The sequence below is a fragment of the Thermodesulfobacteriota bacterium genome (assembly GCA_034189135.1).
Taxonomy (GTDB): domain Bacteria; phylum Desulfobacterota; class Desulfobacteria; order Desulfobacterales; family JAUWMJ01; genus JAUWMJ01.
Genome location: JAXHVO010000128.1, coordinates 1 through 57,671, shown reverse-complemented (window position 1 = coordinate 57,671; position 57,671 = coordinate 1). Strand labels below are relative to the sequence as shown.

Below are 57,671 nucleotides of genomic sequence, written 5' to 3'. Positions count from 1 at the left end.
TTTCCAAGGGCCTGGTCAGCCGTATTATCCTCACCCGGCCCGCAGTTGAGGCCGGCGAAGCACTCGGTTTTCTGCCAGGAGATCTGGCAGAAAAGGTTGACCCTTATTTAAGGCCCCTTTATGATGCACTTCATGATATGATGCGATTCGAAAAGGTTTCCAATCTTATGCAAAAAGGGGTAATAGAAGTCGCACCGATTGCATTCATGCGCGGCAGGACATTAAACGATTCCTTCATCATATTGGACGAGGCGCAAAACACCACCACTGAGCAGATGAAGATGTTTTTAACCCGTATAGGTTTCAGTTCCAAGGCTGTCATTACCGGAGATATAACCCAGATCGACCTTCCCTCAGACCGGCCTTCAGGCCTGGTAGAAACCAAAAATATTTTACAAAACATCGAAGGAATAAAATTCGTTTTTTTTTCCAAAAAAGATGTGGTAAGGCACCGTCTGGTTCAGGAGATAATCAAAGCATACGAAGATCTTGAAGCGAGCCGGAAATGATGACGACGCAGAAAGCCGAAACAACGAAATTGGGACTTTTTACGAATTTAACCATAGACAATGACTGGTAAAATAAATACAGATTCCGTCAGTAAGTTTTTTGAAAATAGCTATCGTTTCCGTTGGGCTGTTATGCTTGGGGTTACCATAATATTCACCCTTATACTTTATCCGAACCTTATCCCCCTGAAACATTCCTATCAACTTGGAGACGTGGCCGGAAGAGATATTAAAGCGCCAAAAGATTTTTTAATAGAAGATATTGAAGCCACCAAGATAAATAGAAAAAACGCTGCCGAAAAGGTGTTGACGGTCTATGATTTCGATACCGCCTTGTCTTTTGCATTAACCCAGCGCATACACCAGGCCTTTGCCGATCTTCAGGCTGTTTTCAACGCTAAACAGGATTCAACCCAAAAAACAAAAACCGGCTCTTCCGCGGCCGTGGAAAAAAAGCCTTCCTTGCATGACCAAGTCTGGCAAATGAAGGAAGAATTTGAAAGAAAAATCGGCTTTAATGTCAGCAACGGTGCTTATAAAATCCTGGAAAAAGAAAAATTTTCACAGGACATCGCAGAATTAATCGCCAAAATACTGTCAAAAATTTTACAAAACGGCGTGGTGTCCAATAAAGCCCTCCTTCTTAAAGAAGTCGATAAAGGGATCGTTTTACGCAGTATCGAAACGTCAAACGAAACGGTGGTAAAAAAACTAAAGGTTTTTTACGGGCTGGATCAGGCCAATGCGATGGTCAGAATTGTCGGCAAACCACTTTTAAAAAATCGCCGCTATACGATTAAAAACCTGATCGTCGATTTTGTTCAAAACCTCATTGCACCAAACATCACCCTGAACAAAAGCGAAACAGAGGAGCGAAGAAAAAAAGCCGCATCGGAAATCAAGCCGATACTCCACCAGATTAAAACAGGGGAAATGCTCCTGCGCGAAGGTGAACTGGTAACCATGGTTCAACTTTTAAAACTTAAAACGCTTCAAGCCCAAACCAGACAAGAACATATCGTCTCCAAAAGCATCGGCGCGGCAATGATTATGCTTTGTCTCCTGGCTGCAACCTATATCCTGCATATACCCCGGCAAAAAAGTATGGCGAGCAAACACAATAAAAATCTTCTTTTTATTTCCAGCGTACTGATCACATTCTTTTTGCTAGCCGATATTTCGGCTTCTTTGTCTGAATCGCTGATTGCAAATGTATCATACTCCATACCTGCCTCTTCCATACCCTACGGTTTTCCTCTTGCTGCAAGCGCCATGATCATATGTCTGTTTCTGGGGCTTGAAATCGCCATACCCTTTGCCATGATAATCGCCATATGTGTTGCCGTCATATTTCAAAACAGTTTTGAATCTTTCCTGTTTTTCCTCATAAACGGCTCGATGGCTGCATACTGGATACGTGATTGCAGAGAACGCAAAGTATTTATAAAAGCCGGGGCAAAACTTGGATTGCTGAATGTGGTACTGGTGGTTGCCACTGACCTTTATATGGCGGACTTTTCAACGTCCAAACTTTTATGGGGTTCGGGCTTTGCTTTTCTGGGCGGAATCGGTGCCGGCATCATTACCTCCGGCTTAGCTCCTCTAATAGAAATCGCCTTTGATTACACCACAGACATAAAACTCCTCGAACTGGCAAACCTTGATCAACCGATTCTCCGCAGACTGATGATGGAAGCCCCCGGGACATATCACCATTCTGTTATTGTCGGTTCCATGGTTGAAGCGGCCGCGGCTGAAATCGGAGCCAACCCGCTTCTTGCGAAAGTCTGCGGATACTATCACGACATTGGGAAAATTAACAAGCCGCTGTATTTTATTGAAAATCAGGTAGCGGGTAAAAACAGGCATGATAAGCTGGCGCCTTCCATGTCGAGCCTTATTTTAATTGCACACATTAAAAATGGTGTTGAAATTGCAAAAAAGAATAAACTGGGTCAGGTGATCGTTGATGCAATCCAGCAGCACCACGGCACAAGCCTGATCAAGTACTTTTATGACAAAGCCATACAGCAAAAAAGAGAAAATGCTGTAAATATTGATGATTTCAGGTATCCGGGTCCGTTGCCACAGACCAAGGAAATCGGACTTGTGATGCTGGCAGATGTTGTTGAAGCCGCATCCAGAACCATGGCAAATCCAACCACATCCAGAATTCAGGGCCTGGTGCAAAACCTTATCAATAAAATATTTTCTGATGGTCAGCTGGACAACTGTGAACTCACCTTAAAAGATCTTCACAGTATTGCCAAAAGATTTAACAAAATATTGCATGGAATCCACCACCATAGAATAGAATACCCCGAAGATCGTGTTGCAAATAATGGAAAGAGGAAAAATGGGAATTCTAATAGACGACAGGCAAAAAAAACACAAAATATTGAAAGCAACATTGAAAAAGAAAGCTCAAGCCATCTTAAACGCCTTGGGCAGTCCTGAAGGAGAACTTTCCATACTTGTTGTCGATGATTCGGAAATTAAAACCCTTAATAAGAATTATCTAAATCGATCCGGGCCTACAAATGTGATTGCTTTTCCCATGCAAGAAGGAGATTTTTCAGATCTAAACCCTCAAATTCTTGGAGATGTGGTCATCTCCAGCGAAACTGCCATGCGGGAAGCATTACACGCGGGAATCACCACCGAAGAACGCTTGGTGCAACTTCTGATACACGGCATTCTCCATCTTTTTGGTTTTGATCATGTTAAAAATGATCAAGGGGCTCACCAAATGGAAAAAAAGAGTGATGAACTGTTAAGACTTGTTGCATCACTTTAGCGAAATAAATCGGAACGTTAAAAATCCGTCGGCACGTAGACGTCTGGGTGCCGGGTTCATCCGGGCATGTTTTTCGCTTGGCTAAACAAATATGTTTGGATTTAATTTATAGGAGGCTATCAATGGCTGGTTTAGCAGTAAACGTCGATCATATTGCAACTTTAAGACAGTCCCGTGGTGTTTCTTATCCCGATCCTGTGGCGGCAGCCGTATTGGCCGAACTTGCCGGCGCCGACGGCATCGTTGTCCACCTCCGCGGTGACAGACGACACATTCAGGATCGTGATGTCAGAATATTACGTAAAGTGGTTCAAACCAAACTTATTCTCGAAATGGCTTCAACCACCGAGATGCTCGGGATTGCACTGGATATCAAGCCTGATCTGGTGACTCTGGTCCCGGAAAGACGTGAAGAAATTACCACCGAGGGTGGCCTGGATCTTGTTGTTCACAAAACCGCGGTTACTGAAACCATTGGAATGCTTCAAAACAGCGGTATTCCGGTCAGCGTTTTCATAGATCCTAAACCGGAACAGTTAAAGCTGGCCCATCAGGCAAATGCCAATATGGTTGAAATCCATACCGGAACATTCTGCGATGCCACCACGTCTAAGAAAAAAAAGCAAGCTTTCAGCAAGATTGTAGACGCGGTAAAGCTTGCATACAAGTTGAGGCTTGGCGTTAATGTCGGTCATGGAATATGCTATAATACCATAAAGGCCTTTAAGGGCCTTAAAGAAATTGACGAATTCAGCATCGGCCACAGCATCGTCTCAAGAGCTGCGCTGGTTGGGATGGAAAGGGCGGTCAGGGAGATGCTGGCGCTGATAAAAGAGCTATAGACGCTTAACAAACCTACAACGCAACTTACCAGTTTTATTTGGCAACAGTTTCTTTTTCTGTCATGCGATATTGTTGCGGGTTGCGCGTTTCGGGTTAAGGGGTATAAAAAAGGATCGTTTCCGATTGACAACTCGCAACTCGTAACTCGTAACTCGAAACACTTACTTGATATGCAAACAAATTAACTTGAACCTTGAACCCGGCTTACCGAGGCCTAGCCGAAGGCGGAGTCTGGTGCGAAGCGCTCATCTTTAATATTGGAGAAAAGAATGTACCTAGTTACCGCCGGTGAAATCCAGCAAATGGACCGGCAAACCATTGAATCGTTCGGCATCCCCGGAAGGGTTCTGATGGAAAATGCCGGAAGGGGTGCAACGCGCGTCATTTTTGATCAATTTGATGATATTGTTCATAAAACGGTCGGCGTGCTTGCAGGACGTGGAAACAATGGCGGAGATGGCTTTGTCATTGCCCGTTATCTTGCTCAAAAAGGGTCGGATGTGACGGTATATCTTCTGGCGCAAAAAACCAGGGTTCAAGGCGATGCTGCCGCAAACCTTAAGCTGTTAGCCCCACTTAATGTTCCGGTCATCGAAATACCCGATGAACAGGCTTTTTTGGCACATAAAACAGGTATGCGCCATCAAAAAATCTGGGTGGATGCTTTACTCGGTACCGGTTTGAAATCAGATGTAACAGGATATTTTAAGCAGATCATCGAATTTATAAACACCCTTGGCAAACCTGTTTTTTCGGTAGATATTCCGTCCGGCTTAAATTCTGATACAGGCCAGGTTTGTGGGACGTGCATCCGTGCTCAAGCCACTGCAACTTTTGCATTTGCCAAACTAGGCCATATACTCTTACCGGGAGCAGAGTTCACCGGATACCTTGAGATCATTGATATCGGAATACCTGACCTTATTGCAAAAAATATCAGACCCAAACAACACCTCCTGACATTGGAAACAATTCGCAATGCTTTAAAACCCAGAGCCCCTGATTATCACAAGGGCACTGCGGGTCATGCTCTGGTTATTTCGGGTTCCGTTGGAAAAACCGGAGCCGCTGCCATGACAGCCATGTCTGCCATGCGTGCAGGTGCCGGTCTGGTCACCCTTGCCCTACCGCAAAGCTTAAATCCTGTTTTAGAAACACAGGTTGTTGAAGCAATGACCTGTCCCCTTCCGCATACTCAAAACGGAAGGATCGGTGAATCATCATTTAATACAATTATGGATCTGCTATCCGGAAAAAAATGCCTTGCCATAGGACCGGGTCTTGGAGATGCTGCTGAAACGAAAAAGTTGGTTCATCGAATCATACAGGAAAGCCCGGTAACGATGGTCATTGATGCGGACGGACTGAATCATATAGCCGGCAGCACTGAAATATTAAAAAAAACAACGGCCCCGGTAATTTTAACCCCTCATCCCGGAGAAATGGCCAGGCTGATAGATTCAACTGCCGATTTGGTCCAGAAAGACCGCATCACCTGTGCTCGAAGATTCGCCGAAAAATATAATGCCCATGTTGTACTAAAAGGCGCAAAAACCATCATTGCCCACCCTGAGGGCCATGTATTTATTAACCCCACCGGAAATCCCGGAATGGCATCCGGCGGAATGGGGGATGTTCTTACCGGAATTATTACTGGCCTGGTTGCCCAGGGATATTCAGCCGAATCTGCCACTCACACAGGGGTATACCTCCATGGTGCAGCCGCTGACACGCTTGCGGAAAAAGTCGGGCCTTTCGGTTATCTGGCAACTGAAGTCATGAACGCCATACCCGGTCAAATCAAATTGATTGTTTAATGGAACTAACCACACATTCCCTTGACGAAACACAGTCTTTAGGAAAAAATATGGGGAAAATGCTCAATTCAGGAGCTATTTTTGCTCTAACCGGCGATCTGGGCAGCGGGAAGACTTCTTTCGTCCAAGGGCTTGCAAAAGGCCTTGATGTTTCTGAAAAATATTATATAACCAGTCCAACATTTACCTTAATAAACGAATATCCGGGCCGATATCGATTGTTTCATGTCGATCTTTATCGTATAGAACATTTTTCTGATTTAGACGAGTTAGGTTTTTACGACATACTTGCCAGCGATAATGTAATCGCAATTGAATGGGCGGACAGGCTGTTGGATGATTTCACCTCCGATTATATAGATATGAGATTTGAAATTTTAGCTGACGAATCAAGGATGATCAATATAGCTGCATACGGCGGGAAACACAATTATCTGATAAAAAATTTGGAACACAGCAAAAGATATAACAAGAGGATTAAATGGGTTTAATTGTTCAAAAATTCGGTGGCACATCCGTGGCTGACATTAACCGCATTCACAGTGTTGCCAAACGGGTGGCAAAAACCTATGATCAGCAAAATGATGTGGTCGTCATTCTTTCAGCCATGGCAGGGGTTACCGACGATCTTATAGAAATGGCGAATAAAGTCACCCATTCACCCGATAAACGAGAGCTTGACGTGCTGATCGCTACGGGGGAACAAACCACTGCTGCACTTCTATCGATCACCCTGCAATCGATGAACTATCCTGCTCAATCTCTACTCGGATATCAGGCGGAAGTCGTAACCGACCATACCTTTGGTAATGCCCGTATTCTTGAAATTGGGGCAAACCGTATTAAAAAAATGCTAGCCAAAAGAAACATTGTGGTGGTCGCCGGTTTCCAGGGATGTGATACGCAAGGGAATATCACCACCCTCGGTCGGGGCGGTTCAGATACATCTGCCGTGGCCATTGCAGCAGCAATAAAGGCTGATATCTGCGAAATTTATACGGATGTGGATGGAATCTTTACCGCTGATCCCAATATCTGCAAAAAGGCAAGGAAAATAAAAGAAATTTCCTATGATGAAATGCTTAACATGGCAAGCCTTGGTGCCAAAGTCCTTCAAATCCGTTCAGTCGGTTTTGCAAAAAAATACAATATCCCCTTACATGTAAGATCATCATTTAACGAAGAGGAGGGAACCATGGTTGTTGATGAAGACTCCGGTATGGAACAACTTGTTGTATCGGGGGTAACACACAACAAAGATGAAGCCCGCATCACTTTAAAAAAAGTCCCGGATCAACCGGGAGTGGCGGCCAAAATTTTCACCCCGATTTCAGAATCCGGCATTCTTGTCGATATGATTATCCAAAACACTCGAGCCGGCGGGCAGACAGATTTGACATTTACCGTTCCCAAGGCAGATTTTACCAAAGCTCTGGAAATAGAAAAAAAAGTGGCTGAAAAAATTGGTGCTCAGGATGTTTTCGGGGATAAAAATATTGCAAAGGTTTCCGTAATCGGTGTGGGAATGAAAAACCATTCAGGTGTCGCATCCATTATGTTTCACACACTGGCCAAAGAAAATATCAATATCATCATGATCAGTACCTCTGAAATCAGAATTTCCTGCATTATTGAAGAAAAATACACCGAACTTGCCGTTCGAGTTCTCCATACCGCATTCGGACTGGATAAGGAGTAAACCGGCAATCCGCTTATCATTTCAAGGCTCCTGACCCGGGGGAAATCTGAATGCAACGTATAAAATTTAACCGAGTTTTTATCACATCCCAAGGTACATCCACCGCTGAGGAGTGCTGAATTTTGCCTAGGTTTAATACCGATCAGTTGATATTTTCCCTGTTGCTGGGAGTAATTATACTGGGAATTATCATTTACCGTTCTTTTTAGACCCAATGATTAAAATGCATATTAACGTCGCCAACTCAGGCAAAATTCAGCAGTAACAAAAGTCAACAAAGACGATAACGCACTTGACATATTCGAAAAACTTTCGTGTAATAAAGATACTATGGCTGGCAGGAGGAAAAAAATGAAAATGCATCAGATTGAAATAGATGATAAGATCTGGAATCATTTAAAAAACTTTGCCGAACCATTTACCGATACCCCAAACTCCGTTTTAAACCGGCTCCTTTTCGGTCAAAAAACCACGAAAAACCCGAAAGCCGGAAAGGATACCAGCATTGATATCAAGGGAATACCAGATGCATTGGCCCAAATTTTTGAAGTTATTTATGAAATAGAAATAAACGGGCTTTCAAGAGTACAGGCAACCAACAAGGTTGCCAAGGCAAAAGGAACCACACCCAAAACGGTTAGGGAAAAATACTGCGGTCAACTGAACAAAAAAGCATCTGAAATCGACCGACTTTTCAACCAACCGGGTTATGAGAAATTTATGCAATTACTAAAAGATAAATTTGTTCATCATAAAGATATAATAGAAATCTTTTTTGAATCGCTGATATCCGATGAAGGATTTGATAAAAAAGACCCGGATCTTAGCCTGGAAAGCCTGATTTAGCCTGTAAAAAAAATATGCACCCTTGAGCATTCAGGTGATCCGTGTTTAAAGCGTATCTCTGTCAAAAAGGTATGAAATCGTCTGTATTTGGGAGAATTTAAATGAAAAAGCCTTTGTTAATCCTTGTCATTACCGGCGCTTTGATTTTTACGGCTTTAAATTACCATTTTATATTAATGGATAAAAATGTTAAAATTTTAAAGAAGGCGGAATTCACTTTTAGCAATACCTTTGTTGATGCCAGAGGAGCGAAAAAATTCACGCTTTTATTAAACCCTTCTCTGGTAAAATCCGGAATAAAAAAAGTGTTTAGAGATAATAGGTAACCCAGGGCAGATAAGATAACTTGCCGCTAAAAACATAGACCCCATTGGATTGTTGAGAGAAAAAATAATTATTCCCGTATTTTATAAATTTTCCAGCATCAAACGCCCAATTTGCAGATATATAATCGATATGGCATATTATAACAATGGGTTAACAACATAACCCCTTAACCGTTTCATCAAGCCTTAAATATTGTTTATTGCCAATAATTTTAGAAAATTACTGTTTGAAACTTGACATATCCATTATTTTCGTATATTTATATACTTGATAGAAAAATTTATGAACTCATAAAAATTAACCGACCTTCGGTAAATCAAATTTCCCAACACCCAGGATAGTAAAAAACTTTTATGACTGACAGTGACCATGAAAAATTAAAGGCTGAAATTAACGGAATAATAAAAAATATAGATAACACAATGAAAAAAATAGAAAATATTATTCCTGTCAAACAGGATGTGCCGGATCAGGCCACAAGTCATACCGGTGAAAAACCACCTAATACACAACCAAAAAATAACCGTTGACGTTAATTGTCAAATTAATTAATTAACATCAACTCATTATGGATTAAAACTGAACACGTTCTTTTAGGAGGAAACATGGCATTAACCAAGAATGATATTGTTGTTAAAATACACGATCTCGGCTTTACCAAAAAACACTCGGTTGATATCGTCGAATCCCTGTTGGAAATTATTAAAGGTACTCTGGAAAAAGGGGAGGATGTGCTGATTTCCGGATTTGGAAAATTTTGCGTAAAGCACAAGAACCAGCGTCGAGGTCGAAACCCGGCTACAGGTTCAGACTTAATCCTTAGAGAAAGAAAAGTCGTCACATTTAAATGCTCCGGAAAACTCAGAGATAAAATTAACGGCAATTAAAAGACCAATTTTTGAGCCAATTTTCCGATAGATACCATTTAGTTGCAGTTACCTTAAACGGTAAGCCATATAAACTGATACGGATTTAGTCGTATTGAATTTATTGAGAACATCTCTCCTGTTAGAAGATCCTTCATCAAGGGAGGCACACCGCCTCTTTTCAATGTACAAGAAACCTGCAATGATGATATATTGGTCAGCGCATATATGGTTTGATCTTCGCCATACCTGGCAATGGTAAAGATTCTCGGATCAATATGCAGTATGTCAAACCCGGCATTTGGATGAAAGGCGGATTGCTTTTTTCTAACCTTTATCATATGGATATAAGCATAAAAAATGCTGAAACGAAAAGTGTCATAATTTTCCAGTTGTGATATCACATCATCCGATCGTAATTTTTTCCTGTTTATGGCTCTCGCCACCCCGGTTTCCCTGACTCCCTCTTCCCAATTTCTTGAGCCTATCAGGCTGTGAATATAGGTGGCAGGCACCCCGGGAAGAACATACTGGATCGCCTGAGATGCCAGAAACCTTTGGGCGTGATACCTGTCTGGATCAAACTTCCTATTTAAGAGTGCATCCACATAGGTGATATTCAACTCATAAGGGCTTTCGGAACCATCTGAATTCTTTTTACAGGAAACTCTCCCCCCGTTGTTCTTGATGGTTTCAACAAGAAAGTGAATCTCTTCCACCGGCAATATCCCTTCAAGGGGCCTGACCCCTATGCCGTCATGGGAAGCGGTAAAATTAAAAAAAGTATTGCTGTCGGATTTTAAATCCAACCCCTTGGCCCAGTTAGATAAAACGGATGTATCTTCTTTTAAAAATGAATACAATAAAAGTGGCGGAAGGGTAAAGTTATAGACCATTTGCGCCTCATTATCGCCGTCGCCAAAATAGCTTATATTTTCATGGTGCGGCACATTGGTCTCTGTAAGTATCATCACATGTGGGGCAACTTCATCCAGTATGAGGCGAAACAGTTTCACCACCTCATGGGTCTGCTTAAGATGAATACAGCTTGTTCCTGTTTCTTTCCACAAATATGCAATCGCATCCAGCCGTATAATGGCTGCTCCTTTATGCACGTAGAATAAAAGCACCTCAACCATTTTTTCAAGCACATCAATACTTTTAAAGTTCAGGTCGATCTGGTCCGCACTGAATGTGGTCCAGACGTGGACAATTTCGCCCGATTGTTTTTTGACTTCAGTTAAAAGGGGAAGAGAGCGGGGCCGGGTAACCGCCGAAAGGTCAATGGACGGATCGACTTCTATGGCAAAATCTTTAAATCCTTCTTTTTTTTCCAAATAATATTCAAACCATTTGCTTTTTGCCGAAATATGATTCAGCACCAGATCAAACATCAGCTTAAAATCGGTCCCGGCTGAGTCTATATCCTGCCAGGAACCCAGTGTAGGGTTTACCGAAAAAAAATCCATCACTGAAAAACCGTCATCCGATGAAAAAGGGTAAAAGGGTAAAACGTGTATATGTGAAAATGTGCCCGCTAAGAATCTACTGGTAAATTCATGAATCGTAAACAGAGGCTTTTCCCCGTTTTTATATAAAGTATCACCATAGGTAATCAGTATAACATCATCCTGGGAAAAATATCCGTTATTCCTTTTTGGGCTTATGGGATATTTTTTCATTAGTGAATAAATTTTAGTAAACGCCCGCCTACCCTTTTCTTCACCATATATTTTTTCCAATAACTGCTTTATATTTTGATATTTTCCCACCTTATCTCCCTTATACCAAATATTTTATAGTTATCTAAATATCCATCTAGGTGATTTAGCATAAAGGAATTTATGTATCAACTTATCTTAAAGTGAACCTTGAAGTGAATATATCTCTTTACAAATCGTTCTGCTAAAGATATTAAATCAGGCAATTTCATATGATACCATCCTGATTTAATACTATCTTAAATTTGAGTCCATTGAAGAATACAACTGAATGAGTCGGCACCCATACGTCCGGATGCCGGACCGCTTTTAATAACCCAGAATAAAATATCTTTTGGGAGGATATTTATGCGAGCTATCATTAGCGCAGTGGGGCATTTCGCTCCTGATAATAAACTTACCAATAAAGACCTTGAACAAATGGTAGATACCAATGATGAATGGATAACCACCCGTACCGGAATTAAAGAAAGAAGAATTCTGGGAAAAGGTAAAGGGACATCTTTCATGGCGGTTAAAGCAGCTGAAATGGCCCTTTCACAGAGAAATATTTCAGCGGACGAGCTGGATTTAATCATCGTGGCCACTGTATCACCTGATATGCCGGTTCCGGCAACCGCTGCCCTAGTCCAAAAAGAACTGAAAGCCTCAAATTGCTGGGGGTTCGATTTAAATGGGGGTTGCACCGGGTTCGTTTACGCTTTATCCGTCGCATCTCAATTTGTCGTAAACGGAAAGCATCAAAAAGTTATGGTGATTGGCGCCGATAAGATGAGTGCCATCATTGATTATGAGGACCGTAACACCTGTGTTTTATTTGGGGATGCCGCAGGTGCCGTCTTGATTGAGCCGTCAAATGACAATCTTGGCATAAAGGACTCTATTCTTCACATGGACGGAAGCGGTTTTAAATCTTTATATGTAAGTGCCGGGGGCAGCCTGGAACCGGCTTCACCGGAAACCGTCGGCAAGAGAAAACATTTTGTTTATCAGGATGGAAAAGCGGTCTTCAAACGTGCGGTAAAGGATATGGCTGACGTCTCAATACAGATTATGAAAAAAAATAACCTAACCGGAAAGGATATCCGGTTTCTGATTCCCCATCAGGCAAATTTTCGCATCATTGATGCAGTGGCAAAAAAAATGGAGCTGGATGAGGACCACGTGGTGGTTAATATAAATAAATACGGGAACACCACCGCCGCCACCATACCACTTGCCATGTCTGAAGCTTACCAGGAAAGGCTGATAACAAAAGGAGATTGGATTGTCGTTTCCGCATTTGGGGCAGGCTATACCTGGGGAAGTTGTCTGATTAGATGGGCCATGGAATGACGCCATCAATCTTCAATCGGCTCATTTTTTACTAATACTTCTATTATTTTCCCAACATAATCATCCGCCTTGCTGACATGAAAACGGCAGGCAGCAGCGCCTTGATGCCCGCCGCCTTCAAAACTGGAAAGTAAAAGACCGACATTTACATGGCAGTTTTTATTGAAAATGCTGTGTCCGACACTTATCGCAATCATCTGCCTCTCTTTATCATCATAGCGAATTTTAACATTTACCGATGATTGGGGAAATAGCGAATAAGCCAGGAAACGATTTCCCTCCGGTGTTTCGTCTAAGGAACGAAAATCAGTAATCGACACATGGTTCTTTATCTTGGTGTGTTTTTTCAACAGCGCTTTATATTTTTTGTTATTACTTTTAACTAAATTGAAACGCTCACTGACTTCTTGATCGTTAATAATCGCCCCAATTTCAAACCTTCTTAGCAAATGAACCACTCTGTTCCAGTAAGCCTCCTCGGTTTCAATTCGCCCTGAAATCGTCATGGATAACAGTAAATAGGGGTAATTTTCAGGATGCCGAACCTCATCTAAAGATAAGTCCGCCGAATCGATTTTATCAGTCTGTTTAATAAGTTCGCTATAATCCTGGGTAAATTTATCTCGGTAATATTCATAGATGATACCTGCTGCTGACGGGGCTATCTTAAATGCTCCGTTAAATAATTTACTGATTGTATTGGTATAATGATGATCAAACCATAATGAGCATTTTTCGTGATAAGGCAGGTTTGCAATAATATCACCCGGTCTGATTTCAATCATACCTTTCTGCATATCACCGGGTTCAACCCACTTCACCGGTTCATTAATTTTTTCTGCCTCATACAGAAGTGCCGCACAGACAACGCCGTCAAAATCAGGTCGCGTTACAATTCTCATATGGTTTAACTCCGAATCAATTCTTAAGAAATTTCCAGTGCCCAACAGGCAAGATAAATGTTGATATTTTTACATTATTATCGTATAATTCTAATCCAATTCGTTATCGATTTTATACACTGAACACGTTCAATATTCAAGGAGTATAAAGATAATGGCACTTTTTCTGGTACAACACGGAAAGAGCCTTTCTAAGGATGTGGATCCTGGTCAAGGTCTTTCAAAACAAGGAATAAGTGAATCCAAACGGATTGCAGCTGTTTCAAAAGATTACTCCATTCATGTGACGCAAATAAATTACAGCACCAAAACAAGAGCCCGGCAGACCGCTGAAATTTTTGCTTCAGCCCTTCAACCTCCTGGCGGTATTCATGAAAAAATCGGGTTAAAGCCCCTTGACGATGTGGTCGTTATCGCCGACAACATAGAAAGCAAAGATAACGTCATGCTTATCGGCCATCTTCCGTTTATGGAAAGACTGACCGCCTACCTGATAACCGGTTCTATGGAAAAGACTGTATTTAAGTTCCAAAACAGTGGGGTTGTATGTCTGGACAAAGATCCCGACACCCGTTCATGGGTGATCAAATGGACCATTATGCCGAATATCAGTTAGTGATTATATCCAATTAATTCATCTTTTTCAATTAAATCCTTCTTTTTACTTTTTTTCTTCAGGGTTCACTCAATCGCCGACCGGTTGCCAGATTTGGATACACTGGTTACAGATGTCGCATTTAAATGCTATAAAATGTAAAAAAGAGACTTTGCATGTTAATCATACCTTTGACAGGAAAAATAAGCTGGCGGAATCCTCCCGCTGTCACTATTTGTATTATATTATTAAATTGCCTGGTTTTCTTTTATTTTCAATCCTCCGATAAAGAAATATTTCATGAGGCCAATGAGTATTACTTCGAATCTGAATTGGCTAAAATTGAAGTACAACGATATATTGAGTACGCCAAACAAAAAGTAAAAAATAATCCCGATCTTCATCAGCACCAGGAGCTGGATGAAGAAACCCTTGTCCGCTATCATATTGAAATGGACAAAGATTTCGACTTTCTAAAAAGACTCCGCAACGATAAAATCATTACCGGCGAAGATCCCGTGTATGCAAAATGGAAGAGGTTAAGAAGCATCTATGAAGAAAAACTTTCCAAGGTTGTATTTATTGGCTATGGTTTCAGGCCGGCTTATAAATCATTAACCACCTCTTTTACTTACATGTTTCTCCACGGAGGTTTTGGTCATCTTCTCGGCAACATGATATTTTTGTGGATTGTCGGTTGTGTTCTTGAACTGGGATGCGGAAGGATTTTATATACCGGCATATACCTTTTGGGAGGTCTTCTTTCGGTGGGAGTGTTCTGGCTGGTTTATATGCAAAGTACCGTCCCTCTGGTTGGCGCCTCCGGTGCTATAGCAGGCCTTATGGGAACTTTTACCGTGCTGTTCGGCAAAAAAAAGGTAAACATTTTTTATTCGCTGGGATTTTATTTTAACTATGTGAAAGTACCTGCGATCATTTTGTTGCCCATCTGGATAGGCAACGAGCTATATCAACTCTTCTTCGGTGGAATCAGCCAGGTGGCTTATGTGGCACATATCGGCGGACTTATGGGAGGAGCCATCCTGGGATTCATCAGCCTGAAATTTCCTTTAATTCTGGATGAAAATATCTTTAGGGAAGACCCCAAAGATGAAATTACTCCTCTGATAGAAAAAGCGCTGCAAAGCATCAGTGAGCTGGACATGAAACAGGGTCGCAAGTTGCTGAATCAAGTTCTTGAAAAAGAACCGGGCAACTTAACCGCGCTGACCCATCTGTATAACGTGGAAAAACATACCCCTGAAAGCCTCAGGTTCCATGAAACGGCAAAGAAGCTGCTTTCCCTTCTCATTCAAAACAACGAGTCACCCAAAACAGCATACAATATTTTCCAAGAATATATCAGCCTCTCCAACCGACCCAAACTGTCTCCTCAGCTTTATCTGAGCATAAGCATAATCTGTATTGATACCGGGCACTTTGAAAATGCAAAAAGAATACTCGCCATCCTTTTGAAAAAAAAATCTATCTTGCCGGGTATATCTATGGCACTTTTAAAACTTGCCAACGGTTATCGGCAAAAAGGAATGCACGATCACTGGAGAAAGGTGCTTGTGTTAATCGGCTCTAAATATCCCGACACTCCTGAGGCACAGATTGCTAAAAAAGCCCTGAACGGGTAACCCCTCTTTTTAACCTGATTTATCTTAGTGCTTATCTTATGGTGACAAATACGTTTCCGTTAGAAAATTCATAGAAAAACTTGACAACAAAATCAATTTTGTGTTACGTAACCGACCGAGCGCTCGCTCAAAAATTGGTTTGTTTTCTTACCCGCATGATAGAGTAATAGCTTATGATTCAGCAATCTGCCGGAACAAAAGACGTTGCCACTCAAATAAAAAACCCTGACCTTGTTGAACGGAGACGACAACAAATCGTTGGTGCCGCCGCAAGACTTTTTATTGAAAAAGGCTTTCATAAAACAACCACCCGCCAGATTGCCCAAGCCGCCGGTTTTTCAATAGGGTCACTGTATGAGTATGTGGCCTCAAAAGAGGATGTCCTATACCTGGTTTGCGAGTCCATTCATGCTGAAGTGGAACAGGGGGTTTCCCAGGCATTAAACCGAGTATCCGGCGGAAAAGCACTTGTGGCGGAAGTGATACGGGAATATTTTCTGGTATGTCATCGTATGAGTGATTTTATTCTCCTTGTGTATCAGGAAACACAGTCTTTACCTGCGCAATGGAAGAAAAGGGTCCTGGAAAACGAACTTCGAATTACCGGACTTATAGTTAAAGTCCTGGCCGACATTGTATCATCCGGAGATTTTCCCCATCTGAATGAACGCTCCATTGAGCTGGCAGCGCATAATATTACTGTTTTAGGCCATATGTGGACATTCCGACGCTGGTTCCTTTCCCGCCATTACAGTATTGAAGATTATATCAAATATCAGACTGATTTTGTCATTGGCGCTTTAACCTAAATCAAAATAAAGCTTTTGGCCCAAGAAACAATAAATATTGCATTTAACCATAAGGAGAGGTCATGAGTCCTGAAACTGAAATATACAAACCCAGACATCATGTAAGGGTGATCACGGCAACGTCACTTTTTGATGGTCATGATGCATCCATCAATATTTTTCGCAGGATTTTGCAGTCAACCGGAACAGAGGTCATCCATCTGGGGCATAACCGATCCGTCCAGGAGATTGTGGATGCCGCGGTTGAGGAAGATGCCCAGGGTTTAGCCGTATCCAGTTATCAGGGCGGCCATATGGAATTTTTTAAATATATCGTCGATCTTCTCAAAGAAAGAAAAGCTCCTCATATCAAGGTGTTCGGTGGTGGAGGTGGGGTGATTGTTCCCGAGGAAATAAAGGAGCTCGAAGACTATGGTGTTTCCAAGATTTATTCCCCGGAAGATGGAGCTAAATGGGGACTTCAGGGAATCATTAACCACATGGTAGAGTGGATGGATTTCCCCAGGGCCAAAGAGGATGGCTTTGATCTGGACAAACTGACACCGGACAATAAACTGTTAATGGCCAATATAATCACCTCGTTGGAAAATACAAAAATAAAAAACAACGACCAGCTGAAAAATCTTCGGGCAGAACTGGAAAAAATGATCGCCAATCGAAAAGTCCCTGTCATTGGTATCACCGGTACCGGCGGCTCCGGCAAATCTTCTTTAACCGACGAGTTTATTCAGCGAATTCTTCATGATCAAAAAGACCTTCATCTGGCGATAATAAGCAGCGACCCTTCCAGGCGTAAGACAGGCGGAGCATTACTGGGTGACAGAATCAGGATGAATGCCATTGGAAACCCAAGAGTTTACATGCGAAGCCTTGCCACCCGGCGTTCTCATATCGAAATCCCCGACGCCCTTCCTGATGCAATTAAAGTCGTCCAGGCGGCAGGCTACGACCTGGTTATTGCTGAAACAGCTGGAATCGGGCAGGGAGATTCTCACATTATCGACCTGGTGGATCTCTCTATTTATGTGATGACCAGTGAGTTTGGAGCCGCTTCACAATTGGAAAAAATTGACATGCTCGATTTTGCCGATATTATCGCGGTCAATAAGTATGAAAAAAGGGGCGGTGAGGATGCGGTACGGGATGTGCGTAAACAGGTGCAGCGTAACTTAAACGATTTTGCCAAACAACCGGAGGAAATGTCGGTATTCGGAACCATCGCCTCCAAATTTAACGATGACGGAGTAACCGCTTTTTATCATGCCGTTTTGGATACCATTGCGGAAAAAACCGGGATCCGATTCGAGTCTACCCTGCCCAGACCGGAAAAAAAAGTATCCGGTTCAAAAACCATCATTATTCCTCCGGAACGTACCCGTTATCTTGCCGAAATATCCGATACGGTAAGATCCTACCATAAACAAACGGAAAGACAGGCCGATGCGCTTCGACAGGTCTGGCATTTAAAAGAGACTGTTGAAACCCTTGAGGGTGATGATAAAGCACTTATTTTACGACTTAAAGAAGAAATAAACCAAGCGGAAAAAAATCTGGATATAGAAACCACATTTTTGATTGAACAATGGAAAGACCTGAAACAAAAGTACAATGAAGATGAACTGGTATATGAAGTTCGTGGACGGGAAATCCGGCTTCCTCTATACTCGGAGTCACTGTCCCATCAAAAGATTCGTAAGGTTTCCCTTCCTTCGTTTAAAGATCCGGGAGAAATCTACCGGTGGATGAGAAGAGAGAATCTACCCGGATACTTTCCTTACACATCCGGTGTGTTTCCTTTGAAACGGGTGGGGGAGGATCCCACCCGCATGTTTGCCGGAGAAGGCGATCCGATCAAAACAAACCGTCGTTTCAAAATGTTATCTGCCGATTATGAAGCCAAAAGATTGTCTACCGCTTTTGATTCGGTAACCCTCTATGGATATGATCCTGAAAGACGCCCGGATATCTATGGTAAAATAGGCAACTCCGGGGTAAGCATTTGCACACTGGATGATGTTAAAGTGCTTTACAGCGGATTTGATCTGTGCGCCCCCAATACATCAGTTTCCATGACAATTAATGGACCCGCCCCTATTATGCTGGCCATGTTTCTAAACACAGCCATTGATCAGCAGGTAGACCAGTATATCGAAGAGAAAGGGAAAAAGCCGTCTAAAAAAACTTACGATAAGATTCGTGACGAGGTCTTGTCCAATGTTCGCGGTACCATCCAGGCAGATATTCTAAAGGAGGATCAGGGCCAAAACACCTGCATTTTCTCCATTGACTTTGCGCTTAAAATGATGGGAGATATTCAGGACTTTTTTATAGATAAAAAAGTCCGCAACTTCTACTCCGTTTCCATATCAGGCTATCATATTGCAGAAGCCGGTGCCAACCCCATCTCCCAGCTTGCCTTTACACTGGCCAACGGTTTTACCTATGTGGAATACTACCTGTCTCGTGGTATGCCCCTTGACAGTTTCTGTCCCAATCTTTCTTTTTTCTTTTCCAACGGCATGGACCCGGAATATACCGTCATCGGGCGAGTCGCCCGACGTATCTGGGCCGTTGCCATGCGGGATAAATATGGAGCCTCCACCCGCAGCCAGATGCTCAAGTATCATATTCAGACCTCAGGCCGCTCCCTGCATAGCCAGGATATTCAATTCAACGATATACGCACCACTCTGCAGGCGCTGTGTGCCATATATGACAACTGCCAGAGCCTGCACACCAATGCCTTTGACGAAGCCATTACCACACCCAGCAGCGAATCAGTGAGACGCGCTCTGGCGATACAAATGATTATCAACAGAGAGTGGGGCCTGGCTAAAAATGAGAATACGCTGCAGGGAAGTTTTATTGTTGAAGAGCTGACCGATCTGGTTGAAGAAGCCGTACTGATGGAATTTGACAAGATCACCGAACGCGGTGGTGTTCTCGGAGCCATGGAAACCGGGTATCAGCGCAGCAAGATTCAGGAGGAATCGATTTATTACGAAATGCTGAAACATGAAGGGAAATACCCCATTATCGGTGTCAATACATTCCGGGATCCGGATGCCGATGAGGCCGGTGACCTGGTTGAAGGACCCTCCTGTCTCGAACTGGCCCGGGCAACGGAAGAGGAAAAGGAGTCCCAGTTAAAACGCCTGGCACAATTTCAAAAACGCCATGAAAAACAAGCACCGGAAGCACTGAAGCGACTTCAACAGGTGGCGCTCAGAGGTGAGAATATATTCGCTGAACTAATGGATACCGTTCGCTGCTGCAGTATGGGCCAAATTACCAATGCACTGTATGATGTCGGTGGGCAGTATAGAAGAAATATGTAAAACTTTTCAGTCGTCTGTGGCTTTTGTTAGGGTTATATGTTTTTGCAACGGACTACGGACAACAAACAACTGGCTGAACAGTATCGATATCTGAATGTGGTTTATAAGTATTAACGAGGGGTAACGACAAACAAACTATATAATAAGGAGTAATTTATGAAAGACGCAGTAATCGTCAGTGCGGTCAGAACGCCTTTGGGCAGTTTTAACGGGTCATTGGGCAAAATCGGTGCGACCGACTTGGGTGCTCTGGTGATAAAAGAGGCCATCCGGCGTGCAAAGATAAAAAAGGAAATTGTGGATGAAGTCATGATGGGACAGGTGCTGCCCCTGAGTTACGGTCAAAATCCTGCAAAGCAGGCGGCTGTAAAAGCCGGTATGCCATGGGAGGCAGAATGCATTACCGTTAACAAAGTGTGCGGGTCTTCCCTGAAAACCGTCATGCTTGCCGCCCAGGCTATTCAGCTTGGCGACGCGGATGTTGTGGTCGCCGGGGGCATGGAAAACATGAGCATGGCGCCATACTATCTGGAAAAGGGTCGTTTCGGGTATCGTATGGGCCACGGCCAGTTTGTAGACAGCATGATCCACGATGGGCTCTGGGATATTGTCAACGATTTTCATATGGGTATTTCCAATGAGCTTTGTTCGGAAAAATATAATGTCAGCCGTGAAGATCAGGATCGATATGCGGCCCAGTCGTATAAACGTGCCATGGAATCAATAAGTTCAGGCCGATTTAAAGATGAAATTGTCCCTGTTGAAATTCCTCAAAGAAAAGGTGATCCGGTTGTTTTTAGCCAGGATGAATGCCCCCAGGAGACCAGTTATGAAATTTTATCCAAAATGAAGGGTGCATTTAAAAAAGATGGGCTCGGTACTGCAGGAAATGCCTCCATCATCAGTGACGGTGCGGCAGCAGTCGTCGTCATGTCAAAACAAAAGGCTGAAGAACTGGGCTGTGAGATCATGGCAACCATTGGCGCCCAGGCGTCCTTCGGCCTTGATATGAAATACGTGTTGGTGGCTCCTATCTGGGCGATACCCAAATGCCTGAATAAAGAGGGGCTTAAAATTGACGATGTTGATCTTTACGAGGTTAACGAAGCATTCAGTGGATCAACCGTAGCGGTATTGAAGGAACTTGGACTCAATCCTGCCATTGTAAATGTCAACGGCGGAAGTGTGGCTTTGGGTCATCCAATCGGGGCAAGCGGTTGCCGCGTACTTGTCACCCTGCTCTATGAAATGATAAAGCAGAATAAAAAAACAGGTCTCGCCTCTCTGTGTCTCGGCGGAGGAGAGGCGGTGGCAATGGTTGTTAAACGATAAGTAACCGTTCACGGGTTCAGAGGTTCAGGGTTCAGAGGTTGCCCTCGTTCCCATACTTCGCTGTGGAACGTACACCGGGCACTTAAGCGTCGACGAGAGACCGATACCGCATCAGAGATCATAAAGAGGGGCATCTTTTCCGGTTCTTACACACCGGCAGTCGACGTATAGCGCCGGAATGAGTGGAAAGGCAACCCTGAACCTTTGAACGTTGAACCGTGAACGGTTACAACTATAAATTACATGTAGCGGATTGTACGTTTCGGGTTACGAGTTATTTATTTCTGGAAGCCAATCCGTAACGCGCAACCCGAAACTCGTAACACGAAACTCGAATAAAGGAGAAGAAAATGGAAATTAAAACATTTGGTGTGATCGGCGCCGGTCAGATGGGAAATGGAATCGCTCAGGTAGCAGCTATGAGTGGTCTTGATGTGATTATGAACGATATCAAGGAAGAATTTGTCGAGCGCGGCATCGGGACGATTACAAAAATTCTGTCCCGCAGTGTCGACAAGGGAAAGATAACTAAGGAAGAAAAAGATGCCGTTTTAGGACGGATTAAAACAAGTGTGAATTTAAAGGATATGTCATCGGCGGATTTTGTGGTGGAAGCCGCTACCGAAAACGAATCGTTGAAGTTTCAGATTTTCAGAGACCTGGATGAAATATGCGCACCTGATGTAATTCTTTCTACCAATACATCTTCCATTCCCATAGGACGAATTTCTGCCCAGACCAAACGTCCGGAAAAAATTATCGGAATGCATTTTATGAATCCCGTACCGGTGATGAAACTGGTGGAAGTCATACGGGGAATAGCCACCTCCGAAGAGACGTTCAAGACGACCTGGGATCTTGCGGCAAAATTCGGCAAAACACCGGCAGTGGCAAACGACTATCCGGGTTTTATCGCCAACCGGATTCTCATGCCCATGATTAACGAGGCTGTTTTCTGTTTGTATCACAATGTGGGAACACGGGAAGATATTGACACGGTAATGAAACTGGGGATGAATCATCCCATGGGTCCCCTTGCCCTTGCCGATCTCATAGGGCTCGATACCTGCCTGGCTATTATGGAAACTCTCTACGATGGGTTCAATGATTCAAAATACCGCCCCTGCCCTCTTTTAAGGAAATATGTGGAAGTAGGCTGGCTTGGCAGAAAGACAAAACGAGGGTTTTACGAATACGGATAAACTTTATTAACCACAGAGATCACTGAGAACACGGAGAAAATAAATACTATAAAATCTCTGCTAACTCTGTTGTCTCTGTGGTGAAACACTTTATTCTTGGAAAATCTTTGCCGCCGCATCTATATCTTCAGGACAGAATACAAAAAGACATTTCTCATCCGGTGAAGAAACCGAGCCATAAACATAATTGATGTTTATACCTTCTTCCCCGAACTTGGTGGTTATCTTAGCCATTTCGCCGGGCCGATTTTCCAGCTCAAGGGCAATTACCGGCATAACGTCAAACACATATTCATTTTTTGCCAGTAAATCCACAGCCTTGTCAGTATCACCCACCAAAAGACGTATTAAGGCAAATTCCACCGAGTCCTTTCGCATCGAATTATAGCTGGCAACGGAAGCGATTCGTTTGATCGATTTCCCCCTTGCCTTGAAAAGCTCCTGCACATAACTTGATGCATCCTGTATGGTCAGCGCATCTATATTAATTCCCTCATCTGCGAAAAGTGTGGCCAGTTTGCCAAGCTCACCAGGAACATTCCTCATAAAAAGCGATATTTCAGTTCTTACCATGTTTTCCCCCTGCAATATCTATTTTGCTAAAAAACATATTGATTTATATAATCAAAATCAAGCATGAAGTCAACAGGCTGCTGTAACGGAAATAAGGTGTTCTACCCTTTTATTAAACAAGAGAGGAAATCGATTTCAGGCTTCACCTTGCTTTCGGCCTGATGCACCCTGCAAATATAGCTCATTCACTTCCCCCGCCCAATACTGCGTAAAGTCTTACCTGATTGGCAAGCATGGCCAGGCGAATGCTGATAAGCCCCTGTTGCACTGCATAGAGGGATCGTTGCGCATCAAGGACGCCCAGGTAGCTGTCGATCCCCGTAGCATAGCGCTTATTGGAGAGGCGGTATGTTTCTTTAACCGCATTGACCAGAGATTGTTGCGCAGATACCTGTTGATTTATGGTGCCCTGCATGGCAAGAGCATCGGCTACATCTCTGAAGGCCGTCTGAATGGCTTTCTCATACTGGGTCAGGATGATTTCCCGATCGGCTTTGCTTACCCGTAGCGCTGCCCAGGTACGGGCGTCAAAAATCGGTAGAACTATCTGTGGCGCAAAGTTCCAGGTACCCGAGCCGGAGCTGAAGAGACCCGAAAGCTCGTCACTTGCGGTTCCCACTGAGGTCGTCAGAGAAATGCGCGGAAATAAAGCGGCCCGTGCCGCGCCGATAAAGGCGTAAGCGCCCTTGAGCCGATGTTCCGCCGCAATAATATCAGGCCGACTCAGAAGCACGTTGGAAGATAAACCTGGGAAAATTTCTTGGGGAGGATTAACACCGCTTAGATTCACCGGCATAAGATCTTTAGGTACCGGAGAACCGGCCAGAAGGTTGAGAGCGTTTTGATCTTGCGCAACCAGTTGCCTGTAGCGAGCAATATCTCCCCGGGCTGTATCTACCGGGATTTGTGCTCGACGCAGATCCAATTCGGTTGCAAGCCCGACATCAAAACGCTTTTGAATTAAACCGTAACCGGCTTTCTGGGTTTCAAGGGTGGACCTGGCCAGCTTAAGATTTTCCCGATCTGCGGCAAGGGTCATGTACACCCTGGCAACCTCGGACACCAGCGCTATCTGTGCGCTGCGACGGGCCTGCTCTGTGGACAGGTATTCTTCCAGCGCCCGATCTTTCAGGCTGCGGATGCGGCCGAAAAAATCAATCTCCCAGGCAGCGATACCCAGATCAACACTGTATTGTTCTATTTTCCTCGGATCTCCGGGACTGATAAGATCGGCAGAGCGGCGCTGTTTGCCCCACGCCCCCACGGCATTAACCGCAGGAAACAGCTCAGCCCGTTGAATGCCGTACAGAGCGCGCGCCCTTTCCACATTCAAGGCGGCAAGTCGCAGATCACGGTTGTTGCTCAAGGCTATTTCAATAATCTTTTGAAGCTTTTCGTCGGTAAAAAATTCCTGTCGGCTGAGCTCCGAGACTGTCGGTGCTCCGGACCCGGCCTGCATGTCTTTGTATGCCACACCTTTCGGCCACTCAGCAGGGATGGGCGCCTGGGGCTGTGTATAATGTGGAGCCAGGGAGCAACCTTCCAGGAAAAGGACTATTCCAACCAGTAAAAACAACTGTTGTCTATTCATATCATTGATCCCCTGACTTACTTTTATGAACGTGTTTCATCGTTACTTTCTTTCTGTGTTTTCCAAGTGCCTTGTAAATCATCACATAAAAGAGCGGAGCAAACAAAGTCACCAGAAAGGTGGATGTCACCATCCCCCCTAGCACTCCGGTGCCGATGCCTCTTTGTGCTCCTGATCCGGCCCCGCTGGCAAGGGCCAGAGGCAGAACCCCGAACCCGAAGGCCAGTGAGGTCATGATGATGGGACGCAGTCTTAATTTTGCCGCTTCAAGCGTCGCCGCGGTTAGCCTCGCCCCCTCGTCGACCTTGGCCCTGGCAAACTGGACTATCAGGATAGCGTTCTTGGTGGTTAAGCCCATAGTGGTCAGCAGCCCGATTTGGAAATAAACGTCGTTGGGCATTCCCCGCATTGACGAAGCGATAACCCCGCCAATGATCCCAAGGGGCAGGGTTAGCAGAATCGAGATAGGAATGGGCCAGCTCTCGTACAAGGCCGCCAGACATAGGAAGACTACGAAAATGGAAAATGTGTAAAGGGTAGGCCCCTGGGCCGTTGCCATGCGCTCCTGATAGGAAAGCCCGGTCCAGTCAAAACCGATCCCCTTGGGCAGCTTCGAGACGATCTCTTCCATGGCGGCCATGGCCTCACCGGAACTCCTTCCAGGCGACGGCTCACCCCATATGTTTATGGACGGGAAGGCATTATAACGCTCCAGCTTGGGAGAACCAAGGGTCCACCGCCCGGAGGCAAAGGAAGAGAAAGGGACCATCTTGCCCATGCGGTTACGAACATAGAGTTTTTTCAAATCTTTCGGCAGCATGCGATAGGGGGTATCCGCCTGCACATAAACCCGTTTTACCCGTCCGGCCTGGATAAAATCGTTGACATAGGCGCTGCCGAAGGCCGCCGTAATGGTGTTGTGAATGGATGTAATGGAAACCCCCAGCGCACCGGCCTTGTCCCAATCCACGTCAATCCTGTATTCGGGCACGTCTGACATGCCGTTGGGCCTGACCCTCATCAGTCGCGGATCTTGCATGGCCATGCCGAGAAGCTGGTTGCGGGCCGCCATTAGTTTTGCGTGGCCCAGACCGCCACGGTCCTGTAATTGAAAATCAAACCCGGTGGCATTGCCCAGTTCCATGACAGCAGGCGGTGGAAAGGCGAAGACCATAGCTTCTTTTATCTGTGAAAACGCTCCCATAGCCCTGCCTGCGATGGCCCTGACCTTCAGGTCCGGCCGCTCGCGCAGCTTCCAGTCCTTGAGTCTGGCAAACCCAAGGCCCATGTTCTGCCCCTGGCCGCCAAAACTAATACCTGAGACCGACATAAAGGAGTCCACCCCGTCTTTCTCATTCTTCTGAAAATGTTCCCTGACCTTATCCATGACCTTCTCGGTCTGCTCCAGGGTCGAACCCGACGGAAGCATAGCCTGGACCAGCAGGATACCCTGGTCTTCATTCGGGAGATAAGCGGTGGGCATGCGCTGAAACAAATACCCCATGGCCCCCACAATCAGCAGGAACAGGAGCAGGTAGCGTAGTTTTTTTGCCAGAACATGGCCTACCAGTCTGATGTATAGATCTCTTGCGCCATAAAATATTCGGTCGAACCTCCTGAAAAAAGGGCGCAGGAAAAAGATCGCACCGTCTGCCGGTTCATGCCCTGCTGCCACAGGTTTTAAGAGCGATGCGCAGAGGACCGGGGTTAGTATCAGCGCCACAAGAACCGAAAGCAGCATGGCAGCAGCGATTGTCACTGAAAACTGGCGGTAGATGACTCCTGTCGAACCGGGAAAGAATGCCATGGGTCCGAATACCGCCGAGAGCACCAGGCCGATGCCGATCAGGGCGCTGGTGATCTGTTCCATAGACTTGGCCGTGGCTCTCCTGGGAGAAAGCCCCTCTTCGCTCATGATCCGCTCCACGTTTTCTACTACCACGATGGCATCGTCTACCAAGAGACCTATAGCCAGCACCATGGCGAACATAGTCAGCATATTGATGGAAAACCCGAAAAGCCCAAGAACCGCGAAGGTCCCCAGGATCACCACCGGCACGGCGATGGTGGGGATGAGGGTAGCCCGGAAGGTCCCCATAAAAAGATACATGATCACAAAGACCAGCAGGATCGCCTCGAACAGTGTTTTGACCACCTCATTAATGGCCACCCTGGTAAAAGGGGTGGTGTCATACGGATAAATTACCTTCATGCCGGGGGGAAAGTAGCGGCTCAGCTCTTCCATTTTCTGTTTGACGGCGTTGGCCGTTTCCAAGGCATTGGCACCGGCGGACTGCCGGACAGCTAAAGCTGAGGCGGCTTTGCCATTGTAATTGGCGATGATATCGTAACGCTCAGTCCCCAGTTCCGTCCGTCCGATGTCCTTGATACGGACCACGGAACCATCCGGATTGGTGCGTATGGGGATGGCGGCAAACTCTTCCGGAGTCTGGAGCAGATGCTGAACGATGATGGCGGCGTTCAGGCGCTGGCCTTCAATGGCCGGTGCCCCGCCGAACTGACCGGCGGAGACTTCGACATTATAAGCCCGCATCGCCATGATGACATCCTCCATGGTCAGGTGATAATTGGTCAGCTTGTCGGGGTTGACCCAGACCCGCATGGCGTACTGAGACCCGAAACTTTCGACTTCACCTACTCCCGATACGCGGGACAGAATTTTTTCCACATTGGACTTAGCATAATCCCGCAGGTCATTTCCGTCCATGCTGCCGTCTTCAGAGATCAGTCCCACGATAATCAGGTAATTTCGGGTCGATTTGCTGACCTTGACGCCGGAGCGCTGCACCACATCGGGCAGGCTGGCCATGGCGAGCTGAAGCTTGTTCTGTACTTTGGACCAGGCGAGATCCGGATCGGTCCCGGGGGCAAAGGTCAGTTCGATGCGGGACGCGCCGGATGAAGAACTGGTTCCGGTGAGATAGATCATCGCGTCCAGGCCGGTCATCTTTTGCTCGATGATCTGGGTTACGGTGTTTTCAACGGTCTCCCCCGAGGCCCCTGGAAAAAATGCGTCAATGGCGATGGACGGCGGAGCGATGGGAGGATACTGTGCCACGGGCAGGTTGTAGATCGCCAGACCCCCCGCCGTCATCATGACGATGGCAATAACCCAGGCAAAAACCGGTCGGTCCAGAAAAAATTTTGATAACATCAGATGCCTCCGTTAATTCGATTCAGCAGTCGTCTGGTCCGCATTTGCAGGTGTAACCCCACTCTCTTTAAAAGGGACAGCCTTCACAACCGTACCGGGCCGTAACATTTTAATTCCCTCAACGATCACACGATCTCCGAGAGCAAGGCCTGCCGAAACGAGCCATCTCTTGCCGATGGCCCGATCAAGGGTGAGCATACGCAAGCCGACCTTGCTTTCAGCATTCACGATCAACGCGACGGGATTCCCCTTTTGATCACGGGACACACCCTGCTGGGGAATAAGAATGGCCTTTTCATTGATGCCTTCTTTAATCACCGCCCGGACGAACATGCCCGGCAGGAGAATGTTTTCCGAATTCGGAAAGATAACTCGCAGGGTAACGGACCCTGTCGTCGGGTCCACTGTAACATCGCTAAATTGAAGTGCTCCTTCCACGGGATAGGCAGTGCCGTCTTCCAGGATGAGCTTGACCTTGTCCTGTTTCGTTCCATCGTGATTGAGACTGCCGTCCTCCAGACGGCGTTTCAAGCTCAGCAATTCGGTGGTGGATTGTGGCACATCCACGTAAATGGGATCCAGTTGTTGAATGGTTGCCAGGGCCATGGGTTGATAAGCCGTCACGATGGCCCCACCTGTCACGTTGGATTTACCGATACGGCCGGAAATGGGAGCGGTGACTCGGGTGTATCTTAGGCTGATACGAGCCGTCTTCACCGTCGCTTTCCAATACTGAATATCGGCCTCGGCCTGTTTCAGAGCGGCAGCCGCGTCGTCATAATTCTGCTGGCTCACCGCTTTATCCGCAAGTGCTTCCCTGTAGCGCTCAGCCCGCAGCCTGATCGCAGTCAGACTGGCCTCAGCCCTGCCAAGAGCGGCCTTTGCATTGTCGAGCGCCGCCTGAAAGAGGTCAGGATCGATCTGGTAGAGCACCTGCCCTGCCTTTACATCGGAACCTTCCGTAAATAGACGTTTCTGTATAAGACCGTTGACCTGGGGCCGGATCTCCGCGATACGAAAAGCAGACGTGCGGCCCGGCAGTTCAGTGGTCAAGGCAACCCTCTGCGGTTTGACCGTCACCGTGGCCACTTCCGGAACAGGAGGAGGCGGTGTGGATTGCTGTCCACGGTCGCAACCTGCCTGCAAAAATCCGCCTAACAGGAACACTATGGCTACACTCCATTTAAGGAATGTCGCTCGGATGTTATTCGAACTGTCTTTTTGTTGCATTTTGTATTACTCCAAGTCGGTTGAGTTAAAATTTTCATGTTACATCGTAAAACAATTTGACATATCAAAATATGTATTTTAAATATCAATTTGAAATAGTGACTTAAAATCTTTCCCCTGTTATGTCAAGCAAAAAATTTAAATTGCTTTTTAGGTCTTGTGGCTTCAAAACCGAGCAAAAAGGACATCCATCATGGCCAAAAGAGAAGACGGCAAGGAAACGCGCAGCAGGATTATAAATGCTGCCTGTGAGGTATTCGCTGAAAAAGGCTACCAGACTGCCAAGGTGGCTGAGATCTGTCAACTGGCCGGAGCCAACGCGGCTGCCGTCAACTATTATTTTAACGACAAGGCCTCCCTGTACACCGAGGCATGGCAACACGCCTTTAAAAAATGTTCCGAACTTGCCTTGCCTGACGTCACCGGCACTTCGCCGGAAGAACAGTTGCGAATCCAAATCCAATCACTCATTCAAAACTTCACAGACCAGGGCGACCGGGGACAGTTTACACGACTGTATCTGATGGAACTGACTAATCCTACCGGGCTGATACACAACATCTGGCACGAGATAATCGAGCCCCGGCGACAGATAGTGTTGGAGGTCATCCGCAATATTATGAAAACTAAAGCTACTGATGAAACTGTTTTTTTCTGCGAGATGAGCATCATCAGCCAGTGCCGTGCCCTTATGACTACCAGACCCAGCGACATGGAGTACATGTTAGGGCAGCCTCTTTCCCCTGATTTGGTCATGCGATTGGCCGACCATGTCACCCGCTTTTCCCTGGCAGGAATCAGGGCGATAGGCAAACGCAAAACATAAGCCTGCAGCAATCCTGAGGAGGAAACAGGCAGCTTATCTTCTTCGGACCGTTTATTGCTTCACCTTATTAAGAAAGGAAGGCTCATAATGAGAAAAATATCCAACCTTGAAGTAAATTATGATTTTTTTTATTCAGAAAAGGCCGAAGATATTTTGATTCTGAATTTCAAAGAAAAACCCCTCGCTCGCGTAATAGATTTAAATGGCAAAAAAGTCTTGTTTGATTACCTGGATTTTGTTTCGACATTTGATGAAATCAAAGTTGTTTTGATGACCGGCTCACCTGCGAAAATGGGATATGATGAATTTATTGAGTTTTATCATCAAATAATACAGCTCGAATGGAATCAAGATCAAATCGAAAGACTTTATAATGCAATTGATCAGTTTATTCTGAAAATAGTCGGCTTTAATAAAATGGTTATTCATGCCGACAGCGGAAATATTATTTTACTCTTCATGAACATCAGCCTTTCCTTTGATTACAGTGTAATAGCTGACAACACTGTCTTTCAGAATCCAAACCTCCAACTGGGACTGGTACCAAAGGGAGGCGGAATTTTTTTTCTTTCTAAAATACTTGGTTCCAGAAAGACGTCCGAGATACTATTATCTGGTAAAGACATCATAGCGAAAGAAGCATTAAGACTTGGTATTGTTAACAAGGTTGTTCCTGTGACTGACCTTAAGGAAACTGCATTAAGTATTGCAAAAATATTTGCAAAATTACCTGTCCAGTATTCGTCAGGCATCAAGAAACTTTTAAATTATGATATAAACAACCTTAAAGAGTATTTAGAATACGAAAACAGTATTCTCCGGAGGATGATTCAGTCCAATAATTTTAAAAAAAGTCTGGTGAGATGAAAAGCGGGATATTTTTAACGAAATTAACTATGCCGTCCAATCGATCACATGAAATATCAGAAGATATTAAACTACTGGTTTCCCCGAGTACTGATTTTAAGCTTTGCACTATCGCTGATATTACCGGCTCCTGAATTTGTGACCCGCTTGCATACAGGAGAATACGTCATCTGGCTGGCAAGGCTTATCTGGGTTATTTCCGTGCCGGTTCTTTTTTGTTCCATCCTATTGATAGTTGCTATCTTTAGAAAAAGGTAATTGATGCACCAGTTGCTACTCATTCTATCTGTATTGTTAATTATTCTTACCATGCCGATAAATAGCTTCTCGAGTGATGATAATTTCGACTATAACTATGGTCTCGGCATCTTGCAACTTCGCTCCCAGTCCCCGGCCCAAAGCCTCCGCTTAACAATGCCGAGTGTAATACCAGGAGCATTCAAACCCGGCATCTTAGGTATCCACGCCGGTACAACCTGGACAAATGTATGGATAGACAGCAGTGAGGTTGCACTTGATTATGAAATGCTGGACACGCATATAGCGGTTTCTTACGGCATTAACAAACGACTCGGTCTTGGTATAGCTTTTGATCAACGGAACTATTTCGGTGGTGCTATGGATAATTTCATCCAGGAATTTCATGACATTTTCGGTATTGATCAAAACGGAAGGGACAGGGTGGATCGCAACTTAAGTAGAATTGTCCGATATGATGACCAAGGTAATATAATTTTTGAAACAGACAACCTAAGCTACCTGGAAAATAATGGTATCACTTTATTTTCTCAATATATTCTTTCCCACGGTTCAAATAGGTGGCCTGCTATCGGTGTATCTGGTGTGCTGCGCTACGGGCTTAATACACCCTCCAGCGAAGATAACCACGAACCGTTGGACTGGAGTATCGGAATCGGTCTTTCCAAACGATGGACCGATACCTGGTATATGTATTCACATTTGGGCTATACCAACTATGGCCGAACTGAAATGTCCGGCCTAGAATTTAAAGATGATGCCATCTCTTTTTTGCTGGCCCTAGCCTGGCAATGGAAACCAAATTCTTCAATTTTGTTCCAGTATGTTTACAGCGAAGGTGTTGTAAAGGATTTTGGTTCATTAAGCAATCCCTCACATGAAATCAATCTTGGTTTTAAGTGGCAACTTTCTTCAGGCAGTATCATCGAATTCGCTCTGGTTGAAAACGTTATTACCTTTGACAACAGTCCCGATTTCGGGCTTCACTTTGCGCTGTCTTATCCGTTTTAAAAATCGAATTTAACTTGCTCATACCCCTAAGAATTTTCTTATTTCATTGCCGCCTTCTTTATATCCTTCGTCAATGGCTTCTTTGGCACGATTGTATTCAAGGAATTTGATATGACCCAGATTGGGCTGAATCAGAATGTCAGGAGGATCGGTTTTCAGTCTTATGGTTGTAATCTGTGTTTCCATTATGCTGGCGGATGTGGCTAATACTTCAAAAATGCTCGGCAGAGGCTCTTTCTTCATCCACTGCCTTATCTGGGTTAAGGCGGGAAAATCGACTGCCTCGATCCTTTTGTTCAAAGCCTCTAGAAGTTTGTTTCTTTTTTCCCGATTCTGCCGACCTTTTTTTTCAGAAAACCCTTTGCCCGAATCCCTTCCAGGGGTCTTTTCAAATCCGTTATTTCCAATGATATTATGGTTAAGGTCCACCGCTATCACAAATTCAGCGCCCATCTCTCTTACCACACTTACTGGAACCGGGTTAACCAACCCACCGTCAACAAGAATTGTGCCGTTTTTTTTAAACGGTGTAAATATTCCGGGAACTGAAATACTGGCCCTGACTGCCTCAATGATATTTCCCTCTCTTATTGCGATCTCGTCTCCGGTAGTAAGATCTGTGGACACCGCGCAAAAAGGGAGGGAAAGATCTTCAATATTTATTTCCTTCACATGCTTTTGGATAAAAACGGAAACCTTTTTTCCATCGATAAGGCCCGATTTCGGAAAGACAACATCAAATAAATAAGCAATCTTCTTCCAGTCAAGCTGCAAAACTACCTCTTCCAAAGCATCAATCTCACCGGAAGCGTAAACAGCTCCAACCAGCGCGCCGATGCTGGTTCCGGCAATATAATCCACACGAATGCCTGCTTCGGCCAAGGCGCGTATTACTCCAATATGAGACCATCCACGGGCGGAGCCGCTGCCCAGCGCTAAACCCACCTTTTTAGAGGGAATTCTCTTTTTCCTATGAAAAATGTTTATCATAATGTCTATCTGCAATCCTCAGGTATTAAAAGCTCTTCAGCGCTTTCTACTGTTTGACCGCTGTCTATTGCGCCGGAAAATTTTTCGACCAATACGCGGGCAGTTGAAATCTTATCTTTGACATTTTCTATTTCAAATACACCCGTCTGCATTCTGTCACAATCAATTACCCGCCTGGTTTCAGGACATCTAATGACCTTATGTCCTTTAAAAACAGCAAAGTGCATTCCAGATTTAATACCATCACACCGACCTAAATCGACAGTAATCCGATCTTGCGTGCGAAAAACAACAATACCTTTAAACGGAAAAATATTGATTACTTTCTCAACCGCTTGATCAGCCAAACTCTCGAGGGGAGCATCTGCCGGGATCTTCATACTTTCAGCGGCAATTATAGAAGCATTGTCGGCATTGATTACTCTAACCTCGATCTCAATAATATTTCCATATTTAATTACAAAACCCGAAATCAAAACTTTAGCTCCAAGCAGTTTTGCCAAATCTGTAATAATGAGCCGATGCTCTTTTTTCTCTAAAACAAGCTGCTGTTCTCTTATGACCTTTTTGATTAATCCCGGTTCTACGACTTCAAACCGCCAATCCTTGTCTAAAGCTTCTATTAACTGATCTGCAATGCTATTCCCCACCTGAGTGTCCACATGCCCTTTTCCCAAAACCTTAAAATCAAGGACGGCAATTTTTGTTTTTTGCAAACCCGCCCAACTTTCCTGAAACATTAGAACAATCAACATAGAAAATAAAAATACAACAATCTGTTTTTTCATAACAAAACCCTTCCCTTTGTTTTTTCAACTTTATACAGAAATAATAATTTTTCAAAGGAAAAAATATGTTTTATTTAAAAGTAAGTTGCATTCAGATTATTAGCGTGCTAACTATATTAAATAACGTCCGTTGATAATTGTCAGTTGTCCGTTGCATAAAGATGTGAGCAAATCCGTATGTAATTTTTTAATTTAAAAGATAAGATTTCTTTCCGAGCTCGATATGACATACTGGTTGGATTCAATTTTTTCGGGTTTATAAAAGGTGGATTCATGGTTTTTCAAGACTGCATATGTTTTCAGTTAGGTCGCACAACAAGAAAAATTACCCGTTATTACAGGGATAAAATCTCTGTTTTCGGGCTAACACACGGGCAATTTTTTATGCTGGTAGCTATCTTTGAAGAAGAATCGCTTTTCCCGAGCCAACTTGCCGAAAAGACTGCATTAGACAGACCTACTACCACAGGGTTATTAGACCGCCTGGAACGGAATGGCTGGATAGAACGACGACCCGATCCCAATGATCGCCGTGCTTTCCGCATTCACCTTTCCGCCAAATCTGAGAAAAACCGCAATTCAATTCTTTCAATATTCGACGAAATAAACAGCCAGTTTGTAAACCGTTATTCCCTTAAAGAATGGGAATTGTTTCAATCATTCCTGAAAAGGTTGGAATAAATAGCAAAAATGTTAAAATGTAAAAAAGATTCGTTTGGCTGAACCCATATAAGATATTAAGGAGCTCATTTACAGAAAAAGTCTCGGAGGACAAAATGGAACAAAAGAAATTGCATTACGGATGGATCGTTATTTTCATGGGTCTTGCCACGACTATTGCTGCACACGGTTTTGGCCGCATGGCCTATACCATTATTCTTCCTGCCATGAAAGACGGCCTGAATTTCGACTATACCCAACTGGGTCTGCTCGGAACCGGAAACTTTATCGGCTATCTTTCCATGGCCATTATCGGTGGATTCCTTGCCGCACGCTTTGGAACCCGCATTGTCATCACCTTTGCGTTGTTACTGATGGGTGGCAGCATGATCCTCACCGGCATAGCCCATTCATTCGGATTTGCCTTTTCCATGAGGCTATTAACCGGTCTTGGCAACGGAGCGGCCTATGTCCCGGCTATGGCACTGGGCTCAGCCTGGTTTGCCGTCAACCGCAGAGGATTTGCCACCGGAATTGTTTCCGGCGGAATTGGTGCAGGTACTTTAATATCCGGCCTGCTGGTCCCACCGATTCTAACCGCTTATGGCCCGGAAGGCTGGCGATTTTCATGGTATATATTAGGCGGTGCCGTGCTGGTAATTTCTGGTGTGGTGTTTTTATTTATCCGCAGCCGACCGGAAGAAAAGGGGCTGCTACCGGTGGGAAGCGAGCCAATCCAAAAACCCCAACCGATTGCATCGGATAATGTCAAGACATCCTCTCTTCAGTGGTCTGCCGTGTACAGAAATAGTGCCGCCTGGTATTTGGGAATCGTATATTTTTTTTATGGTCTTTCCTATATTATTTATATGGTTTTTTTTGCGGCCTACCTGGTAAAAGAAATGGGATTTACACAATCGTGGGCCGGTGGCCTATGGGCAATGGTAGGGGGATTTAGCATCTTCTGCGGCGTGATCTGGGGTGGAATATCCGACCGTATCGGACGCAGCAAGGGAGCAGCTCTGGCTTATCTGGTCCTGGGACTTTCCTATATTGTATTTGCGCTGATCAAAATAAAATTCGGTTTTTACCTATCAGCAGTCATGTTCGGTTTTACTGCCTGGAGTATACCAACAATCATGGCTGCAACCGCCGGTGATTTTTTTGGTCCTCGCCTGGCACCGGCTGGCCTGGGGTTTATCACGCTTTTTTTCGGCATCGGTCAGGCACTGGGTCCTGCACTGGGGGGATACATGGCCGATGTGAGCCATTCATTTACCCTGCCGTTTCTTACGGCAGGAGGCATCTCACTTGTGGGTATGATTTCTTCATTATATCTGAAAAAACCGCCAACCGGTTAGAATGATTCTCCAAAGACCAATAAAAAATCTATCGACTAAAAATAAAGGATATCGGTATGCACTTTATAAACAGGAAATAAAATACAATGAGCTTGATCCAAACCAATCTGGAAACAATGTTTAATCCCAACACCGTTGCGGTGATCGGTGCGTCGGACAACCCCGATAAACTTGGGTTTCATGTAATGAAAAGTCTGAACAAAGGGGGTTTTGCCGGCAAAATTATTCCGCTGAACCCCACCAGTCCGAAAATTTGGGGATTACCAGCCTATCGCTCTATCAAGGACTATACCGATAGAATCCAACTGGCAATTGTGGTTGTGCCAGCCAAACTGGTTCCCGGCGTTTTCGCCCAGTGTGCGGAAAAAGACGTTAAAGGCATCGTACTGATTACTGCAGGTTTTAAGGAAATAGATGACCCTCAAGGTGCCAAGCTCCACCAAAAAATTGCCGCCATAGTAAATCCAGCAAAAATTCCGGTGATCGGCCCAAACACCTTCGGCATGATTGACTTTCATGCCAATCTGAACGCCTCGTTCACCCCTGAATTTTCTTTGTTAAAAAAAGGAAAAATTGCGCTGGTCAGCCAGAGTGGCGGGATATCCCATCTGCTTGGCTTTCTGGCCATGAGAGTGGATGTAAGATTCAGCAAAATTATTGGATTGGGCAACCGGCTCAACGTCGATTTTGCTGAAATAATTGATTACCTCATGAATGATTCCGCTACAAATGTAATCATGCTCTACATGGAGGGGATCGATGATCCGACAAGATTTATTGAAGCGGTCAAGAAGTATCGCCATAAAAAGCCGGTGATTATCTACAAAACCGGAAGCTCGGAAAAAGGCGATCAGGCAGTCAAATCCCATACCGGCTCCATGGCAGGAAAACATGAAATCTACCAGGGGGCATTCAGCCAGGCAGGCATATTGTCATTGGACAGTGCAGAGTCTCTTCTGGATACTGCCAAAGCCTTTGGTTCCTCTGGAATCCCTCAAGGGCCCGGGGTGGCAGTTCTGTCCGGTCAGGCCGGGCCGGGCCTGGCAGCCTGTGATGCATGCGAGGCTTGCGGCCTTAAAATCGCCCGTTTTGAAAAACTTACTCAGCAAAGCATCAATAAATTTCTACCGCCTTTGGCTTTAAGAACCAATCCTGTCGACATGGGCCCGGCCTGGTATAATGCCTCCGCACAAAGTGGTATCATTCGCGCCGTTATAAATGACAAGAATGTGAACGCCATCCTCCTTCTTATCATGTTTGCGTCGGCCAATGCAAATTTACTTGAAGAGATGTCCGAATTCCTTACAGAATTTAAACAGGCCAAACCGATCATCAGCTGCATCCTTGCCCCGCCAGGTGTATGGGATGACAATATTCGCCACCTTGAAGAATCCGGCGCTCTTGTCAATTACCCAACGCCGGAACAGGCAGCCAGGGCTATGGCAAACCTTGTAAAGTATCGATCCATGCAATTTGACATTAAACCCGACACTAAAGGATAATATATGCAGGCGAACCCTTTACAAACCATTATGAACCCTGAATCCATTGTCTATCTCGGAGGCTCCAACTCCCTCCTAACAATGGGCACGGCTCAGCTTATTAATATTGTAAAAGGTGGATACAAGGGAAATATTTATCCCATTCACAGAAAAGAAAAAACAGTTCTGGGCCTCAAAGCTTATCCTGATATCACATCAATGGATAAACCAGCTGACCTTGCGGTAATAGTAATACCCGGGAAAGCCATCCCCGGCGTCCTCGAGGAATGCGGGAAGGCAGGAATCCGACATGCTATTATCATAACAGCAGGCTATGGTGAAATCGGCCAAAAAGGAAAACTGCTACAGCAGGAGCTGATAGCTGTCGCCCAAAAGTATGACATCCGATTTCTTGGCCCTAACTGTATTGGAATTGTCAACGGTCCAATCGGACTGAATACCACATGGTTTCCCAGCAAGTACCGGGCCGGACATGTGGGGATTATTTCCCAAAGCGGCAGCTATGTCACCCAGACACTGACCTATTTTGAAAAACTTGGTCTGGGTATCAGCCAGGCAATCAGCGTCGGCAATCAGGCTGATATCGATATGGTTGACTGCCTTGCCTATCTTGGAGAAGATGACCAAACCAGATCTATTGCTTTGTATATCGAGGGTATCAAAAGACCGATGGCCTTTTTGAAAACAGCCCGAAAAATAACACCACAAAAACCTATTGTCGCCGTGTATGTCGGCGGAACCGAAGCCGGTGCCAGAGCCTGCGCTTCTCATACCGGTTCCATGGCTGGCCCGGACGAACTTTACAGCGGGTTGTTCCATCAAGCAGGTATTCTAAGAGCGAGAAACGTCACTGACCTTTTCGACTGGAGCCTGGCTTTGGCCCAGCAACCGTTACCCAAAGGAAAAAATGTGGCTGTTTTGACCAATTCCGGAGGACCTGGCAGTTCCATGGCCGATGAAGCCAATAATTGCGGTCTGAAGATTCCCCTGTTTGACCCGAAAATCCAGGACAAAATAAAAGCCATGACCCCTTTCACAGCAGCATACGTAAATCCGGTGGATGTTACTATGAATTACGATCTGGATCTGATATATAAAAAATTGCCTGAATTAATCTTGAATCTGAGACAAATAGACGGAATGCTTTTTTATGGTATTTTCGGAACCATTCATTTCAAGGATAAAATAGCCCTTGCGAACAATCTTTCCGATATTCCTTTGGACTTAATGGAACAAATGACGGAAAAAGCCTGCAATGAATTTGTAAAATTGCCTGAAAAATTTAAAAAACCGATATTATGTGCGTGCTTTAGTGGTCGGGAGGATAATGCCGTAGCTCTGATACAAGATGGTGGTATTCCTGTTTATCCCACACCGGGAAGAGCGGTCAGGGCTATGGCAGCCCTGTGGGAATATGCAAAGATAAAAGGCAGAATGAAAAACAAGAGAAAATGAACATCGAACGTCCAACATCGAATGTTGAATAGGGGAAGAGAAAGGCACAGAGGCAAAAGGACGTGGTTTTAAAAATTGAATAAAACGAAGAAACAGAACTTTGACATACGCAAGGAGAATGAGATGAAAATAATTGATGATGCGATAAGAAGTGGACAAACAGCACTCTCTGAATTTGAATCCAAACAGCTTCTGGCTTCCTACCGAATTCCGGTGACCAGAGAGGCGCTGGTGAAAAACGAGGAGAACCTTATTAAAGCTGCCGGTGAAACCGGTTATCCGGTTGTAATAAAGGCATGTTCACCGGATATCTCCCATAAGACGGAAAAGGGCCTGATCCGTGTGGATATTCGAAATGAGGATGAGGCAAAAGTCGCTTTTCATGAAATTATTGCCGGAATGAATGGAAATGAAAAGGCGGTTCTGGTTCAGGAAATGATTAAAGGAAAGCGGGAACTGGTTGCAGGACTAATCCGAGACGCTCAGTTCGGCCCCTGTGTGATGTTTGGACTTGGAGGAATATTTACAGAAATATTAAAAGATATCTCTTTTCGCGTGGCGCCTCTGGAAAAACGAGATGCCCTGGAAATGATGCAGGAAATCAAAGGGCGCAAAATACTCCATGCAATTCGTGGCATGAAAGCAGCCGATCTCATCAAACTTTCCGATATCCTGGTTGCACTTGGCAGAATCGGTTTAGAGAATGAAAATATTAAAGAAATTGATATTAATCCTTTAATTCTGTCAGGCGGCAGACCGGTTGCCGTGGATGCACTGGTGGTTTTAAGAGTATAAATGCCGTAAAGATTTACCACGGAGTTGCACGGAGATCCACTGAAATATGGTTTCTTAGCGCTTCAATTCGTTAATTCGATGACGTGTTTTATTTAAATTTATTTCACCGCCCGCTTCGCTTGCTCAGACGCAAAGAACGCAGAGAACAAAATTTTTCCTTTGCCGTTGATCCACCAAAAATACCGGCGGACAGGAAGGACGGCAAAGGAAAATCAATTAGCGCTTATATTGTTACAACTATATGTTTTTATATCAAATTACCTTTTCCCGTAGGGATGAATTCTTTATTGCTTTCCGCCCTTTTATCCCGCTTCAGTTAGCGGGGCTCAGCGGAAAGCAATAACAATAAGATTCTTTGCGTGCTTTGCGGCTTTGCGGTGAAAATGAAACATTATATGTAATCGTATTAAAGAACATGTGTATTAAACATCTGTGAAATATCAGTGAAAATCCGTGGTGAAAAATAAGAAAGGGCATTCTTGCAAGAGCGATCTTTATTGCTGGTCTCCACCGTACAATTCTTTTACTTTAGCTCTGTCCGGTGAACCGTCTTTTTGGAGGGGAATTTGATCTGCAAATTCAACGTACTGGGGTTTTTTGTAACGGGCGATACGCTCACCGACAAAATCGATCAGCTGTTTGGCATTAAGATTCTTTCCTTTTTTCAACTGGCAGACTGCCTTGATTCCCTCTTTCCATCTGGAATCCGGTACGCCAAATACAACGGTCTTTTCAACGGCGGGATGTTTTAATATCACTTTTTCAACTTCGGCAGGGTAAACATTTTCACCGCCAGGCTTGATAAGCTCCTTCTCCGCCTTACGCCCGGCGTAAAAAAGGAAACCTTCTTCATCAAAACGACCCAGGTCTCCGGTATGGTGCCACCCATCACGGAAGGTGTAAGCATTTTCTTTAGGAAGATTCCAATAGCCCTTAAAAATCATGGGGCCCTTCATGGTAATTTCACCCACCTGGCCTGTGGGAACCGGCTGATCATCGTCATCCACCAGTCTTATTTCAGCCAGTGAAATGGTTTTCCCGGCCGAACCCGGTCTTGCATTATAACGTCCCAAAGTAGCAACACATGATGTCTCGGTTTGCCCATACATGCAATAGAAGGTGCCGCCTGTCATCTTTTGATATTCTTTAATATCTTCGGGCGTACCGAGTCCGATGACTGACTTTAGCGTGTGGATTTCTCTTTTGGTTTCTTTGGATGCTTTCAGAATAGATGACAGAATCGGCGGAAAATCGAACAAAAGAGAGACTCTTTCTTCTTCAATGAGCTCCACCGCCTTTTGCGCATCAAATTTGCGCATGTTAATATTGACAACCCCTGCATGAAAGCTGTTGGTGGCCATGAAAAGTCCGCCCACATGAAAAAGGGGCAGAAGGTTTAAATGAACATCCTTTGGCGTCATATTGAAACAGTAATTAAGGTGCATATTTGCGCACAAGACATTTCCATGGCTCAGCAAAGCCCCTCTAGGCCTCCCTGCAACTGCCGCGGTATGGATAATAACAAAACCATCATCGGTTGAAACTTCAGCGGGCTCCACATCACCCAAAGTATCCAGCAAAGGCGCAATATCAAGGAACCTGCCTCCTTTTATCTGCAGATTGTAATATTTCTTTATTGAGGTCAGTTTTTCTTTCGCTCCTTCGATCAGTTCCTGATACTCTTCGTCAACAAAAATAACCTCGGGCTCGCAATCATTCAGGTTAAAGATGATCTCGTCTGTAGAAAGCCTCCAGTTAATCGGGAGTACGATCGCTCCCAGTGCAGCAGCCGCACTGTATAAAAGAAAATATTCAAGGCTGTTTTTCCCCAGAACACCTATACGGTCGCCCTTTTTTATGCCCGATTTTTGCAGGCCGCAGGCAAAACGATCGACCGTTTCTTTGAACTGTCCAAATGATAACGCCCTGCCGTCGTCAACCTCAAACCAGGCCGGTCTGTTTTTAAAGCAGACTGCATTTCGATTTATCACATCATAAAAGGTAAAGTCGTATAGTCCCATGGAAATATGACCTCCATAGCGAACTGCTTATTAAAAACGCAGGTATATTAATCCGCTCTCACCCTACCCCTCTCCTTCAAGCAAAAGAGGGGCGGGTGGGCAGTATATATTAAGCATTTAAGTAAATAATGGTTCTGTAGTGGTTTTATTAAGGAAATGTGGCGTTAAATTGAGATACCTTGACAACACCATCAGCCTTGAAAACAGCCGCACCTTGTTTAACGTGAACAGGTATTTCATACTTGGGAATTCCCAGCCACCATTTTTCCAGAGCCGCCCAAGCATTTGTTTTCTTCTCCTTTAATTTAAACCCACCGGTCACCAGCAAACTCAACAACGACTGTCTGACATCAAAGTGAGCATGCACCAGCACCTGGTTTGTCTTGCCTGCAGGTATCCATTGAGTAGCCACTGTGCTGACCGTATTGAGCTCAAATTCCTCAAATGCCACAGTGAATTTTAAATTTTCCAGGAGTATGGGATACGAATTGGGGTTTTCAATGTTGAAGGTAAACGCCAAGTCAAGGGGGGCTCCAACATTTGCAGGTTTTCCCTTGGTGGTTTTTGTTTTACTTGAAAAATACCAGTATCCAAAAGCATGGGCCACTTCCATGGAATCCAAAGTAACCACCGGCGCCTTGAAATTGCCTTCAGTCGGCTTCGCCATCAGACCGGCACAACCGGTCATAAAGGCTACTATTATGAAAAGACTAAAACATGTAAACAAAATCGATTTTTTATGCATTGTTTCCTCCCTTACTAATTTTAAGGGTTAGGTAAGCCATCTTTTTCTCCGCTTGTAGTGCTTCACATCGCGAAAACTTTTTCTTCCCCCAAAATCGGTCATCCCCAGATAGAAATCTTTGATATCCGGGTTATCTCTGAGCTTTTCGGAAGTGTCATCCATCACAATACGTCCGTTTTCCATCACATAAGCATGGGGAGCAATGTTTAAAGCCAGCTTGGCGTTCTGCTCCACCAGAAGAATGGAAATTTTTTCTTCCTTGTTGAGTTGGGTAATAATATTAAAGATTTCATGGATAAGAAGCGGAGCCAGACCCATGGAAGGTTCATCTAAAAGAATCAGTTTGGGACTGGTCATCAACGCACGGCCGACCACCGTCATCTGCTGTTCACCCCCACTGATGAATCCGGCAACTTCATTGCGCTTTTCCTTTAACCTGGGGAAATAGTTATACACCATCTCCAGACCGTCCTTTATGGACCTTCCGTACTTTTTCATATGGGCGCCCACTTTCAGGTTTTCTTCCACGGTCAGATGCTCAAACACTCTTCGACCTTCGATCACCTGGACAATGCCCATTTTGGCAATCTTTTCAGCACCCAGCTTATCTATGCGCTCACCCATGAATTCAATCGACCCGTCGGTAACCTTGCCGTCTTCATGTTTTAAAAGACCGGATATCGCCTTTAAGGTCGTACTCTTTCCCGCTCCGTTGGCACCCAAAAGCGCCACTATGCCTCCTTCGGGAATTTCGATGGAAACACCTTTGATTACCAGGATGACTTCATGGTACTTTACTTCAATATTATTGATTTTTAAGATCATATTATCGTTTGACAAAGCCTTAAGACCTCCCTGAGGGTTGAAAAAAGATTACCAGCCGAGCCACTCATTCGCCCATTTATCAGGCCATTCTTTTTTTAGATCTACCTCATCAAGCAGCTCAAATTTCCCGTTTTTATACTCGTAGATTTTTGCCTCGCTTTGAGGTCGGTGATCCTTTGACGTGAAAGTAGACGGTGCGATGCCCAAGCCAATTTCATAATTTCTCATGGTCTCAAAACCCTTTTTCAGTATTCCCTCGCCCGACAAATCACCGGCTTTATCCGCCCTTTTTAATGCTTCAACAAGGCCTAACGCATTGGCCCATGCCTGAACGGTATGGATCGTCCGTTTTTCAGGAGGAATTCCAGGGTTATATTTTTTGGCATACTCTTTCACTTTGTCCATCAACGGAACATCAAGGCCGAAAAATGCCCATGGCGAACATCCGATGGCACCTTCAGCAGCTTTACCCGCCAGCTTGGGCAGGTTCTCATCAAATCCCCAGCATTTAATGATGTTATCAGCGCCAAGATCAAGTGCATATGCATCCCGCAGGGTTGCGGCAACGGACATCACCGTATTGGTATGCAAAAGGACATCGGGTTTGAATTCTTTTAACGCTAAAATCTGGCTCTTGGTATCAATGGCAAATAAAGACACGTCCTGATCCGGGCCGATTTCAAATCCAAGAAGTTTTGCCTGATCCTTTGCTGCTTTTATGGATGCGCTGCTAAAAGGTGAGGCAAACATATAACACATGGCGATTCGGGGTTTACGCTTTTTGTAATCCGATTTGGTGGGCCACTTTTTTCTGTGCCAGGCAGTAATAAGGCCACGGGACTGTGTTGAATAATCCGTTGAAAAGAAAAGGTTATACGGCGTCTTTTCAGGGTTGCACAGATGCCCGGAATACGATCCCGATACATAGGGCATCTTATCTTTTGCAACGGTTGGTGCCAAAGCCTCTGTATCTCCTGTTCCCCACCCTAAAACTGCTACACATTTCAACCGTTTAAAAAGGTTATACTTTGTCAGTGCTTCAGGAATACGATATCCATAATCAAACTGGTACAGTTTAATCTTTTTGCCGTTTATTCCACCTGTATCATTTACATAATGAATGGCTTCAGCGATACCCAATGCATAGTCTTTTCCAACGTCCGACGTTGCACCGGTCATGTCGTTGAGCGCGCCCACTTTAATGGATGCAGCTCCTGCCATGGAAGTAAATCCCATGATAAGAATCACCGCAAATATAAATGTAAAAAACTTTGACCACATACTTCTTGTAAACATAATTTCTCCCCCTTTTTTAAGAGAGTATTTTTGCCAAAGGGTTTTTACCAGATTTAAAAAATATCACCTCCTTTAATTAATATGAAAATGGCCACAAGTTAAAATAATTTTTTATCTGCCACCAGCGATAGGCCAGGCCGTTTGGTTCAAATATCATGAATGCACAGATAGCCAGTCCAAAAACAGCTTCCTTTATAAACAAAAAGTCCATCAAAAGCTTAGGAAAGGTATCAGCAAGGGGCATCACGGCAAGCTGTAAGGCTTCCATAATGACCACCATAAATAGTGAACCAAAAATGGCTCCATGAATAGAGCCTGCCCCTCCAATGAGAATTACACCGACCAGCCATAGAGACCAGAACCAGGGAAAATGTTCCGGGCTGATGGCGGCCAGATTGCTGATCCATAATGCACCGGCAATCCCCCCGATAAACCCGGCTGCGAAGAATGCCAACAACTTGTACTTGAAAACATTAATACCCATTACTTCAGCAGAAATATCATTATCCCTGATGGCCACCCAGGCCCTGCCGACTTTTGAACGTAGCAGGTTAGCCATGGCAACGGTACATAAAATTACAAAAATAATCATCATAAAATAAACTTTAAGATCACTGTCAATCACCCAGGGCCCGACCTTAATGGTTCCCGGCGGCAGGGAAAAGGCCTGTCCCCGCCCACCGATCTGGCTGATATACTGCGTAATGATCAGATCCACGGTAATAAACTGCGCGGCCATGGTGGTTAAGATAAGATAAAACCCCTTTACCCTGGCAGAAGGAAGCCCGAACAGCACACTCCACACGCCTGCAACAATGGCAGCCACAAAAATGCTGATCGGATATGCCAGTCCCGAGTCCAAAAGAAATTTAGGCCAGGGAAACTCCAGAATAAGCAGGGTGCTGGTGTAGGCACCCACCGCAATAAAGGCGGCATGACCCAGTGTAATCTGTCCGCAAAAACCAATGAGAAGCTGCACCCCTAATGCCCCCAGGATTGTATAACCTATCAGGTTGCATATGCTTAGCATGTAAGAATCGGAAACCATAGGAATAACCAAAAAAAGAATCAGCGCAAGAAGGGCCATCTTTCCCTTGATGAACTTCGTCTGCCACCATGCATGATCTTCGGCATAGTTTTGGTGGTAATTGCCACAGGGAAGCCAAGTTGTTGACATAGGATAACTCCGTATTATTTAGTTGTTTAAAATTTTAAAATGGAACCCATAAGGTTTTTGTTTTATACTCATTGGTAACGGCTGCGTATTTAAATCATATTGTCTCTAAGTATTATCACTTATCACTTTGAATCCAAAACACTCTACACGCGTTCAATCCGCTCCCATCCCCATAGCCCGTGGGGCTTAAAAAACAGAAAAACGGCCATGAACACAAAAGGTGCAATCTCTTTTACCGCACCCGGGAAGTAACGATCCAGGTAGGCCCCGCACAAATTCTGTAATATTCCAATACTCATTCCACCGACAATGGCCCCAGGTATGGAATTTAAGCCTCCCAGCACCACTGCAGGCAAAACAAGCAATCCCAGATAACCCACTGATATATTGAGCCCGTTAATATTTCCCAAAAGAGTACCCCCCACACCGGCTGCCATAAATGCAATGGCCCAGGCGGCGGCATAAACAAAACGAGCACTGACACCAAGGGACAGAGCGGCCATCTCGTCATCAGCCGTGGCCTGCATGGCAAGGCCCCAGCGTGTATATTTGAAAAAGGAGACAAAAATAACCAGCAGCAGAATGGCTGCCACAAAGCTCCACAGATAGACCTTGCCGATCACCAGCGGCCCGAAATGAATCGGTTCGATTGAAAAAACAGGCGGAGTAAATACGCGTGTATCCGTACCCCATATCAATTCCACACTCCCCTTAAAGAAAAAAGAAAGTCCCACAGTAACCATGATGACTGTCAGAACCGGTTCCCCTATGAGTTTGTCCAGAAAGACCCTTTCGGTGATAACTCCCAGAATAAAACCTATGATAAGGGAAAACAAAAGCGATAGAAGAAAGGGGACCCCCATGGAATAAAAACTTAAGGACATATAAGCGCCGATGAGAGTCATTTCACCCATGGCCAGGTTCAGAACGCCTGAACACTTATAGATCAGCACCCATCCCAGAGCAACGAGCGCATAAATACCTCCGACCATAATTCCTGAAGTAATTGTCATTAAAAAAAGATCCATTCAGTTTTCTCCTTTTTAGTCTATTGCCTTTCTGATATGCATATCGGTCTGGATATGGGCTTCGCGCCCATCTTCATACTTAATGGTTGTATCGATGTGTACCGTATCCGCATCAGAATATAGAGCATCGAGAATTTCTTTGTATCGTTTTTCCACAAATTTTCTGCGCAATTTCCTTGTTCGGGTGAGCTCATCATCATCCGGATCCAGTTCTTTATACAGACTGGTAAATTTGGTGACTTTGGCTGCCTCCGGCAGATCCTTATTTGCCTGGCGAATTTGTTTCTCAATCAAATCGTAAACTTCTTGTTTTTGAGAAAGCTCCGTATAACTGGTGTAATTGATCTTCTTTTCATCCGCCCACTTGCCCACCACCCCGTAATCGATACAAAGCACCGCCGTAATATAATCTTTCTTATCCCCGATGACCCAGGAATCTTTTACATAGGGGCTGAATTTCAAGCGTGTTTCCAGATACTGGGGAGCAAAGGGTTTGCCGTCTCTTAAGGTAAAAACATCTTTTGTACGATCAAAAACAACCAGATGGCCATCGTCGTCGATAAATCCCCGGTCATCCGAATGAAGCCAGCCGTCTTTTAATGCGCTGGCAGTGGCTTCGGGGTTTTTATAATAGCCTAAGAAAACGGATGAGCTTTTGGTTATGATTTCACCATCTTCGGTAATTTTGATTTCCGTGCCGGGAATCGGATGCCCCACCGTATCAAACTTGATGTCTCCACTTTTATGAACCACCGAAATTCCGGCAACCTCGGTCTGCCCGTAAATCTGTTTCAGGTTTACACCCAGGGCATGGAAAAATCGGAAATGATCCGGCCCCATGGCAGCACCACCGGTATAAGCATTGCGCACATTGGATAGCCCCAGATGGTCTTTGAGTTTATTCTGCACAGTGATGGAAGCCAACCACTGTAAAAATTTCCAGAACCAGGGTGTCGGTTTTTTATCAAATTTTAAATTGGCCACATGGTATCCGATTGTGGTGGAAAGCTCATAAATCTTGCGTTTGCTCCATGTTGAATCAAGATGTTTGACCTGAACCCTTCGGGTCATTTCTTCGTACATCCTCGGCGGGGCAAACATCACATGGGGACCGATCTCCCGAATATTCTCCTGGGCGGTTTCCGGGGCCTCGGGGAAATTGATGGTATATCCGATCTGAAGACCGCAGGAAATCGACATCATCTGTTCCCCGATCCAGGCAAATGGAAGATACGACACATAGTCATCCGTATCCAGGCACGGGTCTACGGTCATGAGGTGTTTTCCCATGGTCAGCATGTTGTTGTGAGATAAAAGGGCACCCTTCGGCAAAGACGTGGTCCCGGACGTATAAAAAAGGAGGGCCACTTCGTCTCCATGCCCCTTGTAAGCCAACTCTTTAAAAAGGCCAGGCTCTTTTTTATCCAGTTCCCGGCCCAGGTCCATAACCTCCTTGAGACTGATCAGGTAATCCTGATCATAATTTCTCATCCCTTTGGGATCGTCCCATATGATCTTTTCCAGTTTGGGACATTCATGAAAAATGGACATGCCCTTGTCCACCTCTTCCTGGCCCTCGCCGAAAAGAAACCGGGTATCTGAATGGTCGACAATATATTTGACTTCATCGACCAGACAGTCCTGAAACAGCCATACACCCACTCCCCGCGCGCACAGAGCGGCCATTTCCGCCCAAAGACCCTCCGGACGGTTATCACCGATCATGGAAACCTTATCCCCTTCTTTAAGACCCAGGCTGACCAACCCTAAAGCAATGTATTTTACATTTTCAAAATAATCCTGCCAGGTCACCGGACGCCAGATGCCGAACTCTTTCTCCCGCATGGCCACCCGGTCTTTGCCGTACTTCTTTGCCTGCTCAAAGAATAGTTTTGGAATCGTCAGTTCTTTTGTAATTTCCATTCCTTTTCCTTAGTTTTTTAGCTGTTTATGCCCTAGTGGCATACAATTCTTCTTCACCCAGGTAGGCCTTAATCACTTCAGGATTGTTCTGGACTTCCTCAGGTGTCCCGTCCATAATCATATTACCGAAGTTAAGCACAAATATTTCTTCTGAAAGATCCATCACCACCCCCATATCATGTTCCACCAGGATACAGGTGACCTTCCAGCGCTTTTCTTCATTTACATCCAGAATAAACCTGGCCATGTCTTCCACTTCTTCCAGGTTCAGACCGGCCAACGGTTCATCAAGGATTAAAATTTCAGGTCCCAATGCAAGGGCCCGGCCCAGTTCGACCCTTTTCTGAAGGCCGTAAGGGAGCATCCCCACCGGTTTGCTCCGGATGGATTCAATCTCTAAAAGGTCAATGATTTCTTCTTCGATAAACGTTCGGTGCTCTATTTCTTCCTTGGCCGATTTCCCCAGATAGAGTGAACCGCTGAGCATACCCGATTTATAGTGAATGTGACGACCAAGACGTATATTATCCAGCACCGTCATACCGCCAAAAACTTCAACTTTCTGGAACGTTCTGGCCAATCCCAGTTTGGCCCTCTCATACGGCTTAAGATGGTTTATTTTTTGTCCTTTAAAATAGACCCCACCCTTTTGCGGGTGGTAAAGACCGTTGATCACATTCATCATCACCGTCTTACCCGCCCCGTTCGGCCCGATAATAGAATGGATTTGCCCCTTTTTGACTTTCAAACTGATACCGTTAAGGGCTTTCACTTTCCCAAAAGACATGTGGACATCCTCGAGCTCCAGCAGGATATCATTTTGATTTTGCTCATTTGCCACGACCAAAATAAAGGCCTCCTTCTTTTTGTAACTGTTTTTTATGGATTTTTCTTTAAAATATGAATGTCACTCATTTTTTTAAGATATTATCTATGAATGAAACCATAGCTACAATGTATCTTTCATTTAGTCAATAGAATAAATACTTTTAATCATAAAATGTCAAGTTGATAATATAGTGGGTTATTAGTGGGTAATAACCACTACCGATCGTAGGATAAGAGGTGGGACCTGAGGTTAATTTTTTTGTTTTTCAACCCCAGTTTGCTGCGAATATTGTGTCGGTGAAATAAAATGGTGTTTTTTGACAGAAACAGCAAATCTGCGATCTCCTTGTTGGTCTTCCCGTCCTTGACCAGATTGGCCACCCGTATTTCCATGGGGGTGAAATTAAAATATTTTGAGGATACTTTACTTATAAAAGGAGAAATGATGTTGCTTAAATTGGATTCAAGAATATTGACCAGGGTTTTTTGGTTGGTACCCAGTTTACTCTTGTTTAGCCTTTCCACATATGGGGTAATCAGCTCTTTGACATTGGAAAGCACGTTTTCACCGAGCTCCTTTTTATCCTCTTCTCTCTGTTTTAACAGAACTTTCAAGGCAGTATTCACCTCTTCAAGGTGCTGAGACTGGGCTTCCAGCTCCACCTCGCGCTTTAACAAGGCTTCTTCGGCTCGTTTTCGTTCCTCCACCTCCTGGATGAGCTTTTTGTTGATCTTGGCCAGCTCTTTGGTACGTTCTTCAACCAGCACTTCTAAGTGATCATGATACTTTTTTAATTGTTTTTCCGCCTTTTTACGTGCACTGATATCGCGCAGAGTAACGATGTTCCCGGTTAATTTGCCTTCCCGGTTTAAATACAGCGTGGAGCTGAGTTGAACATCCAGCAGATGACCATCTTTCGTCAGCCGCTTTGTTTCGAACAGCTGTATTTTTTTACCCGCTAGCATGTTCTCTATGGCTTTTTTTGTTTCCGGCCAGTTTTCTTTGGGAACAAAATCGATTTGACTGCCCAGCACCTCCTGGCTGGAAAAGCCGAAAGTCTGTTCAAAGGCGGGGTTTACGTATGTCGCGTTTCCCTCTACATCATAAACCACCACCGGATCGGGTGAAGATTCCAGCAGCAGGCGATACCGCTCTTCGCTTTGCCGCAATATTGTCTCAGTCTTTTTACGCTCGGCCAGCTCCCGGCGAACATCCGAATAGAGTTTCGCCTTTTCCAGAGCGATCAGGGCGATTTCGGCAAAACGTTCCAATACGGTTATGTCCTCAGCATGAAATTTTTTTTCCTTATCCACGTGGGATAACCCGATCACACCCAAAACGCCTGATTCTGTTTTTAAAGGAATGCCGACGGAGGCGCAAAGTGGGTCAAGAGAACTGTCCGGCAATCTATCATCCCATAAGCTGTAGTCATCCACAACCATCGGCTGCTCGGTCTTCCAGATTACCCCGCCCAATCCTTCATCCAGCCTCACTCTGCGACCCAGTTGACTGTTGAAAAAACCCATGACCACCCGCATCTCCATTTCCATCTCGCCGGGTTCGAGTAAATAAATAAAACCGTGTTCCGTCCCTGTTAATAGTGCCGCCCGGTTTAATACAGACTCTAAAAGCTCCTTTCTGTCCAGCCGGTTGATCAAACCCACCGATGTTTCATGCAAAGCCGTCAGGTATTCATTCTGATTCCACGCCGCTTTTGCGGATTCTTCCAGCCTTAAATTTTCCCTTTTCAGCTCCTCGACCCTGTGCTGCATTTTTTCTATTGCCGGACTGTCGCTCATATAATGACCATCTTTTTCACCACGTTAACAATTTCTTCGGGATCATCCATGAGCTGCAATATATCAAAATCTTCAGGCGATATCCGTTTTTCTTCCAGCAAACGTGATTTTATCCAGTCTTTGAGCCCGGACCAATAATCAGAACCCACCAGAATGATGGGGAAAGGCCTTATGCGGCGGGTTTGAACAAGGGTTACCGCTTCAAAAAGCTCATCCAAAGTGCCGAAACCGCCCGGCATAATAATATAAGCAAAGGCATATTTAATAAACATCACTTTACGGATGAAAAAATAATTGAAATCAAGGTTAAGATTGGAATACTTATTCGGCTCCTGCTCAAAGGGAAGCACAATATTAAGCCCGACAGAAGTGCCTCCGGCTTCAGCTGCACCCTTATTGGCAGCCTCCATGACACCGCCCCCGCCACCGGTAATCACTGCAAAGTTGTTTTTAACAAAAAAAGAGGCAATTTTTTCAGCTTTTTTATATTCGGGATCGTCCGGTTTGGTCCTGGCTGATCCGAATATACTTACCGCCGGTCCGACATCATGCAGATTATCAACGCCATCGACAAATTCACCCATGATTTTAAACAAACGCCATGATTCTCCTATTTTAAAATCGTCCACCAGAAATTGTTTTTCCATTTTTATCATTTTCTCCTGATCCGGGAAATCAAACACTAGGCCTGTTGACCGCTTTGCTTGAGGAGCACTTCGTTTGATGAGCGCTTCGCTTAAAGAGCGCTACGCTTTAGGCTTAAAGTCCCGCATAGCGAGACGCTCTTCAAGGCCGCTTGTCACGGCGTAGCCAGAGGCGAAGTCTGAAAGGCCGCTCATCAAGTCCCGAAGGGACGCTCTTTGAAGCCCGAAGGGCTGCTCCTTCTAACTTTTTTTAACCGGCATACAGCCGATATTTTAAACCTTTCATGATTTCCCGTTATACCCGATAAGGGTCTTACCATCTGCAATAATAACCGGAACCTTACGTTTCCCGCTGGAATACTTCAGCATGGTATGAAGTTTGTCAGTCTGGGATGATACATCAAAATATTCCACCTCCCGGCCTTCCGCTGCATAAGCTTCACGAGCCGCAGTAGTAAATGGTCAGGTATTTTTACCGAATATCAGTACGCTATCTGGCATTTTTTATACCTCCTTAATTTTACTGTTATAGACCGTTGAAATTCATAACCGTCCACAGTTGTCGCTTTACAGTTCACCGCTTTCTCAGGCGTAAACCGGTAACTGTAAACCATAAACAACAAAATTTTCTATCAACCGCTGGGTCCTTTGTCAATGATTTCAGATTGACATATATCCTGTCTGTTGATAGTTGGAGAGTTATGAGCAAGCTGAATTTTGCATTCTCAAAGGAAGTGGTGATTGTAAACGAACTTGGACTTCACGCGCGCTCAGCAGCAAAAATAGCAAAACTTGCACAAAATGCGAAATCAAACATATGGTTGATCAAGGACAACCAGAAAGTGGACGCTTCCAGTATCATTGATATACTTACACTTGCCTGCGCAAAAGGATCAACAATAGCGCTGTCCGCTGACAGTCGATCGGATATCGATATTATAAATGACATCATAGCTCTGGTAGAAAAAGGGTTTGAGGAATAAAAGGGTATGCCGGAACAGAACACAGGTGAAATAAGAATTCACGGAATAAGCGCTTCCCCTGGAATATCCATAGGTAAGGCTTACATCGTCGATAAAGAAGGCGTCGATGTGGTCGAGAAATATCTTATCAGGGAAAAACAGTTAAAAAATGAGACCAACCGTTTTAAAGCCGCCGTAAAAAAATCAAGGGATGAACTGGATGTAATTATTAACGACACACCGGAAGAACTGCGGCAGCATGTTTCTATACTTGAAGCCCAGAAAGTGCTTCTTAAAGACAAAAAACTTTATGAAAAAACCATAAAAATAATTAAAAGTGAACGGGTTAACGCTGAGTGGGCACTTAAGAAAGCTGTAACAAGCATCAAATCGATGTTTAGAAAATTGCCGGATTCCTATCTGAAGGAACGGATGGAGGATATTGATCATGCGTCCGATCTGATTATCCGAAATCTTGTCGGGGTAAAACAGGTAAATATCGGAGAAATATATAAGCGGGTCATACTGGTGGCACACAATCTTTCCCCTGCGGAAACAAGCCAGATACAATTAGAAAAAATTAAAGCATTTGTCACCGACAGAGGCAGTATGGCATCCCACACAGCCATCGTCGCCCGTACTCTTGAAATACCAGCAGTGTTGGGGCTTGCAGATGCGACCAATATTATTCAAAACGATGATGTGATCATTGTTGACGGTATGCTCGGCATGGTGGTTATTCATCCTCATGAGCAGACTCTCATAGAGTTTGCCGAACGAAAGATCAGATACGATGAGTATAAAGCTGCCATCACCAGGACCGGCCATTTCCCTGCCAAGACAACGGACGGAATCCAACTTAAGATTATGGGAAATATCGAACTTCATGAAGAAGTGGTATCCGTCATTAACTACGGCGGAGACGGTATCGGTCTGTTAAGGACGGAATTCCAGTATTTAAGCCGTATTGATTTTCCCGCTGAAGATGAACTTTTTGATAACTACAAGGATGTCGTTGAAGTGATGGCTCCTAAACCGGTAACCATAAGGACCCTTGATATAAACGGCGACAAAGTTATTTCCCATGCTCCTTTTGAACAGGAAGTGAACCCTGCTCTTGGACTTCGCGGGATCAGGTACTGTTTGACAAAAACCGATGTGTTTATTACCCAGCTTCGCGCCATACTGCGGGCTGCCGCTTTTGGTCATGTTCGCATCATGTTTCCCATGATATCCACGCTGGATGAAATCTGCGAAGCTAAGAAGATCCTCAACGAAACGTCCGATTCTTTAGATAAGGAAGGCATCAAATTTAACAGGAATATTGAAATCGGAATCATGATAGAAGTCCCTTCGGCAGTGATCATGGCGGATTTGATGGCCAAAGAAGTCGATTTTTTCAGTATTGGCACCAACGATCTGATACAGTACTCCATGGCAATAGACAGGGAAAACCGAAAAGTGGCCCATCTTTATCGGTCTCTGGAGCCCGCTATTATCCGTATGATCAAGCATGTGGCCGATGTGGCCCAAAACAGCAATACCAAACTTTTTATGTGCGGCGAAATGGCCAGTTACCCGATCCACATACCGGTACTTCTGGGCATGGGAATGGATGAATTAAGCATGAACCCTCAATCCATACCGGAAGTAAAGGCCATGATCAGATCGCTCAGTGTGGAAAGTTCACAACAGATTATGAAAGATGTTTTGAAACAAACATCCGCCGATGGTATTTTTAACCTGTTGAAGGAATTTTACGGAGATATTCTTCCGGATAAAGAGTTTACCGGTTAAATCGTAGTCTTGCACAGGTCTCTCCTTATAAGTAATCTTGGATCATCTCCAAAAGTGTTGGTTGGATCAGGATAATAAGGATTTCAGGATTCAAGGAATCAGGGGTTCGAGTGGAAGTGACCGAAAAACAAATACATACAGAAAAAGCCTGAATCCTGGAGACGCCTTTCTATATAGACATACTTTAAAAATATTAAAAAGACAGGTGAAGAAGGCGCAAGTGTTTATATAATCTGTACCAGGCCGTTTACATTCACTTGAACCCTTAAAACCTCATATTCTCTTCTCCAACTGATTTGGAGGAGAATCTTATGGTAAATTTGAATTTTGGAAAATCACATAAAAATTGTCGCTGAAAATCGCAAAGCCCGGCATAACTATTTTATCGAGGACAAACTTGAAGCCGGAATAGCCCTTAAAGGAACCGAAGTCAAATCTCTAAGACTGGGCAGGGGGAATCTGAAGGATTCTTATGCCAAAATCGTCAACGGCGAGGTCTTTGTTCACCAGATGCACATCGGCCCCTATCCCTTTGCCTACTATGGAAATCACGACCCTTTAAGGCCCAGAAAACTTCTGCTGCACAAACATGAAATCAAAAGACTCTATGGCAAGGTGAATGAGAAAGGGTCTTCCCTGATCCCGCTTAGAGTGTATTTTAAGAGAGGCAAGGTAAAAATCACCCTGGCCATCGCCAAAGGCAAACGCAAATATGACAAACGCCAAGCCATTCGAAAACGCGATGAAAAAAGAGAGCTGGAAAGGGAAAGAAAAAATTACTGATAAAAAACTCCCTGTGATAGAACTGTAGATCTTCGCAACAATTCAGATTGAACCTTTGTCAAACCCGCATAATCAGAGGCCTCCGCCCAAAGCGTTTCGATTTTATCAACCAGTTCTTCCTTAATGGAAGCAGCTTTGTCTTTTGTGATCCCGAAAAGGCCCGATTCCGATAGAGCATTCTTTACGGTACTTAAGCGGCCCTGTTTTCCGACAATCATGGCTTGGTTGGCAGTCAAACCGGATCGAAGCATCGGGCATATATCATAAGCCGGTGTCAGGTGATAATGCGTTCCGTCCCAGAAAAAAGAATGGTTTCTGGCATGATCATCATTATTCCCGATCAAAATATTAAACATCATGCGTCGAAAAAGCTGTGCGTTATCTCGCTCTGCATCTTTTCCATAACGTCTAATAAAGCCCGTCAGATCCAGATAAGACGCAAGACGGCTTTCGGTTTCATGGAGCTGTAAAGCTGTCAAGCCGCTAATCATAAATCGTCTTTTCATACCGTTTGCAACACGAATGCGGTCAAACCTTTCAATCAGCAAAACGTCCTTTCCCAGTGATTCAACCAAGCGTAAGGAAGGCACACGGATTTGGCACTGCCCGGCCATCCACATTGCGGCCAGCTCGCTCCGGACAACCGGGTACTGATCTGTGGTGGAGCTGAATTTGGCAATCCAACTAGACTGATTATCATAAAGCAATGCTTTTGGCCTGGCTCCCCCTACACTGGAGCCATGCACCAAAGCGGCGTCCAAGGTGGTCGGTAGCGGATGACCGTTTTCGATTAATCCGGCCGCTTCAACCAATTGCTCAATCGTTGCAGTTTCAAATTCATTTGGCTGATAACGATCGGATGATTCTTGTACCACCAAAGCGCCTATGCGATCTGGTCCTGCATTTAATAAATAATCAAACTCGGTGACTTTATTTTGATTCAGTCGGTATAAAAGTACCCTTCTTCCCCAGGCATCGGGTGCAGCATCCCGAATGGCACCATGCATCTCACCGATTCGTGGGCGGAAAGCGCCACCTTCCAGAGGCATCTCGCGTATATCCAATGAAATCGCATTCCTGCGTGCAAGATAGCTTTTGCCATAATAAAATTGAAGTTCTCCGGCTTTTTCCTGCAATTTGCCGCACAAAACCGGTTTAGTTTCATCCGGAAGCCATATCCAGACAAAAGCTTCAGAAGTCATTGTCTATATCATCCTTTAACTTTCGTATCCTTTCAGGCAAATGCTTACCAATTTTTTCCAGGTACGCGGCAACAGATGAGTCTGCTCGTAGCCCTCCAAAATCATTCCAAGAAAGTACCTGCAATCCAAGTATCCATGCAGTAGCGAGATAATTTCCGATCGCGACTTCAGGCGCACCTTTTTCCATCCGAACGATGGTCATTCGCCCCACACCCACACGATTTGCCAATTCCGCCTGTGTAAACTGCCTTTCCTTACGTCCGGAAGCGATCAGCATGCCCAGTTCCTTAAGCGCGTGACGAACCGGCAATGGCAAGTGATTTTCGATCTTTTTTCGCGCCATTGTCACACCTTCATAATGATTTATTAATAGATAACTAAGCCCATTAATGATCTATATATAAATCATATTGTGTAATGTCAACTCATTTTTTTGATGCAGGCGATGCGGTCAAAAGGTTCTCACGGCTAACCCAGACCAGTATACAAAGTATGCTTTTCTTTTTTATATGCTATCAAGTATCAATCACATAGAATATCAGCACATGGAATATCTTGACATTTTCCTCTTTTTTGCTTAATTTATAAATATATCAACTGTTCTTTTAAACTTCCCTTTTTGGGGGCGAAACGGCTTCGACGGGGATAAAGAAGCTTAGGCTGCATACCGAGCTCCTGTCCGCTCGTTAAACGACTGGAACTTAAATATAATCGCAGATGATTATGAATACGCCCTAGCTGCGTAAAGCAGCTAGCGTCCTGCAGGGTTTTTCCTGCGCACCCTGCAAGGGCGTCGACTAGCAGGATAGCCTAACCCGGATGTCTGTTCCGGGAAAGGCGAAACTTAAACAGACTAGTCTTTTTGGTATCCTGTCTGAAGGAGACTATCAAAGACGAACTTTAAATTTCAGACTAAGTATGTAGATGCCTGTGTGGAATATTTTCGGACGCGGGTTCGACTCCCGCCGCCTCCACCA

Annotated in this window: 51 protein-coding genes and 1 other RNA gene (1 of these 52 running past the window's edge); 30 read left to right on the top strand and 22 right to left on the bottom strand. The window is 44.7% G+C overall.

Translation table 11 applies throughout. The annotated features are described in order from the left end of the window. The 11 genes from SWH54_18535 to SWH54_18485 all read left to right on the top strand — a co-directional run. Positions 1-509, top strand: the 3' portion of a protein-coding gene (locus SWH54_18535; GenBank protein ID MDY6793270.1) for a PhoH family protein. The gene continues 493 nt to the left of window position 1, outside the view; the window shows 509 of its 1,002 coding nt (coding positions 494-1,002); its start codon lies off the left edge, out of view; the stop codon is at positions 507-509. A 60-nt stretch (positions 510-569) separates the two neighbouring features. Continuing rightward, positions 570-2,966, top strand: a complete 2,397-nt coding sequence (locus tag SWH54_18530) for an HDIG domain-containing protein (GenBank protein MDY6793269.1) — start codon at positions 570-572, stop codon at positions 2,964-2,966. After that, on the top strand, positions 2,920-3,306 hold the full coding sequence (gene ybeY / locus SWH54_18525; protein ID MDY6793268.1) for an rRNA maturation RNase YbeY: 387 nt from the start codon (positions 2,920-2,922) through the stop codon (positions 3,304-3,306). The genes SWH54_18530 and ybeY overlap by 47 nt, the downstream gene beginning before the upstream one ends. 122 nt (positions 3,307-3,428) lie before the next feature. Further along, on the top strand, positions 3,429-4,148 hold the full coding sequence (locus SWH54_18520) for a pyridoxine 5'-phosphate synthase (protein MDY6793267.1): 720 nt from the start codon (positions 3,429-3,431) through the stop codon (positions 4,146-4,148). A 270-nt stretch (positions 4,149-4,418) separates the two neighbouring features. Continuing rightward, the gene (locus tag SWH54_18515; protein ID MDY6793266.1) at positions 4,419-5,966 is read left to right on the top strand and encodes an NAD(P)H-hydrate dehydratase; all 1,548 of its coding nucleotides are present in this window, start codon (positions 4,419-4,421) and stop codon (positions 5,964-5,966) included. Further along, positions 5,966-6,457, top strand: a complete 492-nt coding sequence (gene tsaE, locus SWH54_18510; GenBank protein MDY6793265.1) for a tRNA (adenosine(37)-N6)-threonylcarbamoyltransferase complex ATPase subunit type 1 TsaE — start codon at positions 5,966-5,968, stop codon at positions 6,455-6,457. The genes SWH54_18515 and tsaE overlap by 1 nt, the downstream gene beginning before the upstream one ends. Continuing rightward, positions 6,448-7,665 carry an aspartate kinase gene (locus tag SWH54_18505; GenBank protein ID MDY6793264.1) on the top strand — a complete coding sequence of 406 codons (1,218 nt, stop codon included), beginning with the start codon at positions 6,448-6,450 and terminating at the stop codon, positions 7,663-7,665. The genes tsaE and SWH54_18505 overlap by 10 nt, the downstream gene beginning before the upstream one ends. Positions 7,666-8,016: 351 nt before the next feature. Next, on the top strand, positions 8,017-8,511 hold the full coding sequence (locus SWH54_18500; protein ID MDY6793263.1) for a hypothetical protein: 495 nt from the start codon (positions 8,017-8,019) through the stop codon (positions 8,509-8,511). A gap of 101 nt (positions 8,512-8,612) precedes the next feature. After that, on the top strand, positions 8,613-8,837 hold the full coding sequence (locus SWH54_18495) for a hypothetical protein (GenBank protein MDY6793262.1): 225 nt from the start codon (positions 8,613-8,615) through the stop codon (positions 8,835-8,837). A 354-nt stretch (positions 8,838-9,191) separates the two neighbouring features. Next, entirely contained in the window at positions 9,192-9,368 is a 177-nt protein-coding gene (locus tag SWH54_18490) for a hypothetical protein (protein ID MDY6793261.1), read from the top strand. 75 nt (positions 9,369-9,443) lie between these two features. Beyond that, entirely contained in the window at positions 9,444-9,725 is a 282-nt protein-coding gene (locus tag SWH54_18485) for an integration host factor subunit alpha (protein ID MDY6793260.1), read from the top strand. A 53-nt stretch (positions 9,726-9,778) separates the two neighbouring features. Here SWH54_18485 and SWH54_18480 read toward each other — a convergent pair whose 3' ends face one another. Continuing rightward, entirely contained in the window at positions 9,779-11,476 is a 1,698-nt protein-coding gene (locus SWH54_18480) for a sugar phosphorylase (GenBank protein ID MDY6793259.1), read from the bottom strand. A gap of 297 nt (positions 11,477-11,773) precedes the next feature. Between SWH54_18480 and SWH54_18475 the strand changes: the two genes are divergently transcribed. Then, positions 11,774-12,760 (top strand): beta-ketoacyl-ACP synthase III, encoded by a 987-nt coding sequence (locus tag SWH54_18475; protein MDY6793258.1) that lies wholly within the window; start codon positions 11,774-11,776, stop codon positions 12,758-12,760. Between the two features lie 5 nt (positions 12,761-12,765). Here SWH54_18475 and SWH54_18470 read toward each other — a convergent pair whose 3' ends face one another. After that, positions 12,766-13,662 carry an exopolyphosphatase gene (locus SWH54_18470; GenBank protein MDY6793257.1) on the bottom strand — a complete coding sequence of 299 codons (897 nt, stop codon included), beginning with the start codon at positions 13,660-13,662 and terminating at the stop codon, positions 12,766-12,768. Positions 13,663-13,816: 154 nt separating this feature from the next. Here SWH54_18470 and sixA point away from each other — a divergent pair, with 154 nt between their 5' ends. The 6 genes from sixA (at position 13,817) to SWH54_18440 (ending at position 22,581) form a co-directional block, all read left to right on the top strand. Then, positions 13,817-14,278: a phosphohistidine phosphatase SixA gene (sixA, locus tag SWH54_18465; protein MDY6793256.1), complete on the top strand. Its 462-nt coding sequence runs from the start codon at positions 13,817-13,819 to the stop codon at positions 14,276-14,278. Positions 14,279-14,433: 155 nt separating this feature from the next. Continuing rightward, positions 14,434-15,900, top strand: a complete 1,467-nt coding sequence (locus SWH54_18460) for a rhomboid family intramembrane serine protease (protein ID MDY6793255.1) — start codon at positions 14,434-14,436, stop codon at positions 15,898-15,900. Positions 15,901-16,073: 173 nt separating this feature from the next. Further along, entirely contained in the window at positions 16,074-16,709 is a 636-nt protein-coding gene (locus SWH54_18455; GenBank protein ID MDY6793254.1) for a TetR/AcrR family transcriptional regulator, read from the top strand. A 62-nt stretch (positions 16,710-16,771) separates the two neighbouring features. Then, positions 16,772-20,047, top strand: coding sequence for a fused isobutyryl-CoA mutase/GTPase IcmF (gene icmF / locus SWH54_18450; GenBank protein MDY6793253.1), 3,276 nt, complete (start codon positions 16,772-16,774; stop codon positions 20,045-20,047). Between the two features lie 156 nt (positions 20,048-20,203). Continuing rightward, complete coding sequence (locus SWH54_18445) at positions 20,204-21,379, top strand: acetyl-CoA C-acetyltransferase (GenBank protein MDY6793252.1); 1,176 nt, start codon at positions 20,204-20,206, stop codon at positions 21,377-21,379. Positions 21,380-21,729: 350 nt separating this feature from the next. Continuing rightward, positions 21,730-22,581 (top strand): 3-hydroxybutyryl-CoA dehydrogenase, encoded by an 852-nt coding sequence (locus SWH54_18440; protein MDY6793251.1) that lies wholly within the window; start codon positions 21,730-21,732, stop codon positions 22,579-22,581. A 90-nt stretch (positions 22,582-22,671) separates the two neighbouring features. Here SWH54_18440 and SWH54_18435 read toward each other — a convergent pair whose 3' ends face one another. The 4 genes from SWH54_18435 to SWH54_18420 all read right to left on the bottom strand — a co-directional run bounded on the left by SWH54_18435 (position 22,672) and on the right by SWH54_18420 (position 29,150). Next, positions 22,672-23,154, bottom strand: a complete 483-nt coding sequence (locus SWH54_18435; GenBank protein ID MDY6793250.1) for an ACT domain-containing protein — start codon at positions 23,152-23,154, stop codon at positions 22,672-22,674. A 181-nt stretch (positions 23,155-23,335) separates the two neighbouring features. Continuing rightward, on the bottom strand, positions 23,336-24,745 hold the full coding sequence (locus tag SWH54_18430) for an efflux transporter outer membrane subunit (GenBank protein MDY6793249.1): 1,410 nt from the start codon (positions 24,743-24,745) through the stop codon (positions 23,336-23,338). 1 nt (position 24,746) lies between these two features. Continuing rightward, on the bottom strand, positions 24,747-27,920 hold the full coding sequence (locus SWH54_18425; protein ID MDY6793248.1) for an efflux RND transporter permease subunit: 3,174 nt from the start codon (positions 27,918-27,920) through the stop codon (positions 24,747-24,749). 12 nt (positions 27,921-27,932) lie between these two features. Further along, the gene (locus tag SWH54_18420) at positions 27,933-29,150 is read right to left on the bottom strand and encodes an efflux RND transporter periplasmic adaptor subunit (GenBank protein MDY6793247.1); all 1,218 of its coding nucleotides are present in this window, start codon (positions 29,148-29,150) and stop codon (positions 27,933-27,935) included. Between the two features lie 193 nt (positions 29,151-29,343). Between SWH54_18420 and SWH54_18415 the strand changes: the two genes are divergently transcribed. After that, complete coding sequence (locus tag SWH54_18415) at positions 29,344-29,976, top strand: CerR family C-terminal domain-containing protein (protein ID MDY6793246.1); 633 nt, start codon at positions 29,344-29,346, stop codon at positions 29,974-29,976. A gap of 87 nt (positions 29,977-30,063) precedes the next feature. Beyond that, complete coding sequence (locus tag SWH54_18410; protein MDY6793245.1) at positions 30,064-30,843, top strand: enoyl-CoA hydratase/isomerase family protein; 780 nt, start codon at positions 30,064-30,066, stop codon at positions 30,841-30,843. Between the two features lie 71 nt (positions 30,844-30,914). On the opposite strand, the gene SWH54_18405 is transcribed toward SWH54_18410, so the two are convergent. Next, positions 30,915-31,067, bottom strand: a complete 153-nt coding sequence (locus SWH54_18405; protein ID MDY6793244.1) for a hypothetical protein — start codon at positions 31,065-31,067, stop codon at positions 30,915-30,917. 37 nt (positions 31,068-31,104) lie between these two features. Here SWH54_18405 and SWH54_18400 point away from each other — a divergent pair, with 37 nt between their 5' ends. Beyond that, positions 31,105-32,112, top strand: coding sequence for a DUF3187 family protein (locus tag SWH54_18400; GenBank protein MDY6793243.1), 1,008 nt, complete (start codon positions 31,105-31,107; stop codon positions 32,110-32,112). An 18-nt stretch (positions 32,113-32,130) separates the two neighbouring features. Here the strand turns inward: SWH54_18400 and SWH54_18395 are convergent, their stop codons facing one another. Then, on the bottom strand, positions 32,131-33,102 hold the full coding sequence (locus SWH54_18395) for a patatin-like phospholipase family protein (protein MDY6793242.1): 972 nt from the start codon (positions 33,100-33,102) through the stop codon (positions 32,131-32,133). A 5-nt stretch (positions 33,103-33,107) separates the two neighbouring features. After that, complete coding sequence (locus tag SWH54_18390) at positions 33,108-33,890, bottom strand: FlgO family outer membrane protein (protein MDY6793241.1); 783 nt, start codon at positions 33,888-33,890, stop codon at positions 33,108-33,110. A 273-nt stretch (positions 33,891-34,163) separates the two neighbouring features. On the opposite strand from SWH54_18390, the gene SWH54_18385 reads away from it, so the two are divergent. The 5 genes from SWH54_18385 (at position 34,164) to SWH54_18365 (ending at position 39,663) form a co-directional block, all read left to right on the top strand. Then, positions 34,164-34,571, top strand: coding sequence for a MarR family transcriptional regulator (locus tag SWH54_18385; GenBank protein ID MDY6793240.1), 408 nt, complete (start codon positions 34,164-34,166; stop codon positions 34,569-34,571). Between the two features lie 95 nt (positions 34,572-34,666). After that, positions 34,667-35,911, top strand: coding sequence for an MFS transporter (locus SWH54_18380; protein MDY6793239.1), 1,245 nt, complete (start codon positions 34,667-34,669; stop codon positions 35,909-35,911). A gap of 86 nt (positions 35,912-35,997) precedes the next feature. Further along, positions 35,998-37,413: a CoA-binding protein gene (locus tag SWH54_18375; protein MDY6793238.1), complete on the top strand. Its 1,416-nt coding sequence runs from the start codon at positions 35,998-36,000 to the stop codon at positions 37,411-37,413. A gap of 3 nt (positions 37,414-37,416) precedes the next feature. Continuing rightward, positions 37,417-38,868: a CoA-binding protein gene (locus SWH54_18370; GenBank protein ID MDY6793237.1), complete on the top strand. Its 1,452-nt coding sequence runs from the start codon at positions 37,417-37,419 to the stop codon at positions 38,866-38,868. Positions 38,869-38,991: 123 nt separating this feature from the next. After that, positions 38,992-39,663, top strand: a complete 672-nt coding sequence (locus SWH54_18365) for an acetate--CoA ligase family protein (GenBank protein ID MDY6793236.1) — start codon at positions 38,992-38,994, stop codon at positions 39,661-39,663. 494 nt (positions 39,664-40,157) lie between these two features. Here the strand turns inward: SWH54_18365 and SWH54_18360 are convergent, their stop codons facing one another. The 11 genes from SWH54_18360 to SWH54_18310 all read right to left on the bottom strand — a co-directional run bounded on the left by SWH54_18360 (position 40,158) and on the right by SWH54_18310 (position 52,451). After that, positions 40,158-41,684: an AMP-binding protein gene (locus SWH54_18360; protein MDY6793235.1), complete on the bottom strand. Its 1,527-nt coding sequence runs from the start codon at positions 41,682-41,684 to the stop codon at positions 40,158-40,160. Between the two features lie 148 nt (positions 41,685-41,832). Next, complete coding sequence (locus SWH54_18355; GenBank protein MDY6793234.1) at positions 41,833-42,429, bottom strand: hypothetical protein; 597 nt, start codon at positions 42,427-42,429, stop codon at positions 41,833-41,835. Positions 42,430-42,456: 27 nt separating this feature from the next. Then, positions 42,457-43,254 (bottom strand): ABC transporter ATP-binding protein, encoded by a 798-nt coding sequence (locus SWH54_18350; protein ID MDY6793233.1) that lies wholly within the window; start codon positions 43,252-43,254, stop codon positions 42,457-42,459. A gap of 48 nt (positions 43,255-43,302) precedes the next feature. Next, a complete protein-coding gene (locus tag SWH54_18345; GenBank protein MDY6793232.1) occupies positions 43,303-44,550 on the bottom strand; it encodes an ABC transporter substrate-binding protein in 1,248 nt (415 codons plus the stop codon). Positions 44,551-44,626: 76 nt separating this feature from the next. Further along, the gene (locus SWH54_18340; protein MDY6793231.1) at positions 44,627-45,727 is read right to left on the bottom strand and encodes a branched-chain amino acid ABC transporter permease; all 1,101 of its coding nucleotides are present in this window, start codon (positions 45,725-45,727) and stop codon (positions 44,627-44,629) included. A gap of 143 nt (positions 45,728-45,870) precedes the next feature. Continuing rightward, positions 45,871-46,755, bottom strand: coding sequence for a branched-chain amino acid ABC transporter permease (locus SWH54_18335; GenBank protein MDY6793230.1), 885 nt, complete (start codon positions 46,753-46,755; stop codon positions 45,871-45,873). Between the two features lie 15 nt (positions 46,756-46,770). After that, entirely contained in the window at positions 46,771-48,678 is a 1,908-nt protein-coding gene (locus SWH54_18330) for an AMP-binding protein (GenBank protein MDY6793229.1), read from the bottom strand. A gap of 25 nt (positions 48,679-48,703) precedes the next feature. Continuing rightward, positions 48,704-49,465, bottom strand: coding sequence for an ABC transporter ATP-binding protein (locus SWH54_18325; protein MDY6793228.1), 762 nt, complete (start codon positions 49,463-49,465; stop codon positions 48,704-48,706). 257 nt (positions 49,466-49,722) lie between these two features. Beyond that, on the bottom strand, positions 49,723-51,306 hold the full coding sequence (locus SWH54_18320; protein ID MDY6793227.1) for a PAS domain S-box protein: 1,584 nt from the start codon (positions 51,304-51,306) through the stop codon (positions 49,723-49,725). Next, positions 51,303-51,953, bottom strand: a complete 651-nt coding sequence (locus SWH54_18315) for a TIGR00730 family Rossman fold protein (GenBank protein MDY6793226.1) — start codon at positions 51,951-51,953, stop codon at positions 51,303-51,305. The genes SWH54_18320 and SWH54_18315 overlap by 4 nt, the downstream gene beginning before the upstream one ends. Before the next feature lie 279 nt (positions 51,954-52,232). Then, positions 52,233-52,451, bottom strand: coding sequence for a UXX-star (seleno)protein family 1 (locus SWH54_18310; protein MDY6793225.1), 219 nt, complete (start codon positions 52,449-52,451; stop codon positions 52,233-52,235). A 200-nt stretch (positions 52,452-52,651) separates the two neighbouring features. On the opposite strand from SWH54_18310, the gene SWH54_18305 reads away from it, so the two are divergent. From SWH54_18305 to smpB, 3 genes are all read left to right on the top strand, one after another. Continuing rightward, positions 52,652-52,933, top strand: coding sequence for an HPr family phosphocarrier protein (locus tag SWH54_18305; protein MDY6793224.1), 282 nt, complete (start codon positions 52,652-52,654; stop codon positions 52,931-52,933). Positions 52,934-52,939: 6 nt separating this feature from the next. Next, positions 52,940-54,709 (top strand): phosphoenolpyruvate--protein phosphotransferase, encoded by a 1,770-nt coding sequence (gene ptsP, locus SWH54_18300; GenBank protein ID MDY6793223.1) that lies wholly within the window; start codon positions 52,940-52,942, stop codon positions 54,707-54,709. A 324-nt stretch (positions 54,710-55,033) separates the two neighbouring features. Further along, entirely contained in the window at positions 55,034-55,492 is a 459-nt protein-coding gene (smpB, locus tag SWH54_18295) for an SsrA-binding protein SmpB (protein ID MDY6793222.1), read from the top strand. Here smpB and SWH54_18290 read toward each other — a convergent pair. Both SWH54_18290 and SWH54_18285 read right to left on the bottom strand, forming a co-directional pair. After that, on the bottom strand, positions 55,486-56,694 hold the full coding sequence (locus SWH54_18290; GenBank protein MDY6793221.1) for a type II toxin-antitoxin system HipA family toxin: 1,209 nt from the start codon (positions 56,692-56,694) through the stop codon (positions 55,486-55,488). The two genes, smpB and SWH54_18290, sit on opposite strands and share 7 nt — an antisense overlap. Next, on the bottom strand, positions 56,684-57,037 hold the full coding sequence (locus SWH54_18285; protein MDY6793220.1) for a hypothetical protein: 354 nt from the start codon (positions 57,035-57,037) through the stop codon (positions 56,684-56,686). Before SWH54_18285 ends, SWH54_18290 begins: the two co-directional genes overlap by 11 nt. A 278-nt stretch (positions 57,038-57,315) precedes the next feature. On the opposite strand from SWH54_18285, the gene ssrA reads away from it, so the two are divergent. Continuing rightward, positions 57,316-57,671: a transfer-messenger RNA gene (ssrA, locus tag SWH54_18280) on the top strand.

Bases quoted from the DNA above. Each gene is read 5' to 3' on its own strand.
- ptsP (MDY6793223.1), top strand. From the start codon at position 52,940: ATGCCGGAACAGAACACAGGTGAAATAAGAATTCACGGAATAAGCGCT.
- icmF (MDY6793253.1), top strand. From the start codon at position 16,772: ATGAGTCCTGAAACTGAAATATACAAACCCAGACATCATGTAAGGGTG.
- SWH54_18350 (MDY6793233.1), bottom strand. From the start codon at position 43,254: ATGATCTTAAAAATCAATAATATTGAAGTAAAGTACCATGAAGTCATC.
- SWH54_18400 (MDY6793243.1), top strand. From the start codon at position 31,105: ATGCACCAGTTGCTACTCATTCTATCTGTATTGTTAATTATTCTTACC.
- SWH54_18375 (MDY6793238.1), top strand. From the start codon at position 35,998: ATGAGCTTGATCCAAACCAATCTGGAAACAATGTTTAATCCCAACACC.
- SWH54_18315 (MDY6793226.1), bottom strand. From the start codon at position 51,953: ATGGAAAAACAATTTCTGGTGGACGATTTTAAAATAGGAGAATCATGG.
- SWH54_18440 (MDY6793251.1), top strand. From the start codon at position 21,730: ATGGAAATTAAAACATTTGGTGTGATCGGCGCCGGTCAGATGGGAAAT.
- SWH54_18385 (MDY6793240.1), top strand. From the start codon at position 34,164: ATGGTTTTTCAAGACTGCATATGTTTTCAGTTAGGTCGCACAACAAGA.
- SWH54_18520 (MDY6793267.1), top strand. From the start codon at position 3,429: ATGGCTGGTTTAGCAGTAAACGTCGATCATATTGCAACTTTAAGACAG.
- SWH54_18285 (MDY6793220.1), bottom strand. From the start codon at position 57,037: ATGGCGCGAAAAAAGATCGAAAATCACTTGCCATTGCCGGTTCGTCAC.
- SWH54_18495 (MDY6793262.1), top strand. From the start codon at position 8,613: ATGAAAAAGCCTTTGTTAATCCTTGTCATTACCGGCGCTTTGATTTTT.
- SWH54_18530 (MDY6793269.1), top strand. From the start codon at position 570: ATGACTGGTAAAATAAATACAGATTCCGTCAGTAAGTTTTTTGAAAAT.
- SWH54_18500 (MDY6793263.1), top strand. From the start codon at position 8,017: ATGAAAATGCATCAGATTGAAATAGATGATAAGATCTGGAATCATTTA.
- SWH54_18405 (MDY6793244.1), bottom strand. From the start codon at position 31,067: ATGGAACAAAAAAGAACCGGCACGGAAATAACCCAGATAAGCCTTGCC.
- SWH54_18340 (MDY6793231.1), bottom strand. From the start codon at position 45,727: ATGTCAACAACTTGGCTTCCCTGTGGCAATTACCACCAAAACTATGCC.
- SWH54_18490 (MDY6793261.1), top strand. From the start codon at position 9,192: ATGACTGACAGTGACCATGAAAAATTAAAGGCTGAAATTAACGGAATA.
- SWH54_18370 (MDY6793237.1), top strand. From the start codon at position 37,417: ATGCAGGCGAACCCTTTACAAACCATTATGAACCCTGAATCCATTGTC.
- SWH54_18445 (MDY6793252.1), top strand. From the start codon at position 20,204: ATGAAAGACGCAGTAATCGTCAGTGCGGTCAGAACGCCTTTGGGCAGT.
- SWH54_18325 (MDY6793228.1), bottom strand. From the start codon at position 49,465: ATGTCTTTTGGGAAAGTGAAAGCCCTTAACGGTATCAGTTTGAAAGTC.
- SWH54_18360 (MDY6793235.1), bottom strand. From the start codon at position 41,684: ATGGGACTATACGACTTTACCTTTTATGATGTGATAAATCGAAATGCA.
- tsaE (MDY6793265.1), top strand. From the start codon at position 5,966: ATGGAACTAACCACACATTCCCTTGACGAAACACAGTCTTTAGGAAAA.
- SWH54_18435 (MDY6793250.1), bottom strand. From the start codon at position 23,154: ATGGTAAGAACTGAAATATCGCTTTTTATGAGGAATGTTCCTGGTGAG.
- SWH54_18505 (MDY6793264.1), top strand. From the start codon at position 6,448: ATGGGTTTAATTGTTCAAAAATTCGGTGGCACATCCGTGGCTGACATT.
- SWH54_18330 (MDY6793229.1), bottom strand. From the start codon at position 48,678: ATGGAAATTACAAAAGAACTGACGATTCCAAAACTATTCTTTGAGCAG.
- SWH54_18290 (MDY6793221.1), bottom strand. From the start codon at position 56,694: ATGACTTCTGAAGCTTTTGTCTGGATATGGCTTCCGGATGAAACTAAA.
- SWH54_18455 (MDY6793254.1), top strand. From the start codon at position 16,074: ATGATTCAGCAATCTGCCGGAACAAAAGACGTTGCCACTCAAATAAAA.
- sixA (MDY6793256.1), top strand. From the start codon at position 13,817: ATGGCACTTTTTCTGGTACAACACGGAAAGAGCCTTTCTAAGGATGTG.
- SWH54_18320 (MDY6793227.1), bottom strand. From the start codon at position 51,306: ATGAGCGACAGTCCGGCAATAGAAAAAATGCAGCACAGGGTCGAGGAG.
- SWH54_18390 (MDY6793241.1), bottom strand. From the start codon at position 33,890: ATGAAAAAACAGATTGTTGTATTTTTATTTTCTATGTTGATTGTTCTA.
- SWH54_18380 (MDY6793239.1), top strand. From the start codon at position 34,667: ATGGAACAAAAGAAATTGCATTACGGATGGATCGTTATTTTCATGGGT.
- SWH54_18485 (MDY6793260.1), top strand. From the start codon at position 9,444: ATGGCATTAACCAAGAATGATATTGTTGTTAAAATACACGATCTCGGC.
- SWH54_18365 (MDY6793236.1), top strand. From the start codon at position 38,992: ATGAAAATAATTGATGATGCGATAAGAAGTGGACAAACAGCACTCTCT.
- SWH54_18345 (MDY6793232.1), bottom strand. From the start codon at position 44,550: ATGTTTACAAGAAGTATGTGGTCAAAGTTTTTTACATTTATATTTGCG.
- SWH54_18515 (MDY6793266.1), top strand. From the start codon at position 4,419: ATGTACCTAGTTACCGCCGGTGAAATCCAGCAAATGGACCGGCAAACC.
- SWH54_18410 (MDY6793245.1), top strand. From the start codon at position 30,064: ATGAGAAAAATATCCAACCTTGAAGTAAATTATGATTTTTTTTATTCA.
- SWH54_18460 (MDY6793255.1), top strand. From the start codon at position 14,434: ATGTTAATCATACCTTTGACAGGAAAAATAAGCTGGCGGAATCCTCCC.
- SWH54_18355 (MDY6793234.1), bottom strand. From the start codon at position 42,429: ATGCATAAAAAATCGATTTTGTTTACATGTTTTAGTCTTTTCATAATA.
- SWH54_18470 (MDY6793257.1), bottom strand. From the start codon at position 13,662: ATGAGAATTGTAACGCGACCTGATTTTGACGGCGTTGTCTGTGCGGCA.
- SWH54_18395 (MDY6793242.1), bottom strand. From the start codon at position 33,102: ATGATAAACATTTTTCATAGGAAAAAGAGAATTCCCTCTAAAAAGGTG.
- SWH54_18430 (MDY6793249.1), bottom strand. From the start codon at position 24,745: ATGAATAGACAACAGTTGTTTTTACTGGTTGGAATAGTCCTTTTCCTG.
- SWH54_18305 (MDY6793224.1), top strand. From the start codon at position 52,652: ATGAGCAAGCTGAATTTTGCATTCTCAAAGGAAGTGGTGATTGTAAAC.
- SWH54_18420 (MDY6793247.1), bottom strand. From the start codon at position 29,150: ATGCAACAAAAAGACAGTTCGAATAACATCCGAGCGACATTCCTTAAA.
- SWH54_18475 (MDY6793258.1), top strand. From the start codon at position 11,774: ATGCGAGCTATCATTAGCGCAGTGGGGCATTTCGCTCCTGATAATAAA.
- SWH54_18425 (MDY6793248.1), bottom strand. From the start codon at position 27,920: ATGTTATCAAAATTTTTTCTGGACCGACCGGTTTTTGCCTGGGTTATT.
- SWH54_18415 (MDY6793246.1), top strand. From the start codon at position 29,344: ATGGCCAAAAGAGAAGACGGCAAGGAAACGCGCAGCAGGATTATAAAT.
- SWH54_18335 (MDY6793230.1), bottom strand. From the start codon at position 46,755: ATGGATCTTTTTTTAATGACAATTACTTCAGGAATTATGGTCGGAGGT.